Origin of the sequence: Mycolicibacterium bacteremicum (assembly GCF_002086115.1) — a bacterium.
GTDB lineage: Bacteria > Actinomycetota > Actinomycetes > Mycobacteriales > Mycobacteriaceae > Mycobacterium > Mycobacterium bacteremicum.
The window spans coordinates 111,248-168,918 of the sequence record NZ_MVHJ01000002.1 but is presented as its reverse complement, the minus strand read 5'-3'; the positions used below and the strand labels follow the sequence as shown (position 1 = coordinate 168,918).

Sequence of the window (57,671 nt, the reverse complement as noted above, 5' to 3'; positions counted from 1 at the left end):
CCGGATTCCCGGGTGGTGGTCGAACAGCGCGCCGCCATACCTGAGTCACCGGTGGCGCCTCAGCCTGCACGCAACCTCGCCATCGGCCTGGGGTTGGGTCTTTTACTGGGCATCGGCGTCGCCATGCTTCGCGACATGCTGGACAACACCGTGAAAGACCGTGAGATCCTCGAAGAGATCACCGGAACGGGAACTGTGGGGACGATCCCGCTCGACAAGGACCGCCGCCAGCACCCGTCGATCGCCTTCGACAGTGACAACTCGGCTATCGCCGAGGCTTTCCGCAAGCTCCGCACCAACCTGCAGTTCCTTACCGTCGACAACCCGCCGCGCATGATCGTGGTCACCAGTTCGATTCCCAGCGAGGGCAAGTCCACCACCGCGATCAACACGGCGCTGGCGTTGGCCGAGGCCGGAAATCGCGTGGTGATCGTCGACGGTGACCTGCGGCGCCCGGCGCTGCACAAGTACCTGGACCTGGTCGGGACAGTCGGTTTCAGCACCGTGCTCAGCGGCGCGGTTCAGCTTGATGAAGCGCTGCAGGTCAGCCGATTTCCCGGGCTGTCCGTCCTCACCGCCGGAACCATTCCGCCCAATCCGAGTGAACTGCTCGGATCGCAGTCGACAAAGAAGCTGCTGGCGGAGCTTCGCGCCGAGTTCGATTACGTGATCGTCGATTCGACGCCTCTGCTTGCCGTCACCGATGCTGCCATCCTGGCCACGTCCGCCGATGGCGCACTGATGATCACGCGTTACGGGTCCACCAAACGCGACCAACTGGCATATGCGGTGAGCAGCCTGCAAGGCGTGGGCGCACCTCTGCTGGGCACTGTCCTGACCATGACCCCGGCTCGCGGAAGTGCCTCGTACAGCTACAGCTACTACGGCGAGGCAGGCAACCAGCGGACCGTGAAGCCCACCCGTGTCAAGCGAAACCGACCCAAGGATGCCCACGCCGCCGTCCCGTCGGAAATTCCTGGTGTACCAGCTGACACGTCCCAGAAGTCGTGATTTCGCCCGATGTGATGCTCGCCGATTCGATGCCGGCACTCACATGCGCCTGAGCACATTGGAGGAACAGTGCCGTCAGTCGCGGTGATCGGAACGCGCGGCTACCCGAGTTACTACTCGGGTTTCGAGACCGCCGTCCGCAAGCTCGTGCCATTCCTCGCCGACGCCGGCTGGGACGTCACGGTCTACGGTCGCCCCGGCTCGACACGGCCGGACGATCCCACACGCGATCCGCGGATCGTCTCGCGACTGACCCGCGGCCTGGAAACCAAGAGCGCCAGCACACTTTCCTACGGTTTCACCGCGACAGTGGACTCCGCCAGGCGGCGTCCAGACGTGGCGTTGGTCATGAATGTGGCCAACGGCTACTACCTACCACTGCTCAAGGCGCGGGGCATACCGACGTTGGTCAATGTCGATGGCTTGGAGTGGGAACGCGCCAAGTGGGGCAGCCTCGCCAAGCGGGTCTTTCGCACCGGCGCTTCCTGCACGGCGAAGTGGGCGGACAACCTGATCTTCGACGCGCGGGCGATAGAGGACTACTGGAGGCGCACATTCGGCGTCAACGGGGTGTTCATTCCCTACGGCGGCGATCCATTGCCGACGCTTCCGGTACCAGAGGGCTATGCCCACCGGGGGTACGTGCTCATGGTGGCCCGGTTCGTACCCGAGAACAGTCTGGCCGAGTTCTTCGAGGCCGTACCCACGATCGCCGCCAAACATCCGGTCGTGATCGTCGGCAGCTCGGGTTACGGAGGTGAATGGGACGAGGCGGCACAACGTCTCGCAGACACCCACGATTCTGTCTCCTGGCTCGGCCACCTCAGTGATGACGCACTCCTTCACTCGCTGTGGCAGCACGCCGGGGTCTACTTCCACGGTCACAGTGTGGGAGGCACCAACCCGTCGCTGGTTCAAGCCATGGCAGCCGGCGCCCCGATCCTGGCCAGGGACACCGTCTATACCCGCGAAGTGTTGGGCTCCGGCGGGAAATTCGTCGCCCCCGACGGCCCCGCGATCGCGGCGGCGGCGCTGACGATGATGTCGGATCCTGCCGGCCTGGACGACGTCGCACGGGTCAACGTGATCCGTGCAGAACAACACTATTCGTGGAAACAGGTGTGCGGGGATTACGAGGCGGCCCTGCGCTCCCTGCTGCGGTCGTGATGGCGGCCGGGCCACAGTGCGCACGCACACATCGCAGCCACCTCCTGGCACTAACCGGCACATGTTTGCTGAGATTGCATCTCACCGCCCTATTTACCAGAACCGTCAATTTTAGCCAGTGAACCGCCGTTGCCATGATTACCGCAGTTAAATAATGCTAATACGACCCGCACCCTGCGTTTTCGTGATCGCTCAGCCGCAGCACGCGCAGCTTCGGAACAGCTGCGATTCGGTTCTCGCCTCTTCGCTGGTTTGGTTGCCGGTGACTACCGTCAGTGATACCGTCAGGCCACGTGATCCGCATCGCCGCGGGGCTCGAAAGCTCACCGACGACAGCGTTTTGGCCCCCGGTTCATGTCGCGGTCCGGCACGGAACATGAATTGATTTCAGCTGAATTTAGGAGAGAGCATGCGGCAACGGGCGGTGCTCACGGGCGGTGCAGGATTCGTCGGCTCACATCTTGCCGAGCAATTGTTGGCTCGCGGTATCGACGTGATCTGCCTGGACAATTTCATCACCGGCTCACCCGAGAACGTCGCACACCTTCAGGACCACGACGGCTTCCGCCTCATGAAAGTCGATGTCAGCGATTACATCTCGGTGCCCGGTCCGGTCGACTACGTGTTGCACTTCGCATCGCCGGCCTCGCCCACGGACTATGCGGAACTTCCGATCCAGACCCTCAAGGCGGGCTCGCTCGGCACCCTGCACGCCCTCGGCCTGGCCAAGGAGAAGGGCGCACGCTTCCTGCTGGCGTCGACCTCCGAGTCCTATGGTGATCCGCTGGTTCACCCCCAACCCGAAACATACTGGGGCAATGTCAATCCGGTTGGTCCACGCGCCTGCTACGACGAGGCCAAGCGTTTCGCTGAGGCACTGACCGTCTCCTATCGCACGAAGCACGGCGTCGACACCGCGATCATGCGGATCTTCAACACCTATGGTCCGCGGATGCGTCCCAATGACGGCCGCGCGATCCCGAACTTCATCAGCCAGGCGCTGACCGGCGCGCCGATCACCGTCCACGGCGACGGAAGCCAGACCCGTTCGGTGTGCCACGTCGACGATCTGGTCGACGGCGCATTGAAGCTGCTGTTCTCCGATCTGCCAGGTCCGGTCAACATCGGTAACCCGCATGAGATGACAATCCTGGAACTGGCCGAACTGGTCATCGAACTCACCGGGTCGGAGTCAACCATCGAGTTCACCGATCGGCCGAAAGACGACCCGTCCCTGCGTCGCCCGGATATCACGCTGGCCCGCACGCAGCTGGGTTGGGAGCCCACGGTCGACGTACGAGCAGGACTGGCCGAGACCGTTCGATGGTTCCAGGGTGTGGCGCCGGAGGAGCTCGTCCGAGCCCACCGCCGAACCGAACCCCAGCAGGCGACCTCTCCCTATAAGGTGGCGGTCATCGGGACTGGTTATGTCGGCGCCGTGACGTCCACCTGTATGGCGTTCCTGGGACATTCCGTCTGTGGACTCGACAGCGACCCGGTGCGCGCCGGCCAACTCGACCACGGCCAGGTTCCTTTCTTCGAGCCCGGCCTGCAGGAGATGCTGCAGAGCACACTGTCATCGGGCCGGTTGCGGTTCACCGACCAGCCCGCCGACGCGCTGTCCGATGCCGATTTCGTATTCCTCTGTGTGGGAACACCGCCCGGTCCCGACGGGGCGCCTGACCTGGCTCAGCTGGAGAGCGCCATCCAGTCGCTCGCGCCTCACCTGCAGCCCGGCGCGGTGATCGTGAACAAGTCCACCGTCCCGGTCGGATCGGGCAACTGGACGCGGACCATCCTCGAAGATGCCTTGGAGGCCGACAAGCAGGTCAGCTTCCACGTTGTCTCCAACCCGGAATTCCTCCGGGAAGGTTGCGCACTCGACGATTTCCTCTATCCGGATCGGATTGTTCTCGGCGGCTCTGTCGAGGACGTCAGCCATGTGGCCGAGCTCTATCAGCCGGTGCTCGACCAGTCCTTCGACGGAGGCCGGCGCGGCGTTCGTCCCACGCTGATCACCACCGAACTGGCATCCGCGGAGATGATCAAGTACGCGGCCAACGCTTTCCTCGCCACCAAGATCAGCTTCGCCAATGAGATGGCGCAACTGTGCGAGGTGCTCGGAGCTGACGTACGCGAGGTCCTGCCCGCAATCGGCGCCGACCACCGTGTGGGCAGCGCGTTCCTCAATCCCGGTGTTGGATGGGGTGGTTCCTGTTTCGGCAAGGACGTCGCAGCGTTGATCTCCTCTGGTCAGGAGTACGGGTACACACCGTCGATGCTGCAGGCGACCGTCGCGATCAACAAGACGCAGCGCGACACCGTCGTACGCAAGCTGCAGCGCGAACTGCACGTCCTCAAGGGCCGGCGGATCGCACTGCTGGGCCTGACCTTCAAGCCCGAGACCGACGATCTGCGCGATGCACCCGCCCTCGACATCGCGCGCCGGCTGATCGCAGCCGGCGCAAAGGTCACCGCCTACGACCCGGTCGTCAAGGAATTGCCCGACGAGCTCGGCGCCGTCCGGCTGAAGGCTGATGCATACGAGGCAGCCAGCAGAGCAGATGCCGTCGTGGTGGCAACGGACTGGGCCGAATTCAACGATCTCGACGCACCAGACCTGCGCCGCGTCATGCGCGGTGACCTGATCGTCGACGGCCGGAATTGCCTATCCGAGAGCACCTTCACCGAAGCGGGCCTGCGACTGGTCGGATTCGGCTGGTGACAACGCACCCGGTTGCACGCGGAGTCGACGTGACCATCGAGCAATCGGCATCGGCGCCGAGCCTCCGGCGGGCCCGAACCATCCGTAATCCAGCCGACGTTGCGGCCATCCTGACCGGTCCCGAGGCGCCGCCGGCCAAGGCCCCCGGCCTTCAGCACCGCTATGTGCTGCAGATTGCCGATGTTGTGACATTGGCGGCATCTGCGGCACTCGGTGCGGTCGTGCTCAGCTTGGTGAGTCCGATCCGCGCCGGCAACCTCGGTGTCTTCGATGTGATTCTGGCGGCGATCGCCATGGCCGCGGCACTGCACCTACACGGGTTGTATCGCAGGCCCGCCGAGCGGCTGCGTCCCAGCGAATGGTGGTCGCCGAAGGTGGTGGCGCGGTGCCTGCCGACCGCCACGCTGTTCGCCCTGGCGGCGGATGCATTCCTGTTCGATCAGAGCCGCGGTCTCACCCTCACCGCCGCCGTCGCCATGACGCTTCCCGCCATCGTCCTCGTTCCGTTCGGACGCCGGCTCGTGGTGCGACTGTTCGAACCGACCGTGAGCAGGATCGTGGTCATCGGGACCGGACCGATCTCGGATCGGCTCACATCGCGTCTGGCCCGCTGCCCTGACACCTTTGTGGTCGGGCATGTCGATGAGAATCCCCGCGCGGGTGCACAAGTCATGGGCGCCCTGGCAGACCTGCCGGCGATCTGCGCTGAGCACCAGGTCGACCGTGTCATCGTCGCCTTCCCGAACGCGAGCGACGCCATGGTGCTGGAGGCACTGCGACAGTTGCAGGGCCAGGTGCCGGTCTCCGAGATTCCCCGGTACTTCGAATTGCACAACTGGCGCAGCAATGCCGAGGAACTGCGTGGCATTACCCTCATGCATCTCCCGACCGCGTCACTGGGCACCAGCGCACGCGTGATGAAGCGGGCAATGGATCTGACGCTTGCCACATGCGCGCTGCTGGTCGCCTCCCCCGTTCTGCTGGCCATCGCGATAGCCATCAAATTCGACAGCCCGGGTCCGGTCTTTTTCCGCCAAGAGCGCACCGGGCGGTCCGGAATGCCCTTCCGCATCTTCCAAGTTCCGTTCGATGACGGCAGATGCCTGGCAGCAGCGCGGTTCGGTCTCGGCGCAGAACGAGGTGGACGGGCCGTTGTTCAAGATGGCGCACGATCCCCGCGTGACCCGGGTCGGGGCGTTCATCCGGAAGACGAGTCTCGACGAACTTCCCCAGTTCATCAACGTCGTTTCGGGGCGAGATGTCTCTGGTGGGGCCCCGCCCGCTCCCGACCGAGGAGTCCGACCGTCTCGACGGTGCGGCCCTGGCGCGGCTGGATGTGAAGCCCGGCATCACCGGACTCTGGCAGGTTTGCGGCCGAAGCGATTTGACCTACGCCGATCTGCAGCATCTGGACTCGGTGTACGTGCGGTCCTGGTCGCTGATGTGGGATGTGCGCATCATGGCGCAGACCCCGAAGGTGGTGTTCGGGGGCAGTGGTGCGTACTGACCTCCTCGCGGCGGAAGCCGGCGAACAATCGCATGCCCTTAAGGCAGTGGTCGCAGCGCTCGTCGGAAACAACGAGTCGATAGGTTCGGCTTTCCGCACACTCGACGCTGCCGGATTTCGAGTCACGATCTGCGGGAATCGCATCTCCGTAAATGATGCGTTGTACGTCCAGTACACCGGGCGCTCTACCGGCGACGACGGCTCCGGCGCGGGCTCTTGGCTTTTCTACGGTTCAGACGACTCAACCGCGCGGACAACACCAACGGGAGATCTCATGACGACACGTAGCAACATCGAGTCAACGGTCATGGAGCAAGTCCGCGTCGGCAATGCTCTCAGAAAATTCAGCATTGCCGTGGTGGGAATGGGATATGTCGGCGTGCCAACAGCGCTCTCTTTCACCGACCAGGGCGCCCATGTCGTAGGCTATGACGTCAGCGAGAGCCGCCTGACCGCCATTAAAGACACGCGGATTGATCTGCTACCACGAGATCGTCCGCGGCTGGTTCGAGCCGTCGAAGACGAGCTTCTGCGGCTGACGACGGAGCCGTCGGCGATCGCCGATACTGACTTGGTCGTGGTGTGTGTCCCGACTCCGATCGATCACCATCTGACTCCGGACCTGAGTGCCCTCGCACGCGCGTGCGACACCGTGGTCAAGTACGCCCGGCGAGGCCAAGTCATCGTTCTCACATCCACGACTTACGCCGGATGCACGGCCGATCTACTGGTGCAGCCGTTGCAGCGGCGAGGATTCGAGGTCGGCACGGACATCTACGTTGCCTTCAGCCCAGAGCGTATAGACCCGGGCGTGGTAGACCACGCACCGGAGAAGACACCGCGTGTCATAGGCGGGCACACCCGAACCTGCAGTGAACGAGCCGCCGCGTTCCTTACCCATACGGCTGGAGCACTGCACACCGTGTCTTCGCCGAAAGCGGCAGAGATGACCAAGTTGATCGAGAACACATTCCGTGCGGTCAATATCGCACTCGCAAATGAGTTCGCGGACGCGGCCAGCGATCTTGAAGTCGACATCATGGAAGTCATTAGCGCCGCATCGACCAAGCCGTACGGGTACATGCCATTCTTCCCAGGGCCGGGTGTGGGTGGGCACTGCATTCCGTGTGATCCCCACTATCTACTGTGGCAACTGAAAGCAAAGCGAACCACGTCTCCGGTCGTCGATGCCGCGATGAACGCTATATCGGCCAGGCCCAGGGATGTCGTGGCAAAGGCTCAACGCGTTCTCGGCGAAAATGGAAAGCCATGCCGTGGAGCACGCATTCTCGTTGTGGGCGTCAGCTACAAGCCTGGTTTGGGTGATGTTCGCGAGTCTCCTGCTATGGCCATAATCGACCTGTTGGCTGAGGCCGGCGCCGAACTTTTCTACTGCGACCCGTACGTCGAAGCGGTGCACACTTCAGCAGGCGAGACGCTGTTCCACTACGCCGAACCGGAGCGGCAACAGTGGGATCTTGTTGTCGTACACACCGTTCACCCCGATACAGACAATTCGTGGCTGGCGGATCAGCCTACGGTCCTAGATGCCACATATCGGTTGCGGTTCCCCGGGATGCACACCCTTTGACGGTGCGTGATGTACCCGTTGGAAATGACGTGACCACCCTTGCGCTGGCGTACCCCATGCACGGGCAGCACAAACTGTCTAACGAGGGATATCGCACAAGAGACGGTCATATCATCGAGTGGCTAGGACGCTCTGCTGCACAAAGCCACCGACAAGTTGCGGTCGTCTCGCGGCCGGAGCCTGTCGTGCTGGCGTCAAGACGACGAATCCGCGGGCGCATCGCTGAAGGGTCTCACCCCATCCAAACATTCACTTGGAGGGTTCCCAGCTTGGATGCCAAGCATTGGTGGGTGCGGTCCGCCGGGGCCTACCCGAAGGTCGCTCTGGGTCAGCGCACTCCCGCGGTGATCTGGAATCCACTAGCAGCATCCGCACCGGTAGAACGGAACCCGTTCAAGACAGACCGTCCGGTAGTCCTCGACTTGCTTGATGACTGGACCATCCACCACGGCTTTGTGTCGATCAGGTCCGAGATAGAAGCCGCCTATCGACGTGCATTCGAGTCCAGTTCGACCGTATTTGCCAACTCCGAAGGTACGTTGGAACTTGCGCACCGATACGGCAGGACTGACGCAGTATTGATGCCAAACGGAGTAGATCCTGAGCGGTTTCAACAACATTCCACAGCCAGTGGTCCTATTACAGTTGGCTATGTCGGCAAGATCGGAAACCGCCTCGATGCACGGCTCATCGAGAACACATGCACCAGATTGCCGAAGATTCGATTCGTCTTCGCTGGCCAGATCCTCGACGCGAAGGGCCGCTTCCGGCGGCTCTTGACGTCGCTTCCAAACGTCGAGTGGCTAGGCGACGTTCAGTATGAGGACGTGCCAGATCTCATGGCCACGTTTGACGTCGGATGGGTGCCTCATTCGGTTGGTGTCGGCGAAGTTGGAGGCGACGCCATAAAAATCTACGAGTATCGAGCTAGCGGTTTACCCGTGCTTACGACACCGATCATCGGGGCCGGACGCGTGCTCAAGAACGGCGTATTCGTGTTGCGCGCGCAAGACCATCCGTCGTGGATTGCCGACACCGTCGGCACTCTCGAACGCGTTCCCAGGATCGTCGAAACGATCCCGCCGGTTCTCACTTGGCGGGAGAAGGCATCAACAGTGGCGCGGGCATTAGGCGTGGAGTTCACCGTATGAGTGTGGGTGCGGTGCAAAGCAGTACGTGGCGTCTCGGCTCTGCTTCGGTCGTTCTTGCGTTTGCCCTCGATCCGCTAGGCAACATACCCAATGTTGTAGTCCTGGTAGTTATCGCCATCGCGGCCGCCCAGGCGCTGACGATGCGGCGCACCAGTGCCGACCCGACAAACATCGCTCTGCTCGCCCTCAGCGCTTTGGTGGCGGTAATCGGGACCCTGGAGATATTGAATCCCAACGTTCCCTCTTTGACCGTCGGTCTACTCGGATTCCGCAAATCAATCGCCTTCGTTCTAGGCGTCGTGATCGGACTCGGATGGCTCGGATCTCGCATGAAGGGACTGCGTCTGGTCTGGTGGTGCATGTTCGTAAGCGCGTCTATCTCGCTAGCGGTGCACCTCTATTTCCCGATGATTGCCGCAGCCATCCCCAGAAGCGCCGACAAGTACACGTCTCTCATCGGCGGCATTGAGCGCATGCAAGGTCTGTTCGCCGGTCCTTTCCACGTTTCGATGCTCGGCGTGTTCCTCGTGCTTTCCGCAATGGCGCCGGCCACAGTCATCAGGTCCGGTTACCTGCGAGTCGCCGCCGTACTGGTAGGTCTTGGTTGTGTCTATTATTCGCAGGTCCGGACCGGTCTGGTGGCACTTGGCGTCGGCGCCTTGGTTATGGTTCTAGTAACCGGGAGTGTGAAGCAATGGGTTAGTAGACTATTCGCGTTCGTCGGTCTCGCACTTCTGGCCATGCTCTATATCGATCCCATCACCCAGTACCTGCGCCAGTTCACTGCCCTACGACTGCTTCTGGACGGCGGCCTGGACGATTCACGGTTCTCACAGCGGTACAAGTCTTGGTCAGACGGCTGGGAAATGATCGAGCGGTCCCCACTATGGGGCCACGGCTCAGGATCGGCAGGCGACACTCTGGGCCCCTACTTCGCCGGCGGATATCATCTGACGAGTCATAACACGTTCTTGAAGTACGCCGTGGAGGGCGGCGTACTTCAAGGGGTCATCTTCATCGCACTTTGCGTTGGATTAGCCATGGCTGTACGGCCCAGTCGTGATGTCACGCGGTTTGGACTGGCGGCAGGCTTGACCATGTTGGTGTTCGGACTCGTTGGTGCCGCAACAGAGGCTCTCCCAGTTTCGTTCGGTCTTGCAGTCGTCGTGGGACTCTGCGCGATGCGGAAGGCTGTAACTGAATCCACGGCGGGTGCGCAGACAGGCAGGCCACTCGCGCCGGCACCGGCACTCGTTCCACCCAACAAGTCCAAGGGTGGTTGATTGGTGTGAGTCTCCTAGCCACTGCACGGCTGGCGATAGTCTGGACCAGCCTCAGCCGGGTCGGCATCCAAGCATTACAGCTGCTGACTTTCATTGTTGCCGCTCGGTGGCTGACGCCGATCGAGTACGGCACGTTCGCGATCGTGGCATTGGTGACCACGTTCGCGACGCTGCTGAATGATTTTGGTCTGCAAGCAGCACTTATACACGAGGAAGCGCCGTCTCCTTCCCGACTTTCGACGGCGTTCTCAATGAATATTGCAGTCGGCGTACTCTTCTCGACGATCGTAGCGCTGGTCGCATACCCCGCTCAGTCGCTACTCGAATACCCTGATCTAGCAATAGCTCTCATAGTGTGCGGATCGGCGTTCGCCTTGTCCGTGACAGTTGTGCCGTCTGCCATCCTGCAGCGAGCCCTTCAGTTGGGCCGTCTGGCGGCGGTCGAGTTCGGATGCAGCCTATTTGGTTGCCTGGTATCTGTAATCCTGGCGGCAAATGGATTTGGCGTCGTCAGCCTGTCGGTCGGTCCGGTGGCTTCAGCACTGACGATGACGGTTGCCCTGACTGTCATGACGCGCTATGTGCCGACCGCCAAGCCTACTGTTGCCGACGCTCGATCACTATGGGGATTTAGCGGTTACCTGCTCGGGGTTAATTCCACATACTACATATTCAGAAACGTCGACACGATTGCGCTCACAGCGCTTGCGGGCCCGGCACAGGTGGGTTTGTACTCACGTGCTTATGCAATTGTGTCAGCGCCCGTTACGCAGGCCGGGGCTGTGATCAGTCGCGTGCTGTTCCCGATACTCGCTCGTACACAGGATGACCCGGATTCATTTCGTGAACGATGGCTGCGCACATCATACGCCAGTTTCGGCCTGTGCCTACCCGTCGCCATTACGGTCGGTGTCACATCGCCCTATATCGTGCGCATGCTGTTCCAGCCAGAATGGTGGCCGATGGCGGCAATCATGACGGCTTTATCTGTGGCCGTGCCCATGCGATTACTGTGCAACACCATCGGACCTGTGTTCCAAGCAACAGGTCATACGGGAGCTCTCTTCCACGTAACGATCGGACAAGGCGCAGCCACTGTCGCCGGCGTTTTGATCGGCACGTTCTGGGGTCCAATCGGTGTGGCGTGGGGCGTTGCGATAGCAAGTACTATCGGATCATATCTGCCACTCTCTGTCGGCCTCCGGTTCATGAACATGTCAATCATCAATATGCTTGGTGAGTTCAAGTGGATTCTTCTTGCTGGCGCAGCACAACTCCTCGCAATGTCATCGGTCCGGATGTGGGACGGGTTCGGTTCCGAAGGCGTATCTCTCGCTGCCTGCCTCACCCTGGGAACCGCGACATACGCCGCAGCGAGCTTCTCTTTGGATCGGCGTTTTCTGCGGCGCATCACCGGACGGACCTAGGAGGACAGGGCGCTTTCCTAGGCCGGGAGAGTTTCGGTGAGCCTCAGCGTTTCGTGACACCCGCGCGGATCCCAGGACTCCATGACTGCCATACGTCCGACCATCCGGATATCGGCATGGTTCCGAAGAATCTCGTAGTGGGGTCGTCCCAGAAAATCATCAACAATCACTGTGGCCGCGGGGTAGCGACTCATGGCCTTGAGAGCACATGCCACCCTGAAGCGGCCGTCGATGAGCACAAGATCTGGAACGCAGTCGAATCCGGTTGGAGCGTCGGAATATCGGCGAAACTGTTGCATACGTTCGGAGTCGACTCGCCCCAGCGGTCGGCCCCAGCGACCAGTCGGCCCGATGTCGGCGTGGTGGAATATCTGACTCGGACGAAGAAGGTCGTGACCCTCGATCTGCGCTCTTACCGCATCGAGAAACTTCCTGTCCGATTCGACGGTAGCGAACCGAACTCCCAGCTGCGCAGCGAGATAGGTAGACCCGCCCGAGCCGAACTCCAAGTAGCAGTCGGCTCCTTTGAGCCTGTCGGTAAACCATGCCGTTGTCTCGTCGCTGTCGAAATGCGGAGTCATCGGCGCGTTGATGCCACGAAATAGTCTCTCAGTGAGAAACTTGATGCGCCGCAGTGCATCTCCCGCCACAGTTACACCACTAGGACCATGGTCAGTTACGGACATTCCGAACCCCTCTCCGCCCAATCTGGATAATAACCGTTCGATAACAGCACTAGGCGGAAACAGAGTCCTGATAGCTTTTAATCAAGCCTCGACTGGCCGCGCCGGTGTGAAGGCCAACGCAATGCCGCGCGTTCGCGGGCCAAGACGCCTTGAGGCCGGAGTTCGCCCGTCAGATCATTTCGATACCCGCGGCAATTGAAAACAAAGGAGCGATGCCAGTAATGGATGTTGGTCGCCGAGCACTGATCGGAAAGGCGCTGGCGGCCGGGGCATTGGCACCCGCATCGCTCATGCTGGCGGGCTGCTCATCAGGCAACGCCGAGGAAACGATCCAATGCGCGACCGACGGCAAATCAATGGCCAGAACCAAAAACCCGCTGGAATTCGGTGCGCTCGGTGACGGTGTGAACGACGACACCGCCGCGATTCAGGCCACGTACACATCCCTGTTGTCTGAGGGCGGTGGCGCCATAGTGCTCCCTCCTGGGCGCTATCACATTCCGGGACATGTCGCTTTCGACCAACCGGGCGTGAGTATCATAAGCATCGGTGGTGCAGTGCTGGGTGGCGGCGAGTTGCGGGTCGGTCCTGCGGAGTATGCAAACGGCATGGGGGGCCTGGACTACTCCGGAGACGCAATCACGGGGCTTGTGTTTGACCAGGATGATAAGTATGGAAGCAAACGTTCCCTCGTCCTACGCAATGTCCGGGGCTTGGAAATCTCTCGAAATGTCTTCAGATCGGCCGGAAAAGGCATTGCCGCCGAAGAAGCAGACGGTAACTCGAAGTTCCACACCACGGCCATGATCCAAATTCGCGACAACCAGTTCTCTGGCGTCATGTTCGGCATCTATGGCGATACTTCGGCCTGGGACATCCTGTCGGACTGGCATATCACTGACAACTACTTCAACTACTGCCTGGATACCTCAGTTTGGCTGGCGTGCACGGACGGTAAGAATCCAGGCGGCATCGACGGCCTGAGCCTGTCTGGCAATACGATCTTCTCGATGAGTCACACCGCACGGACTGATCCGGGCTTTGTCACGAAGCGTTACAACATTCGTCTAGGTGAGACCAATTGGCTGCGAATAGTCAACAACAACTTCTTTGAGCCAGGTTTGTCCGCGGTGTATCTCGACAATCCGCGAAACTTCACCTTCGTCGGCAACCACATCGCCTGGCCGGGGCAACGCAAGCTAGGTGATGCCTTGGAGATCCGCAACGGCAGCCCGGTCGGCGTCATCGAAGGCAACACGTTCTCCATGTGGACACGGGCCGCCATCGGCCTCTACGACCTGAAGGATTTCAGCCGTCTCGAAATCGGCCAGAACGGCTGGCAGTGGAGCGAGTCGCCGACATCCTGGACAGGGGACGAACCACTTCCCGGGTACCGCGTCTTTGCCTCGGGTGACGGGATCGGGTATCCGATCGTGCGTGACTTCCAGGACACCGGTGCCTACGACAGTCTCAAAGGCGAACGTAGGCAGCTGTGTCGGGACATCAAGACACCCGGTGGCGGCATTACCGGGTGCTATCGGCGTGACATCCAAATCGGCGATGGGACAACTATATTCAACGTTTCCGACATCGCCGGCCGGTCGTCTTTCGGTGGTCTCATCTCAGTGACGGCGATGAGCACGTCGGACCAGGCGCTGGTGGCCAGCTATCTGCTGTTCGTGTCATCGCAGGGTTCGGTCTGCACCGTTGTCGAATCCGGCGGGCTCACCGCCGGGGAGGATGCCGAGCATCCCAGCTTCGAGTGGTCACTGGCGGATGGTGCGCTGTTGGCCAGGCCCGTCGGCAATGCCGCGGGCACCTACAACTTCGACGCGGTGGGAATCGGCACGGCGTCGCCGTCGTAGCGTCAGTCCGTGGGCTCCCGCATAGCATCAACGAAGCTTGCCAACCTCGCGTCGCCGGCCGGCGAGAACCCGGTCGATTCGACCTTCACCAAACTTAGCACGCTGTAGCGCGGCCGCGGCGCGACCGGCCCGGCCGCCGAGGCGAAGTACGAGTCCGTGCTGACACCGGTGACACGTCCAGGGTCGTGACCGGACAGCTCGAAAACCTGCCGAGCAATATCCGCCCACGAGGTGACCGGCCCCGATCCGGTGACGTTGTAGATTCCGAACGGTGCATCGGTATCCAGCAGATGCCGGATGGCTCGGGCGATCTCGTCGGCGAAGGTCAGTCGTCCGAACTGGTCATCGACCACGGACGGATCCACACCCCGGTCGGCCAGCGCAAGCATGGTGGTGACGAAGTTCCGCCCCTCACCTATCACCCACGATGTCCGCACGATGTAATGCCTTGGCACAGTGGCGACGATCTGATCGCCGGCCGCCTTGGTCTGGCCGTATACGCCGAGCGGACTGGCGGGGTGGTCCTCCCGATAGGGTGATTCGCTGGCACCGTCGAAGACGTAGTCGCTCGAGATGTGTACCAGGGTGATGCGGTACCGGCAGGCGACGCGCGCCAATTCGGCCACCCCGGCGACATTGGTGTTCCACGCTGCCGTTCGTCCCGCGGCCGTCTCGGCAGCATCCACCGCCGTGTAGGCAACGGCGTTGATGATCGTGGCGTACTGGCCCCACGGACGAGCACCGTCGAGACTTACTCCGCCCAGCTCGATATCGGATCGGTCGACGAACTCGACATGGTCCGCCCCGGCGTACATCTGCCGCAGCGCCCGGCCGACTTGTCCTGCGGCGCCGAGCACCAGGATCTTGCGGGGCGGCATCGGAGCAACCGACGACAACGGTGGGTGACTGCGATCCTTCGCCGACAGCTCGGCATCGGACAATGCGATCGGCCAGTCGATGGCCAGTGCCTCATCCCCCAGATTCACCGCCGTGTAATCGGCATCCGGACTCCAGTGGTCATTGACCAGATAGATGTACCCGGTCTCGTCCTCCAAGGCTTGGAACGCATTTCCGACGCCGCGCGGTACGAAAACCGCCCGGCCGGCGTCTATCTCCGCCGTGTGGACGTTGCCGAAAGTCGATCCAGCACGCAGGTCGACCCACGCACCGAAGATCCGTCCGGACACCACCGAGACGAGTTTGTCCCATGGTTCGGCATGGATGCCTCGTGTCGTACCTGCCACGGCGTTGAACGACACGTTGTTTTGTACCGGGCCAAAATCCGGCAGACCGACCGCGGCCATCTTCTCCCGGTGCCAGTTCTCTTTGAACCAGCCGCGGTTGTCCCCGTGCACCGGTATTTCCAGGACCAACAGGCCGGGGATCGCCGTGTTGCTCGTGGACAGTGCTTTTTCGAAGTCGACCACGTGGCGTCACTGACCGATTCGGGCGTAGAAGGCCTCGGTTTCATCTTTGGCCGGCGCCCACCACTGGTCGTTCTCGCGGTACCAGTCGATGGTGGCTGACAGCCCTGCCTCGAAGTCCGAATACCTCGGTCGCCAACCGAGTTCCTGACGTACCTTCGTCGCATCGATCGCGTAACGCAGGTCATGACCGGACCGGTCGGTGACGTGGTCATAGCCGTCTGCCGGCTGCCCCATGAGCCGCAGGATCATCTCGACCACCTGCTTGTTGTTCTTCTCACCGTCGGCACCGATGAGGTAGGTCTCGCCCACTCGCCCTCTCTCCAGGATGGTCAGCACGGCCGACGAGTGGTCGTCGGCGTGGATCCAGTCCCGCACGTTCTCGCCTGCGCCGTACAGCTTCGGTCGGAGGCCGCGAAGCACGTTGGTGATCTGGCGCGGAATAAATTTCTCCACGTGCTGGTAGGGGCCGTAATTGTTGGAACAGTTCGAGATGGTGGCCGCGACACCGAATGACCGGACCCACGCCCGCACCAGAAGATCGCTTCCCGCTTTGGTCGACGAGTACGGCGAAGACGGGTTGTAGGGCGTGGACTCGTCGAACCTCATGGGGTCGTCCAGAGGAAGGTCGCCATACACCTCATCGGTCGAAATATGGTGCAGCCGAGTTCCGTGCGTACGGACTGCTTCCAGCACTGTGAACGTACCGACGATATTGGTCTGCACAAAGGGTGCCGGATCATGCAGCGAGTTGTCGTTGTGGGATTCGGCGGCAAAGTGCACCACCGCATCGGCGTCCGCCACCAGCGCGTGCACCACTTCACGGTCGGCAACATCGCCTTGCACCAATCGAAGACGCCGTTCGGGCAGACCCACGAGGGAGGCACGATTGCCCGCGTAGGTGAGCTTGTCGAGCACCGTCACGTCATGATCGGTGTTGTCGATGACGTGGTGCACGAAGTTCGACCCGATGAACCCAGCTCCACCGGTGACCAGCAGCCGGGCCATCAGCGCCTCTTGTCCAGCAGGCCCAGCAGATACGTGCCGTATCCGGACTTCACGAGTTTCTCTGCACACGAACGCAATTCGTCATCACTGATGTAACCCTGTCGCCAGGCCACTTCTTCGGGAGCCCCGATCTTCAACCCGGTGCGCCGCTCAACGGTCCGCACATAATCGGCAGCCTCGCTCATCGCGTCAAAGGTGCCGGTATCCAGCCACGCCGTCCCGCGCGGTAAGACTTCGGCATGCAGACGGCCGGCCCGCAGATACGCGAGGTTGACGTCGGTGATCTCATACTCACCGCGACTACTCGGCTTCAGGTCGCGGGCGATCGACACAACGTCGTTGTCGTAGAAGTACAGGCCCGTGACGGCATAGTTACTCTTCGGCTCGCGCGGCTTTTCCTCAAGCGAGACAGCAGAATTGTTGCTGTCGAACTCGATCACCCCGTACGCGGAGGGTTCAGCTACCCAGTAGGCGAAAATTGCACCACCATCGATATCGGCGAAGCGTTTGAGCTGCGTTCCCAGGCCGGGTCCGTAGAGCAGATTGTCCCCGAGCACCAGCGCAACCTTCTCTGCGCCAATGAAGTCGGCACCGATCGTGAAGGCCTGAGCAAGCCCATCCGGGGCTGGCTGTTTGGCATAACTGATCGAGATACCGAACTGCGAACCATCCCCCAGCAGCCGTACGAAATGGTCGGCATCATGCGGGGTGGTGATCACCAGGATGTCACGAATTCCGGCCAGCATCAGAGTGCTCAGCGGGTAGTAGACCATCGGCTTGTCGTAAATGGGAACCAACTGCTTGGACATACCCATGGTGATCGGGTGCAGGCGTGTGCCCGATCCACCCGCCAATATGATTCCCTTCACCGCCACATCGTGGCACAGACACACCTGACCGGCCCACGTACTTGACGAGCCCACTGCTGCCACAACGAGGGCGCCGCCGGTGGCGAACTTTGCCCGTCAACGCGGATACTGAACGCAATACACAGATCCGAAGCAAGGAGAGTCACCCTGCACGTCTTATTCGTGTGCACCGGCAACATCTGTCGGTCCCCCACCGCAGAGCGACTCGCCGCGGCGAATTCGTCCACAGTTGACGCAGCCATCACCGCTTCCAGCGCCGGAACCCATGCCGTGATCGGCCATCCCGTCCATCCTCATGCTGACAAGGTGCTGCGTGACCTCGGCGGCGATCCGGACGGTTTTGTGGCTCGTCAACTCACCGGGAAGATCGCGGCCGGGGCTGATCTTGTCCTCACGATGAGCAGGGCACATCGTGACGCGGTACTCGAACTCGCCCCACAGCGGCTCAACCGCACTTTCACCTTGGCAGAGGCGTCGCGGTTGGTGACCGAGATGGACGCGCAGTCGGTCCGGGATCTCGCGTTGCTGCGCCCGCACCTCAGCGCCGACGAGACGCTCGACATCCCCGATCCCATCGGCCAGAGTCCCGACGTCTTCGCCTCCGTCGGCCGCCAGATCGCTGAGCTTCTGCCACCCATACTCGAACTCTGCCGCCCTCGATGAGTGCGCGGGTCCGCGATCGTCGCCGACGATCCGGTGCACGTCTGCGGGTGACGGCCCCCGTGGCCGTCGGGCTGGCTGCGCTCATCTACGTGGCGGTCGCCATGGCGGCCAGGACGTTGCCGTTGTCGAATCTCGTGGCGCTGGTCCTTGCCGCGTCCTCGCCCTACCTACCGCTGATCGCGCTGCTGGCCGTCGTTCTTTTGGTGTTCTCGCGCCGCACGCTGCTGTCCCTGCTGGCGGTGGCGGCGATGGTCGGCACGCTGGCGGTTCAACTGCCCTGGTACTACGGCGGTCGGCCCGCCGACGTCGGCGCCCACGCGCAGATCCGGGTGCTGTCCTCAAACCTGCTGCACGGCCATGCCGATGCCGACTTCTTCCTCGACCTCGCTGATAGCGCCGATGTCATCACCGTCTCGGAGCTGACCCCCGAGGCTGCCACCCGGCTCGACGACGCCGGTATCGATGCGGCCTTCCCGTACTCGGCCCTGGTACCTCGACCGGAGTCCGAGGGAATGGGCCTGTGGAGCCGTTTCCCGCTGACCCGGCTGCCGCCGTCGAAGTATGAGAACAACTTCGTCGCGGTGCGAATCCAGGTTCCCGGTGTTCGCAACGATCCACTGGTTTCAAGTGTGCATCTGATGTCACCGGTCGCCGGTGGCGCCAACACCTTCGAGCACTGGCGCCACAACATCGAACACACCAGATCCGAGCTCATCGACTACGCCCGGACCGCTGGTGACGCCGCCGTCATCATCGCCGGCGACTTCAACAGCACCGTCGACTTCCGTCAGTTCCGCGATCTGCTGGACACCGGATATCAGGACGGCGTCCGGCAGACCGGAGCCGGCTTCTCACCGACCTTCTCCCCCAACCACCTGATACCGCCGGTCATCACCATCGACCATGTGCTGACCCGCAACTCGGCGGTCACGTCGATCCACACCGTCGCGATCCCCGAGACCGATCACCGGGCATTGCTGGCCACCATCGCCGTCCCGTTCGATCCCTGGAAACGCCGAAACCCCGCCACCAGGGCGGGGTTTCGGGACTAACTGGGGTTCAGGCTCAGGCCTGGACGTCCTCGGTGAAGTTGCGGGTGACCGCCGGATCGACCGGGATGCCGGGGCCGGTGGTGGTCGAGACGGTGACCTTCTTCAGGTAACGACCCTTCGACGACGACGGCTTGGCACGCAGCACCTCGTCGAGGGCGGCTCCGTAGTTCTCGGCCAACTTCTCGGCGTCGAACGACGCCTTGCCGATCACGAAGTGCAGGTTGGCCTGCTTGTCGACGCGGAAGTTGATCTTGCCGCCCTTGATGTCGGTGACGGCCTTGGCCACATCGGCGGTCACGGTGCCCGTCTTCGGGTTCGGCATCAGGCCACGCGGGCCCAGCACACGGGCGATACGACCGACCTTGGCCATCTGATCGGGCGTCGCGATGGCGGCGTCGAAGTCCAGGAAACCGCCCTGGATCTTCTCGATCAGGTCGTCGCTGCCGACGATATCGGCGCCGGCAGCGGTAGCCTGCTCGGCCTTCTCACCCACGGCGAACACCGCGACGCGCGCGGTCTTGCCGGTGCCGTGCGGCAGGTTGACGGTGCCACGCACCATCTGGTCTGCCTTGCGCGGATCGACGCCGAGGCGGATGGCGACCTCGACGGTCGCATCCTGCTTCTTCGACGACGTGTCCTTGGCCAGGCGGGCCGCCTGCAACGGGGTGTAGAGATTGTCGCGGTCCACCTTCTCGGCGGCCTCGCGATAGGCCTTGCTGCTCTTGCTCATTGATGTCTCCAGTTCAGAGGGTGTGGTTGCCGGGCCGAAGCGGGCCCTCCCACGGATTGCTTGGTACCAGTTACTCGACGGTGATGCCCATGGAGCGGGCGGTGCCGGCGATGATCTTCGCCGCGGCGTCGATGTCGTTGGCGTTGAGGTCTTCCTTCTTGGTCTCGGCGATCTCGCGCACCTGGTCCCAGGTCACCTTGGCAACCTTGGTGGTGTGCGGGGTGCCGGAGCCCTTCTGCACACCGGCTGCCTTGAGCAGCAGCTTGGCGGCGGGCGGGGTCTTCAGCGCGAACGTGAAGCTGCGGTCCTCGTAGACACTGATCTCCACGGGGATGACGTTTCCGCGCTGCGACTCGGTCGCGGCGTTGTACGCCTTGCAGAATTCCATGATGTTGACGCCGTGCTGGCCGAGCGCCGGACCCACGGGCGGAGCAGGGTTGGCCTGCCCGGCCTGGATCTGGAGCTTGATCAACCCGACGACCTTCTTCTTCGGGGCCATGCTCTGGTTTTTCCTTCTCTCTTGGGCCCAGCCGATATCCGGGCCCGAAAACTAAATCTTGGCGACCTGGGTGAACGTCAGCTCGACCGGCGTCTCGCGGCCGAAGATCGACACCAGCACCTTGAGCTTCTGCTGCTCGGCGTTGACCTCGCTGATCGAGGCCGGCAGCGTCGCGAACGGGCCGTCCATCACGGTGACGGACTCGCCGACCTCGAAGTCGACCAGGATCTCCGGACGCTCCAGCGTCGCCTCGCTCGACGCGGCGGCGGCAGCCTTCGCGGCGGCGGGCTTCTTGGCTGCCGCCGGCGGCAGCAGGAACTTCACCACGTCGTCCAACGTCAGCGGGGACGGCTTGGACGTCGCACCCACGAAACCGGTGACGCCCGGGGTGTTGCGCACGGCGCTCCACGACTCGTCGGTCAGATCCATCCGGACCAGGATGTAGCCGGGCAGCACCTTGCGGTTGACCTGCTTGCGCTGGCCGTTCTTGATCTCGGTGACCTCTTCGGTGGGCACCTCGACCTGGAAGATGTAGTCGCCGACGTCGAGGTTCTGCACACGGGTCTCGAGGTTGGCCTTCACCTTGTTCTCGTAACCGGCGTACGAGTGGATGACGTACCAGTTGCCCGGGCGGGTGCGCAGGTCCTTCTTCAGCGCGGTCGCCGGATCGACTTCCTCTTCCTCGGCGGCCGCGTCCTCGTCAGCCTCGGCCGCGGGAGCCTCAGCCGCCGGAGCCTCGTCGGCTTCCGCAGTCACGGCGGTCTCGTCGATCACGTCGACGACGGCTTCACCCTCAGGCGTGTCGGCGTCGAAGTTTTCGTCGCCGTCGAAGCTAGTCACGGTTGCAGTCCTCTCTCATACTTCCGGGTCAGCCGAAAATGATTCCCACGAGCTTCACGAGCCCGAGATCGGCCAATCCGATCAGCGTCACCATGAACGCCAGGAACACCAGGACCACAGTCGTATAGGTGACCATCTGCTTACGGTTCGGCCAGATGACCTTGCGCAGTTCGGTGACGACCTGCTTCAGGTAGTTCCAGACGAAGGCGAACGGGTTGACCCGCGAGCCCTCTTTCTTGGCCGGCTTGGCGGCCTTGGTGCGCTTGGCTGCCTTCTCACCGGAGTCGGCGTCGGCATCACCGGACTCGACGGTCTCCGACGTCTCCGTCTCGTCATCGATGACGCCGACGGCCGCGCGTCGCGTCCGCTTTCCGGTGGGACGCAGCGGGCGGGCGGCTGCCGCGGTCGGGCCGGCCGTCTCGCCGCCCTCGGGCGCCTCGTCCGCCGAAGGCCCCAGTGCCGGCTTGTCGTCGCTCACCGCATGCCTTTCGTCTGGTTACGTGTGGTCACCTTCCAGTGTCCACACTTGTCGAGTATTCAGTTGAGCAGGGGCGACAGGACTTGAACCTGCAACCTGCGGTTTTGGAGACCGCTGCTCTGCCAATTGAGCTACGCCCCTTCGTTCAGGGCCTCACACAGTTGCGCGCTCTCCGATCGGTCGATTTCCGAACCGACGGACAGCGCGCTGTAGTGGGAAAACCCCGAGGACCGAGTGTACATCGGTCCAAGTACTACTTACTAATCCCCCGCATCTGCGGTGCGCAGCACCTGTCCGGACTCCCGGTCGTAGCGCACCGAGACGGAGTTGTCGCCCTCGTGGCCCATCAGCGTGGTGTACGCCTCCATGACCACCTCGTCGTTCTCGTCCCGCAGGATGTTGCGGGTGACGACGATGTCGGCGTTGAACCGATTGTCGACCGACATGATCTCCAGCTCCGCGTGCAGATGATCGCCCACCTTGATCGGGCGGGTGTACACGAAGCGCTGATCGACCTGGATGATCTGCATGGTCTCCATGCCGACGTCGACATTGCGGAAGAAGTCCTGCTGGACCAGGTTGGCCAGGATCGACACGAATGTCGGTCCGGCGACCAACGTGTCGTGGCCCAGTTCGGCGGCGGCCTCTTCGTTCATCGAGGCCGGGTGCTCGGACTTGACCGACCTGGCGAACAGCTTGACCTGCTCACGACCGACGGTGAACACCTCGGGGTACTTGTAGACCATGCCGAGCAGGTCGGGACGCAGCGCCATGAATCAGGCCAGCTTCGCGACCGCGATGGCACGGCCGAAGATCTTCTTGCCACCGGTGGTCGCAGACAGCGCGATGGTGACCGACTTCGACTCGGCGTCAACAGACTTCACTCGCCCGCTGAACACGATCTCGGCGCCGACGCCGTCGTTGGGCACGGGCACCACGGCGGTGAACCGCACGTTGTACTCGGTGACCGCGGCGGGGTCGCCGACCCAGTTGGTGACAAAGCCGCCACCCAGACCCATGGTCAGCATGCCGTGCGCGATCGCGGTGTCCAGACCGACCTGCTTGGCGATCTCGTCATCCCAGTGGATCGGGTTCAAATCGCCGGAGACGCCGGCGTAGTTGACCAGGTCCTGACGGGTCAGTTGGATTGTCTGCTCGGGGAGGGTGTCCCCGACGCTGACCGAACTGAACTCACGCAGTGCCATCTGAAAAGCCCTCTTCTCCGTCGCCCGAACGCCCCGCCAGGGTCGTGTAGGCCTCCTGCACAACCTCACCGTGTTCATTGGTGATGATGTTCTTCGTGACGATGATGTCGGTGCCGTGCGCCTGTCGCACCGAGTCCACATAGACGTCGCAATACAACCGATCGCCCGCCCGGATCGGCTTGGCGAACTTGAGAGCCTGATCCACCTGGACGATCTGTGCGTCCTGGATCGCGATGTTCGCGTCGTTGAAGAAAGCCAACTGCGCCGCGTAGCCGAAGATGCAGATGAACGTCAGCGGCGCCGGCAGGCTCTGGTGGCCCAGTTCGGCGGCGACAGCCTCATCGAAATAGAAAGCATCGTCGTTCTTGACGGCTACGGCGTGCTCGCGAATCTTCTCGCGGCCGACTTCGTAGGCGTCGGGGTAGCGGAAATGCCTCCCGACGAGTTTCTCCGACAGCGCCACGACCAGGGGCTAACGCGACTCTTTGTGGGGCTGGTGGTGACCGCAGTTCGGGCAGAACTTCTTGATCTCCAGCCGGTCAGGGTCGTTCCGCCGGTTCTTCTTCGTGATGTAGTTACGGTGCTTGCACACCTCGCAGGCCAAAGTGATCTTCGGCCGTACGTCGGTACTCGACGCCACGTCTCTTGCCTCTCGTTGTTCTGCCTGTAGCGGTGGGGAGGCTCGATCTCCCGACCTCACGATTATGAGTCGTGCGCTCTAACCAGCTGAGCTACACCGCCCCGATCGACGCGGGCGGAGCTCCGCCGGGCGCGTCCACCGAGCCCCCTAACGGAATCGAACCGTTGACCTTTTCCTTACCATGGAAACGCTCTGCCGACTGAGCTAAGGGGGCCTTGCACTACCTTCGGCCGTAGGGCCTTAAAGAGGGTACATTCTCGCTGTTCCTGCTGCCAAAACGGCTGGTCTGAGGGCGGTTTTCCGGGTCTCCGCGGGGTTCGCTCCGCCGAGATTCACATCAGGGACGCTTTCCGGCACGGGGACGTCCCTGACGTGAATCTCAAGCAGCGCTTCTTCGTCTGGCCTCCAGCGTCCTCGCCACTCGGGCAAGAGTGTCGCCCAGACGGTCCTCGGCGATCACCCTGACCATCGCCCACTTCTGCTGCTCCAGCGCACGGTTCACCTTCAGATCCTGGATGTATCGCTGCCGGTCGGTCTGATGTTGGCGGCCGTCGTACTGAACGCCCACCTTGAGGTCCTCCCAGCCCATGTCGACCTTCGCCACGATCCGGCCCTTCTCGTCGAAGACCGGGATCTGCGTCCGGGTCGGTCGCATTCCCGCATCGGTCAAGGCCAGCCGCAACCACGTCTCGCGGGGCGATTCCGCTCCGTCATCGGACAGCTCGAGCGCGGTTTTGAGTCTGCGGATGTTGCGGGCGCTCGGATACCGGTCGATCAGAGGTAGCACCTCGTCCACCGCCACCTGCCAACACCAGAGCAAGGCGTCCATCCGCATAACCGCCTCATCTCGTGGCAGATGCCTGCCCAGATCGAAAAGAGTTCGAGCGGCAGTCGTCACCGGAATCCCGTGAATCGTCATCACCTCGTCCGGCGCATAAACCTCATTGCGGACGATCACGCCTGCGGCCGGCCGGGTACTCCGCCCGAGCATCTCGATCGGAACATCGTCGGCGACCCACCTGGCGTGATGCAAGGCAGATGCCGCCACCCCTGCAATCACTCCCCGACGGTTCGACCACAGCCACGCCGCCTCCGCCCGTTCACGCAGCGTCGGGTTCGGCGGGCCGTAGACATTCGGACAGATTCGCTTATAGCGCCGACGGAGTTCATTCCGAGTGACCTTGCCCGCCGCCAAGGCCTCGCTGCCGATAAAGACGCCCATGGTCAGATGCCGGCAGCGGCCCCCGACAACCTGGCCGAGGTTCACACCAGGGACGCATCCGATCGGTCACACGTCCCTAATGTGAATCTCACGGCCGAAACCCTAGGACAACAGCCAGTCGTTCGGGCTGAACAGCTCGCTGTGCACCCGGGTCACCCCGCGGGCCAGCAGCTGATCGCGCACCGCGCGGACGAATCCGTCGTTGCCGCAGAGGTAGACCTCGGCGTCCTCGGGCAGCTCGACGCCGTCCAGCGACATCAGGTCCTCGTACCAGACTTGCAAGGACGCACCGGGCAGCCCGTCGACAAGCTCGCGCTGCCGCTCCCGCAGCGGATGGGTCTGCGCGCTGCGGTCGGCGTGCAGCACCTGCACCCGGGCATCCACGGGCAAGGTTTCCAGGATGCCGATCATCGGGGTGATGCCGATGCCCGCCGAGATGAGCACCAGCGGGACCCCGGGTGCCGGCACCGGCAGATCCCCGAACGGGACGGTGACATCGACCAGATCCCCGACGCGAAGGTTGTCCCGGATCCACTCCGACACCTCGCCGGCCGGCTTGACCGCGAAGGTCAGCCGACCGTCACCCGGCTTGTTCACCAGGCTGTACTGGCGCAGCTGGCGGGCGCCGTCGGGCAACGTCACCCCCACTGAAACATATTGTCCAGGTTCGAAGTTCGCCTCGCATGCGACGGTCACCAGCACGGCCCCGGAGGGATCGTCGACCCGGTTCAGTACCCGGGCGCGCCGGTAGACGTCACCCGCGGACACGCCGGCCTGCTCGTAGAGGCCACGCTCCATGTCGATCAGCGTGTCGGCCATGATCCAGAAGACACGGTCCCACGCCTCGACCACCTCGGCGGTCACGGTCTCGGCGCCCAGCACCTCGACGATCGCGGCGAACAGATGCTCGTGCACGATCGGGTACTGGTCGGCGGTGACGCCCAGGGACGCATGCTTGTGCCCGATCCGGGAGAGCAGTTCGGCCGGGTGCGGTAGGTCGGGGTCGATCAGGTGGGTCGCGAAGGTGGCGATCGACGCGGCCAACGCCCGCTGCTGGGCACCGTGGGCCTGGTTGCCGCGGTTGAACAGGTTGCGCAACAGGGCCGGATGGGCGTCGAAGAGCCGCGAATAGAAGGTGCGGGTGATCGCGTCGATGTTGGCTCCGACCAACGGCAGGGTGGCCTTGATCATCTCGGCGTGGGCGGGCTGCAGTTCCTCGTGCGCAGCGACGACGGTCATCGGGTGGTCCTTTCCAGCGGGAGGGTCACGACCGGCAGCAAGCCGCTGCCGGTGAGGTCTTGGAGGGTGTGGTTGTCGAGCTCGCGGTAGAAGGCCTCCTTGGCCTCGGCCAGCACGCGACGCAGTCGACACCCGGCGATCAGTGGGCAAGGCCGGCCGCCGTCGCAATCGATCACCTCGGTATCGCCTTCGAGCCTTCGCACCAGCCAGCCGAGCGACACCGTGCGCCCCGCCTCGGTGAGCGAAAGCCCGCCGACACGACCGCGTTTGGCGTTGACCATGCCGAGGTCGACCAACCGCGCGACCGCCTTGGCGACGTGGTGCTCGGAGGCGTCGGCGCCGGTGGCGATCGTCCGGGTGGTGATGCGGCGATCGGCGGCGTCCCCCGCGGCCAGCAGCATCATCGTGCGCAGACCCAGGTCGGTGAACCGGGTGAGTTGCATGGCCCTGACGCTAGTAATCCTGCATCTGGAATACCAGATATCGCGCCAGTGGCCTTAAATACACGTTGACGTGCGGTTTTTGGACCTGCGGTTATGGGCGGTACGACGCTTACCCATAAGGTGTTGCGCATGGCTTCCGATACCGATCGCCTGTACTTCCGCCAATTGCTGTCGGGCCGCGACTTCGCAGCGGCCGATCCGATCGCTCAGCAGATGCGCAACTTCGCCTATCTGATCGGCGACCGCGAGACCGGCGAGGCTGTGCTGGTGGATCCGGCCTACTCGGCCGGTGAGCTCGTCGACGCCCTGGAGGCCGACGGCATGCGCTTGTCCGGGGTGCTGGTCAGCCACCACCACCCCGACCACGTCGGCGGGACCATGATGGGTTTCACGCTGGCCGGTGTGGCCGAACTACTGGACCGCGTCAGCGTGCCGGTGCACGTCAACGCCCTTGAGGCCGAATGGGTTTCGAACGTCACGGGCATCGCGATGAGCGAGCTCACCAGCCACCGGCATGGCGACAAGGTCAGCGTCGGCGGAATCGACATCGAATTGCTGCACACCCCCGGACACACCCCGGGCAGCCAGTGCTTCCTGCTCGACGGTCGCCTGGTCGCCGGGGACACCTTGTTCCTCGAGGGCTGCGGCCGCACCGATTTCCCCGGCGGCAACGTCGACGACATGTTCCGCAGCCTGCAATCGCTGTCGACGTTGCCGGGTGATCCGACGGTGTTCCCGGGCCACTGGTACTCGACCGAACCGAGCGCTGCGCTCTCGGAGGTGAAGCGCTCCAACTACGTCTATCGCGCCAGCAATCTCGACCAATGGCGCATGTTGATGGGCGGCTGACGGAGTCGCCCGGCCGGCGATAATCTCGCGACGTTTTGCTGGCTGGACTATTGTGCGAGGTCACAGCGCCCCGGTGGCGCGCGTTAGGGAGGAAGCCCTGCATGACGACACCGCCGACCACGGCCGGCTGGTATCCGGATCCCGACGGGTCCGGAGGTCAACGCTACTGGGATGGCGCGGCCTGGACGGCTCAACGCCCTGACGCCCCCGAGTCCACCGAGGAGACGTCGGCCTGGCCCGCGGAGTTGCCGCCGTGGCCTGAGGACGACATGGCGATGCCGTCATGGGAGGACGCCGGCAAGAACGAGCCGCCGGTGAGCGAGCCCGAGACGTCGGCCGAGCCGGAGGTGTCCGCCGAGCCGGAGACCCCTGCCGTGGTGCCGACCGACACCTCCGACGAACCCGAGCCTGCCCACGATCCGGTATCCGATCAGACCACCACCGTCGTACAGCAGACCGAGCAGCCGACCGCCGTCGTGCCGTTGCCGCGCGACGTTGAGGCGCCGTCGGCACCTGGGTGGCCCGAACCCGAGCAGCCGACCGCCGTCGTCTCCACGTCGACCCCGCCGCCCGTCGAGCCCGTATCGTTCGCCGCAGGCCCGGAACCGGCGCCCGCGGGCAGCCCGCTCAAGAAGTATCTGATCGGCGTCGGCGCGTTGGCGGCGGTGTTGGTCGGAGTGCTCGTGTGGGCATTCGCCTTCGCCGATCCCGGTACGGACGCGGCCGAGGCGACCGGTACGGACGTGACCACCGAGACCGGTGTGGCCAGTGAGTCCGCCGACCCCACAACGGATTCCGCCGCGCCCGCGCCCGGCGACACCCCGGCCGCCGGGTCGGCGGTCGACGGTGACGTCACGATCACCCAGAACGGCGTCGAGATCGTCCCGACGGTGTCGGCGATCGACAACGAATTCCTGACCAAGACGGCGGCCGGGCAGTTCGTCATCGTCAAGCTCAATCTGGTGAACAACGGCCAATCCCCCGCCACATTCCTGTCCGACCAGCAGGTACTGACCGTCGGCGGGCAGCCCTACAGCCCCGACACCGAAGCGACGTTCTACCTCAACGGCATCTCCGCCGTGCTGTATCCGGGCCAGCCGGTCGACGTGACGATCGCCTTCGATGTTCCCTCGGGAAGTACTCCGGAGTCGATTCGGGTTCTCGGCGATCTCGGTAGCCCTGGGGCACTGATTCCGCTCAGCTGAGCTGAAGTTGCCTGCTCCGCGCGAATGTGTACGCCATGCGGCGGACAGACAACTGATTCAGTCGCGCGGTAGCCTTCGGACGCTGGATTTAGTCGAACATGCAGCCGTTTACGCGAGATTCCGCCTTGGTCGCACCAAGTGAGATTGGCAGAATTATTCGCTAGGTTTCGATTCAGTTGCACCGCCGGGGGGTTGCCGTGACGAATATCGTGCTGTGCTTCGACCACTCGGGGGAGAGCAATGCGACGGCGCTGTTCCGCCGGATAGACCCGGTCGGCCAGGTCGGTTGGCATCATCACACGAGCCGCCGGACCGGCGACGTGCGCGCCGCTGTCGCGTCGGCCTACGGATTCCTGATCGAGCACTGGCATCCCGGCGACGACGTCTACGTATTCGGCACTGGCGGCGGCGCAGCCTCCGCGCAGGCGCTGACGCGACTGCTCAACACCATCGGCGTGCTCGATGGCGAGCTGCGCGACTACATGCTGGCGACGTATGCGTTGCCGCGCACCGAGCGCTCGACCCAGGATTGGCGCCAGGTCACCGCGGTGGCCGCCGGACTGGCCGATCACGAGGACATCGCGGTGCCGGTGCGATTCCTCGGGCTGTGGGATTGTGCGCGCGTCCGCGGGGCTGCGGCGCCGGTCGGCGTCGTGCACGGTCGCCATGCCATGGCGATCGACGGTGGACGGTCGTTGCAGCGCGTGGAGGGCCTCGAGGAGGTCTGGTTCCGCGGCACGCACCGCGACGTCGTCACCGGCGCGCTGACGCTGGACTGGATGCTCGACGGTGCCGGTGGCGCGGGACTGCGACTGGACATGTCGCCGTCCACGCAGATCGAGCGGGAGAGTTCGGCGCTGACGATCGGCATGCGTCGGCTGCCGCCGGACGCCGCCGTCCACGCCAGCGTGCAATTGCACCTGCGAAATCACCCGCGGTACTGGCGCCGGCTGCCGGCGCGCGTCGAGTGGGCCGACGTCGACTGGTTGGACCGCGGGGAGAAGCTGCTGAGCGCCGAGCACACCGTGCCGGCGCTGCCGCGGGTGCTGGCCGCCGCGTCCTAGCAACGCCGCAGCCGCGGCGTTGTGCGATCATCAGCGAAGTACTTTTGCTCGTTCTGATGACATGAGGTCGCGGTGGATTGGTTGAGGGATCGGTGGGCCGACCTGGCCGGCCTGGGGTCGGCGGGGTGGTTGGCGATCGCGGCGTGGGCCGGGCTTGCGCTCGGGTTGGCGGCGCTGGTGTTCACCGCCCGGGCGCTGAAGCGGAATCGCCAGCTCAAGAGTGATGAGCTGCGGCCCCACGTGGCGGTCTTCATCGAGCCGCATCCGGCGGATTGGCACGTGATCGAACTGGTCGTGCGCAACTTCGGGCGGTCCGCCGCCCACGATGTCGCACTGGAGTTCACGACACCGCTGACGGTCGGGCGGTATGAGGACCGCTACCCCGACGGCCTGCCGGAGATTGCCGAGCTGCCGCTGCCCAGCGAACTGACACAACTCGCGCCGGGGCAGGAATGGCGAACGGTGTGGGACTCGGCGATCAGCCGGGAGGAGTTCGGCGATCAGATTGGTTCCCGCTTCGTCGGGACGGTGCGGTACCGGGGCGGCAAGCAACAGTTCGAGTCGCCGGTGGTGCTCGACTGGGCGACGCTGCAGCCCGTGCAGCGGCTGGAGCTGATGACGACGCATGACCTGGCCAAGCGGGAGAAACAGAAGCTGGAGTTGCTGCGCAGCGTGCTCACCTACTTCCACTACGCGTCCAAGGAAACCCGGCCCGAGGTGTTCCGCGCCGAGATCGACCGGATGAACCAGGCGGTCCGTGAGACCCAGGACCGCTGGCGCACGCGGCAGACCGACGAGACGACCCAACTCGACTTCCCGTGGTTGGGACGCGAGCAGGCCGCCGAGCCGGCCCCGACCGGGCGGCACCACTCCAGCCCCGCCATCGGAATTCGGCAACCCGCTCCGTAACATCCCGGCCTATGACCGCCACCTATGCCGTCCACGAAGCCGTCGCGACCGTCACGCTCGACGACGGCAAGGTCAACGCACTGTCCCCGGCAATGCAGTCGGCCATCGGTGCCGCATTGGATCAGGCCGAGACCGATATCGCCGCGGGCACCGTGAAGGCAGTGGTGCTGGCCGGCAACGAGCGGGTGCTCAGTGGCGGATTCGATCTCAGCGTGTTCGCGTCCGGAGACGAAGAGGCCGGCCACGGCATGCTCAGTGGCGGATTCGAGCTCGCCATCCGGCTGCTGCGCTTCCCCGCGCCGGTGGTGATCGCGGCGACGGGGCCGGCCATCGCGATGGGATCGTTCCTGTTGTTGAGCGGCGACCATCGAGTGGGCTCGGCGAAGAGCCGCTGCCAGGCCAACGAGGTGGCGATCGGGATGACGCTGCCGGTGGCCGCGCTGGAGATCATGCGGATGCGTCTGACGCCGCCGGCCTTCTCGCGGGCGGTGTCGGTGGCGGCGGTGTTCGCCGGTGACGCGGCGATCGATGCGGGTTGGCTGGACGAGATCGTCGAGCGCGAAGCCGTGCTGACACGTGCGCAGGAGGTGGCCGCGGAGTACGCCGCGACGCTGCACCTGAAGGCGCATGTGGCGAGCAAAGCGAAGGCGCGCGGGGCAGCCATTGCCGCGATCCAGGCAGGGATCGACGGGCTGGCCGCCGAGTTCAAGATGTCCCTGGGCTGAGCCGCCTCGCGGCCCGAAAAGGCCGAACGGCCTAGCAGTCGCCGCGCTTGTTCACCGCGATGGCGGTCCAGGTCTTGGCCTCCAGCGCTTTACCCGCGGCGGGCTGCTGCTTGCAGACGTCGTACATCTTGGGCGCCCGGATGGTCCAGCCCTCGACGTACCCGTTGATGACCTCCAACCACGGCCCGCCGGTGTCCTTGATGGTCGAGTCGTACAGCGCCTGCGCCTCGGCCAGGCTCATGCCCGTCAGATCCGGCATCGTCCAGGCCGGCTCCGCGGCCGCGGTCGGGGCCCCCGCCACCGACAGTGCGAACACCGCGGCACCGCTCACGGCAAGTGTCCTGATCAAGGCGAACCCCCTCTGTCATCGTGCCGAGGCACGCACTGTTCTCATCCCGCAGCGTAGACCGCCGCGGCCAGCCGAAAGCCGACCCTCATTTTGTCATGTCGTCGTGTCTGCCCCGCCCGTTACGCTGATCGCGATGGCTTTGCACCTGCACCGCGCGGAGCGCACCGACGTGCTCGCCGACGGCCTGGCAGCACTGCTGGCCCAACCGCTCCCCGACCCGTTCGCCACCGAGCTGGTGCTGGTGCCCGCCAAGGGCATCGAACGCTGGCTGAGCCAGCGCCTGGCCAACCGGCTCGGCGTCTGCGCCGGCGTCGAGTTCCGCAACCCGCGCTCGCTGATCGCCGAACTCACCGGCACCGACACCGACAACCCCTGGGCCGCCGACGCCATGGTCTGGCCACTACTGGCCGTCATCGACGAGAGCCTCGACGAGCCCTGGTGCGCGACGTTGGCCAACCATCTGGGCCACTTCGCCATCGGCGAGGAACGCGAACTCCGCCAGGGCCGCCGCTACGCCGTCACCCGCCGGCTCGCCGGCCTGTTCGCCTCGTACGCACGCCAGCGCCCACAGCTGCTCACCGATTGGGACGGCCTCCCCGATGACCTGGCCTGGCAGCGCCCGCTCTGGGAGAAGCTCACCCAACAAATCGCCGCCGAGCCACCGCATATCCGGCATGCCAAAGCACTTGCACAACTACGTGATTCGCCGAGTGACCTGCCGCCGCGGCTCTCGCTGTTCGGCCACACCCGCATCCCGGCCACCGAGATCGAGTTGCTGCAGGCCGTCGCCGGCCATCACGACCTCCATCTGTGGTTGCCCCACCCCAGCGATCCGCTATGGCAGAAACTGCAGCAGCACCGGGGCGTCCTGCCGCGCCGCGACGACACCACCCATCGCGACGTCGGCCACCCGCTGCTGGCCACCCTCGGCCGCGACCTGCGCGAACTGCAACGCTCACTGCCCGCCGCCGATACCGATGAATACCTCTGCGCCGCAGAATATCCCGACACGATGCTCGGCTGGCTGCAATCCGACATCGCCGCCGACACACTGCGCCCCGCCGGCCGTCGTCAGCTACCCACCGACCGGTCCGTCCAGGTGCACGCCTGCCACGGCCCGGCCCGCCAGATCGACGTGCTGCGCGAGATCCTGCTCGGCCTGCTCGCCGACGACCGGACCCTCGAGCCGCGCGACATCCTGGTCATGTGCCCCGACATCGAGACCTACGCCCCGCTGATCACCGCAGGCTTCGGGCTCGGCGACGTCGTGCACAACGCCCACCCGGCCCATCGCCTGCGCGTCCGCCTGGCCGATCGCGCACTCGTCCAGACCAACCCGCTGCTCGCGGTGGCCGGACAACTGCTCACCCTGGCCGGCGGACGCGCCGGCGCCAGCGAGGTGCTCAACCTGGCCGGCGCCGCCCCGGTACGGGCCAGGTTCTCCTTCACCGACGACGACCTGGACGCCATCACCGCCTGGGTACGGGAAGCCAACATCCGCTGGGGTTTCGACCAGGACCACCGCGCCCCCTACGGACTCGGATTCCTGCACAACACCTGGCGGTTCGGCATGGACCGCATCCTGGCCGGGGTGGCGATGTCCGACGATTCGCACGCCTGGCTCGGCACCACGCTCCCCCTCGACGATGTCAGCAGCAATCGCGTCGAACTCGCGGGCCGGTTCGCCGAGTTCGTCGACCGACTCGCCGACGCGGTACGCGCCATGAGCGGCACCCGACCGCTGGCCGACTGGCTGGCCGGCCTCACCGACGCCATCGACGCGCTGGCCTTCGACGAACAGGACTGGCCGGCCGCCCAGGTACGCCGCGAATTCGCCGACATCCTCGCCGACACCGGCGGTGAAACATCACTGCGGCTCAGCGATATCCGAGCCCTGTTGGAGCGCCACCTCGCCGGCCGGCCCACCCGCGCCAACTTCCGCACGGGCACCCTCACGGTATGCACCATGGTGCCGATGCGGTCGGTACCGCACCGGGTGGTCTGCCTGGTAGGCCTGGACGACGGGGTCTTCCCGCGGCAGGGCGTCGTCGACGGTGACGACATCCTGGCCCGCGACCCGCACACCGGGGAGCGCGACATCCGTTCCGAGGACCGCCAGTTGCTGCTCGACGCGATCGGCGCCGCCACCGAGACGCTGGTCATCACCTACACCGGCGCCAACGAGTACACCGGCCAGGCCCGCCCGCCGGCCGTGCCCATCGCCGAACTGCTGGACACGTTGCGCGCCACCGCCGCCGAACTGGCCGGCGACCTGGTGACCCGTCATCCGTTGCAGCCCTTCGACATCCAGAACGTCGAGCCGGGACGGCTCATCCCGGCCCAGCCGTTCACCTTCGACCGCACCGTGCTCGACACCGCCAAGGCGATGGCGGGCAGGCGCGCCGCGCAACCGGACTTCGTCACCGGCCCGCTGCCAGACCCACCACCGGCGGACGTCTCACTGGCCGACCTGATCGCCTTCTTCAAGAACCCGGTGAAGGGCTTCTTCCGCGCCCTGGACTTCACCCTGCCCTGGGACGTCGACGGCGTCTCGGACGTGATGCCCGTCGAGATCGACGCCCTCCAGGAGTGGACCGTCGGCGACCGGATGCTCGCCGACATCCTGCGGGGTATATCCCCACAGGACGCCCAGCAGGCCGAATGGCGCCGCGGCACACTGCCGCCGGGCAAACTGGGCTGGCGGCGGGCTGTCGACCTACGCGATCAGGCGGCACTCCTGGCCGCCGCGGCCCTGCGCTACCGCGGCGTCGACGGCCGGGCGTTCGACGTGGATATCGACCTGGGCGCCGGGCGTCGCCTCACCGGCACGGTGTCCTCGGTGTTCGGCGACCGTCTGGTGGCCGTCACCTATTCCAAGCTCGGCGGTCAACACCTGCTGGCCTCGTGGGTTCCGTTGCTGGCCTTGACCGCAGCCCACGGTTCACACTGGTCGGCGGTGTGCATCGGTCGTCCGCCGCGCGGCACAGACCCCCGTGTCCTGGGTCTGGGCGGCCCGCCCGACGCGCCCGCCCTGCTGCGAGATCTGGTGGCGATGTACGACGAGGGGCGGCGCCGCCCGCTGCCGTTGCCCATCAAGACCTCCTACGCGTGGGCGGCCGCCCGCCAGGCCGGCGAGGACCCCCGGCAACCGGCGTCGTACCGGTGGCGCAACGAATCCGACGATCCGGCCATCGAGCGGGTCTGGGGTCGCGACGCGTCCCTGGACGACCTGGCGGGCCTCGATGGGTACGCCCAGCGCCTGTGGCTGCCGCTGTTGGAAGCCGAGGAGTCCGCGTCGTGAGAACCTTCGATCTGACCGGCCCGCTCCCGGCGCCGGGCAGCACCACGGTGCTGGAGGCCAGCGCGGGGACCGGAAAGACATTCGCCCTGGCCGGTCTGGTCACCAGGATGGTGGCCGAGGACCGCGAGGGCCTGGACCAGATGCTGCTGATCACCTTCGGCCGGGCCGCCAGCCAGGAACTGCGCGAGCGGGTGCGTGGGCAGATCGTCGAGGCCCTCGCGGCCTTCGACGACCCGGCCCGCGCGACCACCGACCTGCTGCGCCACCTGATCGCCGATGATCAGCGGGCCCGCCAGCTCCGGCTGCGCGATGCGTTGGCAGGCTTCGACGCCGCCACCATCGCGACCACTCATCAGTTCTGCAGCATCGTGTTGAAATCGCTCGGTGTCGCCGGTGACAGCGACAGCGGCCTGACCCTGGTGGAGAACCTCGACGACCTGGTCTCCGAGATCGTCGACGATCAGTATCTGGCCCGGTTCGGCCACGACGGCGACAACCCGGCGCTGAGCTACCGGCAGGCCCAGCAGCTGGCCAAGCAGGTGGTGCGCAATCCCGCCGCCGAGCTGCGCCCCATCGACCCCGAACCCGACTCCGATACCGCCGTCGCCTTGTCCTTCGCGCGGGATGTGTTGGCGGAACTGGAGATCCGTAAGCGACGCAACGGCATTCTCGGCTACGACGATCTGCTGACCCGGCTGGCCGCGGCCCTCGATGATCCCGATTCGGCGGCACGGGTGCGCATGCCGCAACGCTGGCCGGTGGTGATGGTCGACGAGTTCCAGGACACCGACCCGGTGCAGTGGCAGGTGCTGGAGCGGGCCTTCGCGGGGCAGTCGACACTCATCCTGATCGGGGACCCCAAGCAGGCCATCTACGGTTTCCGCGGCGGCGATATCGACACCTACCTGCGGGCCGCGCAGACCGCCGGGGACAAGCAGACCCTGGGCACCAACTGGCGCAGCGACGCCGACCTGGTGGACCGGTTGCACGTGGTACTCGGTGGCGCCCAACTCGGCGGACCCGACATCGTCGTCCACGACATCGAGGCCCACCATCGGGGGTCCCGGCTGGCCGGCGCACCGCGCAACGACCCGTTCCGGCTGCGGGTGGTGTCGCGCAGCGGCTCGGGTACCCGCACCATCTCGATGGACAAGCTGCGCACCCACATCGGCGACGACCTGGCCGCCGACATCGGCGCGCTGCTGGCCAGTGGCGCCACCTTCGACGGTCGACGGTTGGAGGCCCGCGACATCGCCGTGATCGTCGAAACCCACCGCGACGCCCGGGCCTGTGACGCGGCGCTGGCCAGGGCCGGTATCCCCGCGGTGTACACCGGAGACTCGAATGTCTTCGCCTCGCGCGCCGCGCACGACTGGCTGTGCCTGCTGGAGGCATTCGACCAACCGCATCGCTCCGGTCTTGTGCGGGCCGCCGCGGCGACGCTGTTCTTCCGCGAGACCGCCGAAACCCTCGCCGCCGGTGGGGACGCGTTGACCGACCGGATCGCCGAGGAATTGCGCACCTGGGCCGCGCACGCCCGGGAACGCGGGGTGGCCGCGGTGTTCGAGGCCGCGCAGCTGGCCGGGATGGGCAGGCAGGTGCTGTCCTGGCAGGGCGGTGAGCGGCTGATGACGGATCTGGCGCACGTGACGCAACTGCTGCAGGACACCGCGCACCGCGAAGGCTACGGCCTGCCCGCGCTGCGGGACTGGCTGCGTACCCAGACCGGTGAGGACGGCGGTTCCGCCGAACGCAACCGTCGCCTCGACAGCGACGCCGCCGCCGTCCAGATCATGACGGTATGGGTGTCCAAGGGCCTGCAGTACCCCGTCGTCTATCTCCCCTTTGCCTTCAATCGCTATGCACCCGAACCGAACCCGGTGCTCTACCACGATGGCGACACCCGCTGCCTGCACGTCGGCGCCGCCGGGCCGGCCGTGCTGCGCGCCGGCAAGGAGGAGGCCGCCGCCAACGACAGCCGGTTGACCTACGTGGCGATGACCCGTGCCTGCGCGCAGGTGGTGGCCTGGTGGGCGCCGTCCTGGGACGAGCGAAACGGCGGATTGTCCCGGCTGATGCGGGGCCGTCGCCCCGGCGAGGCCGAGGTGCCGGCCGTCTGCTCCCCGGACCGGCTCTCCGATGCCGACGCCCGCGCGCGGTTGCAGGAGTGGGCCGACGCGGGCGGCCCGGTACTCGAAGACTCGGTCATCGAGTCCGTCCCCGCGACCGCAATCGAGCCGATGCCGGGCGATCTCGCGGTGCGTCGCTTCCATCGCTCCATCGACCTGTCCTGGCGACGCACGTCCTATTCGGGGCTGCTGCGGGCGGCCGAGGAGGCGCCGGTGTCCAGCGAGCCCGAGATCGTCGAACTCGACGACGAGGTGGCCGATATCCCGCTGGTGGCGCCGGCGTCCGGCGCCGACGTGCCCTCGCCGATGGCCGATCTGCCCACCGGCGCAGCGTTCGGCTCGCTGGTGCACGCCGTGCTGGAGACCGCTGATCCGTTGGCGACCGATCTGGCGGCCGAACTCGCCGTGCACATCGAACGCCATGCCGCGCAGTGGCCGGTGACAGTGGCCACCGATGAGTTGGCCGCGGCGCTGGTCCCGATGCACGACACCGACCTCGGTCCCCTGACCCCCGGCGTGACGCTGCGTCGGGTCGGTTTGCCGGACCGGCTGCGCGAGCTCGACTTCGAGATCCCGCTGGCCGGCGGTGACGGCACGGTCGGCGGATTCGCCCGGTTGACCGACCTGGCCGCACTCCTGGCCGAGCACCTGCCGGCCGCCGACCCGATGCGCCGCTACATCGATCGACTGGCGTCCGGGGCGCTGGGCAGCCAGCCGCTGCACGGGTACCTGTCGGGGTCCATCGACGCGGTGCTGCGCATCGACGGTCGCTATCTGGTGGTGGATTACAAGACGAACTGGCTGGGTGTCGGCGATGGAGGCCTGACGGCGGCCGACTACGGCCCCGAACGGCTGGCCGAGGCGATGCTGCACTCGGACTATCCATTGCAGGCGCTGCTCTACAGCGTGGTGCTGCACCGCTATCTGTCGTGGCGGCTACCGGGCTACGAGCCCGAGGCGCACCTGGGCGGCGTGCAATACCTGTTCGTTCGTGGCATGTGTGGGCCGGATACGCCGGTGACCGACGGGAACCCCGCCGGCGTGTTCAGTTGGCAGCCACCACCGGCGCTCGTCGTCGCGCTCGCCGACCGGTTGGGAGGTGTATGAACGTCGACTCCGACTTCGAGCCGGCCGATATCCATGTGGCACAACGGTTGACCGCACTGGCCGAGGAGACCTCGCCCGAAGTGACACTCGCGGTGCGGCTGGCGGTGCGGGCGTTGCGCGGCGGATCGGTGTGCGTGGACTTGCGCGCTGCGGCAGCTGATTTCGGCCTGACGGCCGATGACTGGCTGACCGCCGTTGCCGCGAGTCCGCTGGCGGGCACCCCGCCGGTGCTGCGCCTGCTGGGCGATCTGCTGTATCTGGACCGGTACTGGCTGGAAGAAGAACAGGTCTGCGCCGATGTGCTGGCCCTGGTGGACGCGCAGCCCGCCGGTGAGCTTCCCGATGTGGTGCGGCTGTTCCCCGATGAATGGGCCGAGCAGCGCGCGGCCGCCCAGATGGCACTGACCCAGGGCCTGACGGTGCTGACCGGTGGTCCGGGCACCGGCAAGACGACGACGGTGGCGAGGCTGCTGGCCCTACTGGCCGAACAGGCCGCACTGGCGGGCCGGCCGACACCGCGGATCGCGTTGGCCGCGCCGACGGGCAAGGCGGCGGCCAGGTTGCAGGAGGCGGTGCAGGAGCAGGTCGACCGACTCGGCCCGACCGATCGCGGGCGGTTGACGGGGCTGCAGGCGACGACCCTGCACCGGCTGCTCGGATCCCGGCCGGATACCTCGTCGCGGTTCCGCCACCACCGCGGTAATCGGTTGCCGCACGACGTCATCGTCGTCGACGAGACCTCGATGGTGTCACTGACCATGATGGCCCGGCTGTTGGAGGCGGTTCGACCGGACACCCGGCTGCTGCTGGTCGGCGATCCCGATCAGCTGGCATCGGTGGAAGCCGGTGCGGTGCTGGCCGATCTGGTCGACGGGCTGGGCGCTGACCGGGTGGCCGCGCTGACCACATCGCACCGGTTCGGTGCGGCGATCGGCACGCTGGCCGCCGCGGTGCGGTCCGGTGACGCCGACGCGGCACTGCAGGTCCTGGCCGCCGGCGGCGCACACATCGAATGGCTTCCGTCGGCCGCCGGGTTGCGCGACGTGCTGCTCCCGCAGGCGCTGCGGCTGCGCGAAGCATGCGTGCTCGGCGCCACCGCGGAAGCCCTGTCCACCCTCGACGAGCACCGGTTGCTGTGCGCGCACCGGCACGGGCCGTACGGGGTGACGCACTGGAACCGGCAGGTTCAGCGCTGGCTGACCGAGGCGACCGGGGACCCGCTGTGGGCGACCTGGTATGCCGGACGGCCAATTCTGGTGACCGCCAACGACTATGGCCTCAAGCTCTACAACGGGGACACCGGGGTCGCCGTCGCTTCACCGGACGGGTTGCGAGTGGCGGTCGGCGCGCAGATGTTCGCGCCGGGCCGGCTGGCCGAAGTGGAGACGATGCACGCGATGACGATCCACAAATCGCAGGGCAGCCAGGCCGATGAAGTGACCGTGCTGCTACCCACCGAGGATTCGCGCCTGCTGACCCGGGAGTTGTTCTACACCGCGGTGACCCGGGCGCAGACCAGGGTGCGGGTGGTGGGCTCGGAAGCCGAGGTACGCGCAGCGATTTCCCGCCAGGCCATCCGAGCGACCGGCCTGGGACGACGGCTGCGTAGTTAGACGGTCTTGGCCGCGAAGGCCGCGCTGGAGACGATGCCGATGGAGAGCGCCAACGTGCCGTAGCCGAGGATGGCGGCGGCAACGACGGCACCGACGGCGCCGGCACCGAGCAGAACCATGATTACGCCGATCAGAACACCGCTCATGTCCACCTCTTTCGTATGACTGCGATCACAATGTAGCGCAGCCAGTGCGCTGAATCACACTCAATCGGGTGTCGATTTGGCAGCATTCGCTTACGCGCGTTTGCCCTGCACGCGGCGATAGCCAGACCTACACGGAGCGGAAGTTTTGTTAGCCCGGCGTAGCACCGGCCTTCATCTGCTGAAGTACGGTCTGATCACGGTGCGGGACCGATCAAAAGGTGTTGTCCGACCCGACTCACGCGCCGATCCGATCGTTCGAATTCATTCGATCGGCGGACAGCTCGCGATCCCCTCTTCATTCCAGCAGAGCTGCGAGCAACCGTGGTACCGATACGGAGGCGAAGCCGATCGCGGCGTCTCCGATGCCGTACGGCAACACCAGCGTGTTCGCATGCACCAGGGCTCCGCACGAGTACACGACGTTGGGCACATACCCGTCCTGCTCGGTGATCCCCGGGCTCAACAACGGTGTGCGCAACCTGCCGATCATCTGCGTGGGATCATCGATATCGAGCAGGATGGCCCCGATCCGGTAGGTGCGCATGGGTCCGACGCCGTGCGTGAGCACCAGCCATCCCTCGTCGGTCTCGATCGGAGCCCCGCAGTTCCCCAATTGCAGGAGCTCCCAGGAATCCACCGGTTGCTGCAGTGGCCTCGCCGCCGTCCATACCGAGAGGTCGTCGCTGAAGGCAACGGAGTTCGATTCCCGGTCCGACCTCGACAACGCAGCGTATCGACCCGCGATCCGGCGCGGGAACAGTGCCAAGCCCTTGTTGGCCGCCGCATCGCCGGCCATCGGTACCGAGGTGAACGCCCGGAAATCCGACGTGGTCAACAGTTGCTGACTGATCCGCGCACCGTTGTAGGCGGTGTACGTGGCATGGTAGGTCACCGATCCGTCATCCTCGACGAGGCGGACGAATCGCGCGTCCTCCATGCCGAACGACTCGGCGTCGGTGGCCGGCCACAACACCCGCTCGGAGAGCTCCGTGGCAGAGGCGAATTCGACTGCGTACGCGCGGTCGGCGATCGAACGCATCTGCGCGATCGTCTCTCGGGTGTGCGTCCGGGTGGCCCGGTGCCGATGCAGTCGTTCCAGCCGCTCATCGAGCGCATGCCGGCTGAATCGCTCGCCGAGACCCCCCAGCACGTAGTCGGTGGCCTCGTCGGCGTGCCTGTGGAGGGCCTCGCCGCGAAACATGGCGGCGCCGAGCATGGTCGGGACGACCGTGCCGGAGGTGGCGAGGGGCGCGGGCTCATCGACGGTCACCTCGCCCCCCGCGTCGACGACGCCGGTGCGGAAACCGATCGAAGAGCGGTGCCCCTCGCCGATTCCGCGCACGCTCATCACGAAACGCAGGTCACCCTCGGCAACACCTGACTGGTCAGGATGCGCGACCATGCTCGGATTGCACAATGCAGCACCCTCGACGCTCACCTCGTTGGTGAAAGTGGCGCCCAGCAACAACATTCGATCCTCTGTGAGTTCGATACCCGGATCCAGCCGGTCGGCAAGTTCGTGCGCATGCCTGCCGAAGGTGACGATGAGATCGCGATGACGTCCGGCGAATCGGACCAGCACATCGTCAAGTGCCACGCGGACGTCCGCCTCGTCCAGTGCCAAGATTCGGCGAAGCACCGCCCCGGCGCGTGAGTCACGGGCCTCGAAACCCTCCTGACCCGGCACGAACAGTCTGGCGATGACGCGCGACGGATCGGCCGTCAGCCGCTGTGCGCCTCTGGTGGCCAGAGTGCCGTGGATCATCGGGAGACACCGGCGAAACGTTGCGCCTGTTGGAACGTCGACAGCACTGCCAGCGTCGACTCCGCCCCGCGGTTGATGTTCACCCGGTCGGGGTGCAGGCCGTCGAATCCGGCCCCTGTCTCGGGATGCCACATGACCAGGCCCGCGTCGTTGTCACCCTGGAACCAGGCCGAAGCCGCGCGCACGGTATCCGGCCAGATTGCGCCGGCATCCACCCCAGCGGCACGCGCGCAGGCATCGGCAAGCGTGGACACCTCGATCGGTTGTTGATCGAATCCGGGTCGTGGTTCACCGCGGGACCAACCGTGGGCGGGAGTGGGTGAGAGATGCCCCCCTGTCGTCTCCTTCTCGATCAGCCAGCCGAGTAGGTCCAGGCCCCGCCGGCATAACGCCTCGTTCTCGAGCACATCACCGGCGGCGATCATGGCCTCCGCCAGTACCGCATTGGCGTAGGTCAGCCGCGGCTCGGGCCATGGCCAGGAGGGGTCAGCCGTCGGTGCGGCCAGACCAGCGACGTAATCCTCTATCAAGCGGCGCGCCGCGGCATTCGCCGGCTCGACACCAAGCAGTTCAGCGGCTCCGACCGCAGCAAAAGCCATCGCCCGCGGCCAAACCGAACGCCCGTGGGAGGCGCGTTCGAACTGCACTGTCGACTGCGTCCGGATCGTGTCGTCCGCGCTGTGCGCGGCTGCGGCGCCCAGACCCCACAGGCAGCGACCCCAGCAGTCCTGCAGCATGAAAGTGTCGGTCCAGCGGCCGGTGTGGTCCATACGATTACGACAGCCGCCCGTGATGGCCTGTGCGTCATCGAGGAACCGTAACGCCAACCCGGCCAGTCCACGGACGGCGTCGCCGACCTCTGGGTCGCGCGTGGTCACCACCAGCACCCTGGCCATGTCGTCGGTGCAGTACCCGTGTTCGCGCCGCGGCATCGGCCCGCAGCAGTGTTCAAAAGTTCCGTGGTGGTCCGAGATATTCAGCAGGTGGTCGAACCGCGGGGTCACATCCATGTGCGGTCGATCTTCGCGGCCAGGATTCCCTGTGCCACAGCCTGATAGGACCTGGCGACCACTGACCACGACATGCTGGGCGCCAGTCGCCGCGCCTCGGCGGCCATCGCCCCGGCCAACCGTGGATCACACAGCACAGATCGCAGCGCTGAGGTCATGGCATCAGGATCGTCGTGATCGACCACGATGCCCGCACCGCCGCGGAGCAGTTCGACCGCGTGCGGGAATGCCGTCGCCACGACCGGGCGGCCGCTGGCGATGGCATCGACCAGCACCCCGGAGGTGACCTGTTCGGTGGAATCGTAGGGCAATACCACCACCGACGCTGCCTGTGCCAGCGCCGACAGTGACGCGATATCGCGGTAGCCGGCGTCGAAGAACACCGAGCGTGAGGCTCCGACCCGGTCGGCTTGCACAGCACGCGCCTCGCGGTACGCCTCACCTTCTGCGGCGAGCACCTTCGGATGTGTCCGCCCCGCGATCAGATAGCGGGGGTTACCTCGGAGCTCCTGCAGTGCTGCCATCGAATCGATGACGCGCTCGATGCCCTTGCCGGGCCCGAGCAGGCCCCAGGTCAACAACGTCGGCCGCCCGGACCGTTTGGTGTGGACCATCGGCTGCATCGTCACCCCGTGCGGGATCGTGGCGATCTTGCGGCGGTCCACACCGAATCCGGTCTGCAACCGCGACGCTGCGGCATCCGACATGACGATCACCCGGTCGGCGAGCGCCGCCACCGATTTGAGCACCGCCCGCTGGTTACGGGTCGGAGTGGCGGGCACCGTGTGCGCGACCACGATGGCCGGAACGGTCAGCGCGCCGAGAATGTCGAGCACCTCGTCGCCGTCTGGGCCGCCGAAAAGGCCGTATTCGTGCTGGATGAGCGCGATGTCGCTGCCACTGAGCAGGTCCGCACACGCCGCGACGGAAGCGGCCGATCCGTTGGTCAACTCACCGACCACCCGGCCGGCGCCGTGCGGCGATCCGTCCGCGATCGCGACGACATTGACATCGGCGCCGGTGGCTGACAGTCCGTCGGCCAGGGCGGCACTGAAGGTGGCCAGGCCGCACGGTGTGGGTGGATAGGTACTGAGAATGCCGAAGCTCGGCGTGCCTGCGCAAACCCGCTCCAGCACAGGAGCATTCGACAATCGGTGTAGGGGAGAAGAATTCAAGGGAATCCAGACAGTGGGATATGACCGAGGGTGTCCGGCGTGAGGCGCTTGCTCGTGGAGTCAACGGCGGACGGTTGACTCATTCCGGACTGGCTGGGTTCCCAACCATTCCCACGCTACACCCCGCACCGTGTCCGACGGCTACCGCCGGGTGCGGGCACGGCGCACCGCGTCCTCGACGATCCGTTCCGCGACGTCGGAGAGTTTGCGGTGTTCTGCCTGGCTCAGGCCCCGAAGTTGGTCGAAGGCCTCCCCCGAATCGCGACCGGTGCGCGACCGGATGATGCCGATCGCCTGGTCGATCACCGGTCTGGTCGACAATGCTGCGCGCAGCTGACCGGCCAGCGCGACTGCGTCAGCGAGAATGCGAGCGTTGCGGACCGCCACCGCAGCCGGTGCGCTGAACAACTCTGCGACCCCGGCTGCCGATTCATCGAAGGCATCTTTTTTCCGGGCGTATACGCAGAGCGCACCGACCGCTCGGTCGGCCACCGTGAGCGGCAGCGCCAGCACGCTGTGCACGCCCGAGCGACCTGCCCGCGGCCCGAATCGCGGCCAAGCCTGCTCCCCACCCAGCGATCCTGACCAGACCGCGCATCCCCGCTCGACTGCGGTGATTCCCGGCCCCTCACCGAGGATCTCGTACTGAAGGGCTTCGAGTTCGGCGACGAAGTGCGCACTGGACGCCGACGCGGAGACCGTCGCGTCCGCGGTATCGAGCATGGCCAGGCCCGCCCCGTCGGCACCCGGTATCGCCCCCACCGCCGCGGCAGACACCTCTGAGAGCACCTGTTGCAGGCTGAGCGTGTCCGCCACCAGGCCTGCCAGCCGGGCCAACCCGGCATGCAGGTCGGCTTCCGTGGAGCTGTCCTTCCACGCGGGATATTCCGCCATCGCCTACACCCATCTCACCGGCACTGCAGACCGTGCCGGATTGACTTCGATGCTAGTCGACCCGCCTGCACCGGGAGGCGGGTAGCATCGAGGGCACTGGGCGCACGTGCCGCTGACCGCGAAAGCCGTTGCAAGAAGGCATTTCTTGCCCTAGACGAGGGTGCGGCCAAGTTCAAGAAGTAGCCGCACGATCTCTTCGGAGTGCGGTGCGATCCAGCAACGGTCGATTGCGGTGATCACCGCAGCACTGAACGCCACCCGGTGTCCGGGAGCGCGAGCCGGAACGTGGTGCGCACCGTCTGCAGGTACTGCAGCGGCAGCGACCCGGTGATGTAATCGAGATCGTACTTCTCGCACAAGGCGCGCACCCGCAGGCTGATCTGCGCGTAGCGGTTGCTCGGCAGATCCGGGAAGAGGTGGTGCTCGATCTGGTAGCACAGATTGCCGCTGGAGAATGCCAGGAGTCGGCCCGCCTTGAAATTGGCGGCACCGAGCATCTGACGCAGGTACCACTGCGCTCTGGACTCGTGTGCCAGCGACTCCTGGGTGAACAGTTGCACGCCGTCGGGAAAATGCCCGCAGAAGATCACGACGTACGCCCACAGATTGCGGAGCAGGTTCGCGGTGACATTGGCGGCAAGGGTCCTGCGCCATCGGCGCAAGCTCAACGCGGGCAGTAAGACGTAATCCTTGGCGACCTGCTGCCCGACCTTGGTCAGCATCGTCCGTGTAACCGACCGCCTCTCAGCCTCGGACACCGCACGGTCCCGTTCGGCATGGAGGCCGTGCCGAGCGATACCCCATTCGAAGACGATCGCCAGCAAGAGGTTTCGCAACGGCTGGAACAGGTGTTCACGCTTCCAGGGCTGGTCCCGGGTCACCCGGAGCACCCCGAATCCAAGATCGTCGTCCATGCCCAGCACGTTGCTGAACACGTGATGACGGTAGTTGTGCGAGTACCGCCACTGCCGGGACGAACCGGCCATGTCCCACTCCCACGTGGTCGAATGGACCTCCGGATCATTCATCCAGTCCCACTGCCCGTGCCCGACGTTGTGCCCGATCTCCATGTTTTCAATGGATTTCGCGTACGCCAACGAAACGGTACCCACCAGCCAACCAGCTCTGGATCGACTTCCCGCGATGAGCAGGCGCGCCCCTAGATCGAGAGCGCGTTGGAATCTGATCACCCGATAGATGTATTCGGCGTCGTGCGCACCCAGAGATTCCTCGATGTCGCTGCGAATCAGGTCCAGTTCGGCCCCGATGGCGTCGATGTCTTCTCGGGTGAGGTTCGTGTATGCGGCGATGTCACAAATGGCCATGTTCGTCCCGGTCCGTTCTTGGTACGGCGGCAAAGTCCGGGCCACCTCGTGAAGGTCACTTCAGCCTATGCCCACCGGCAGTTCTGCGCCACGTCGGGGCGCGGATGAGCGAGACTGGAACAATGACAGAAACCGCTGCCACTCGTGTCGCGGTCTACCTCGACTTCGACAACATCGTGATCTCGAGATACGACCAGGTTAATGGCCGAAATTCGTTTCAGCGGGACAAGGCCAAAGGTTTGCCGGACGATGCGCTACTGAATTCGACGGTCGATGTCGGCGCCATTCTGGACTTCGCGTCTTCCTTCGGCACGCTGGTTCTCACCCGCGCGTATGCAGACTGGTCTGCAGACGTCAACGCCGGATATCGCCAGCAACTGGTGGGCCGCGCAGTGGATCTCGTGCAGCTGTTCCCGGCAGCCGCATACGGCAAGAACGGCGCCGACATCCGGCTTGCTGTCGACGCCGTCGAGGACATGTTCCGGTTGCCCGACCTGACCCATGTGGTCATCGTGGCCGGTGACTCCGACTACATCGCACTTGCCCAGCGTTGTAAACGTTTGGGCCGGTATGTCGTCGGTATCGGGGTCGCCGGGTCGTCGAGCAAGGCGCTGGCATCGGCATGTGATGAGTTCGTGGTGTATGACGCGTTGCCCGGGGTACCGGTCTTCGAGCCGACCGACCAACCCAAGAGAGCCAGCCGGCGCACCAAGAAGTCCGATGAGCCTGATCCGCAGACGGTGGCCACAGCGCTGCTGGCACGCGCCCTGCACATCGGCACGGAGAAGGATGACGTCGATTGGTTGCACAACTCGGCGGTGAAAGCGCAGATGAAGCGGATGGACCCGTCTTTCAATGAGAAATCGTTGGGCTTCAAGTCGTTCAGCGATTTCCTGCGGTCACGAACCGATGTCGTGGAGCTCGACGAGAGTTCGACGACGAGGTTGGTGCGACTGCGCCCAGCCGACTGACGGTCAGGGCGCCGGGTGGCCGCCCTCGGAGTCCCATCTCGATTCAGCCGCCGCCGAGTCATTGTGGGAACAACCGGCACCGACGGTGACGGTGGGTGCCTGCGTGGGGCCGTGCGCAGACGATGGACCCATGTCATGGTGATTGCCGATGACCCGCGGGGCGGTGTTGTGTGTCATGTCTACTTCCCTGCGGCCGACGCGAAATTCGCGGAAGCGCAGGAAAATTCACTCGGCCGCATCCCTAGTCAACGCCGATGCCACGTGCCTGTCAACGTGTATGGTCGAAGGACCGGGACCATCCAGGCCCTATCATCAGTAAGGGGCCATCATGGCCGACAAGTCACCGCGTCAGAGCATGACCAAGAAATCCGGCAAGTCGCTCAAGGAGAAACGCGCGGCCAAACGTGCCGGCTCCGCATCGCATGCGACCGAGGATGTGCTGCAGCCCAAAAAGCGCTGACCCACCGCTCACCGCGGCTCCGGCACTACCGCGCGGCTCCGTTGATCACCGGCTCGGTGATCATGCCGCGTTCCACTCCCCACATCGTGGCGATGGTCCGGTACTCACCGGTGGAGATCAGGTGCTTGAGCGCCTGCAGCATCGGCTCGGCCAACTTGGACCCCTTGGCAACCGGCCAGCCGTACGGGGCCGAGTCGAAGACCTCTCCGGCAGGCACCAGCGCACCGCCGCTGAGCTTGATGGCAAATCCCGTTACCGGTGAATCCGCCGTCATCGCATCGATATCGCCGGCGATCAACGCCGCCGTCACATCGTCCTGCCGGGTGTAGACCACCTTCTCGATGGGCGCCAATCCGGCGGCCACACACTCGTCGCTCTTGGCGGGGATCTCCACCGTCTCCTGAATCACGCTGTAGGCCACCCCGACCCGCAGTCCGCATGCCGCGGCGGGGTCGACGGCCGACCCGGCGCGCTGCGCCCACAGTGTGCCGGCCTCGAAGTAGGTCACGAAGTCGACGAGCTTCTGCCGGTCCAGGGTGTCGGTGAAGGATGACATCCCGACGTTCACATCCCCGGACTGCACCGCCGGGATGATGTCGTCGAACTCGCTCTCGCGGTATTCGGCGGACAACCCCAGCGTGCGGGCGATCGCGTCCATGAGATCCACGTCGAATCCGACGATCTCACCGTCGGAGTTGGTGAATTCGTTCGGCGCGTAGGGCACGTTGACCCCGACCACGAGCTTGCCGGCCTCTCGCACGTCGAGGGGCACCGCGGCGGCGATGGCGGGCACCGCCCCGTCGGGCCAATCCACCGCGTCGCGGGAATCCCACCACTTCCACGCCCCGACCGCACCCGCCCCGACAAGCACCAGCACCCCGGCGATGACCAACGCCCGCTGCGGCAGCCGTCGCGAACCAGACGGCGTCCGGCGGGTGGTGTGGCGCCCGGATCCGGTGATACGCACCGGTGCCCGCAACGCGCGTGCTGCCGCGGCAGCCAACTCCGCACCGGACTGGTAGCGCTTCTCCGGCTTCTTGGCCATGCCCTTGGCGATGACCTCGTCGAACGGGGCGAGCCGCGGATTGGACTCCGAGGGCTTGGGCGCCGGGGACACCATGTGCCCGGCGATCTGCTGCTCCAGACTGTCGGCCGGGTACGGTCGTGCGCCGGTTAGGCATTCGTAGAGGACGCACGTCAACGCGTAGGTATCGGCGCGGGCGTCGGCGAAGCCGCCGTCGAATCGCTCCGGCGCCATATAGGCCAGCGTCCCCAGTGTGCTGCCGGCAGTCGTCATGCCGGACTCGCCCGCGGTACGGGCCAACCCGAAGTCGATCAGATACGCGAAATTCGCCCTGGTCAGCAGGATGTTCGACGGTTTGATGTCGCGGTGGATCAGGCCCTGCTGATGGGCGGCGTCCAACGCCGAGGCGATCTGCTCGACGACCTGTACCGCGAATGTCGGGTCCAGCGGCTTGCCGGTATCGGACAGCAACGCGCCCAGCGTGCGCCCCTCGATGAGCCGCATGTCCAGGTAGAGCCGGCCGTCGATCTCCCCGAATCCGTGGATTGGCACCACATGCGGATCGTTGACGCCGGCCGCCGCCTGCGATTCCCGACGGAACCGTTGCTGGAAGACACTGTCCTGGGCCAGTTGCGGGGGTAGCACCTTCACCGCGACCACCCGGTCGGTCCTGGTGTCGTAGGCCCGGTAAACCTCACCCATGCCGCCCCGGCCGATCAGCTCCTGCAGCTGATAATGGCCGAAAGGTGTCGAGTCCACCTGTTTTCCTCTCGGCGTTGGCCCCCGGGCCCCGATATGTCGATCGAAGTTACATCACAGGTGGCAAAAATGTCATGACGGGACATTTATGCGGGCGGCAGCCGACGCGGCCCATCGTCCCCGGTCAGCTCGCGGTAACCGCCGGAATCGTCGAGCACGTCGGTGCGCCGCGACTCGATACGCGGTCCGCCGACGTCGACCCAACCGCGTTCCGTCGTGATCTGCCGGGGTTGTTCGCCACCCTCGGATTCCACCGTCACCCGGTGTGTGCGCCGCAGGGTGAAGTGGAACTCCTCGGTCTCGGTGAACACCTGGCGCAGCGGCCTGGTCACGGTCCGCGCGACGTTGTCGACCGCACCCGCCACGATCGGCGGGACGAAGGGCTTGATGATCCGTGCGGCCGCCCTGGTGACATCCGGTAGCACCGGCACACCGCGTGGGGGCGCGAGATCCCCGGCCGGCTCGAGCTCCCCGCTCGGCGGCGCCGCGAGCATCGCGGTCTGTTCGACCCGTTCGGCCACCACCACCTCGGGCTCGGCCTCGAGCGCCTCGGCCACCCGGCGGCGCTGGCGCTCGGCATCGATCTCGTTCTGGGCCGCGACCGCCATCCGGGCGCTGTGCAACTCCTGTTCGGCCCACAACTGGTCGACCTGGGCGCGCACCTCGGCCCGTTTCACCGCAATCGCGGTGTCCGCGGCCGTTTCCGCTTCCTCGGTGGTGGCTCCGCGCCACCGTTTCATCGCCGGCGGCAGCAGCGTGAGCAATACGACGAAGCCCACCACCAGCACCCGCAGGATCAGCGAGCCCGGATGGTCGAGGGTGTAGGAGTTCATCGCCTGCCAGCGCGCGCCGAGCCCGCCGGTCAGGGCGTCCTGCCGGGCCTGGGCCAACGCCTGTTCGCGGGCGGCCACCTCGGCGTCCGCTCCGGCGGCGCGGCCGTTGCGCTCGGCGACCGCGGTATCGAGGCGGCGCTGCGCGTCGTCGAGGAATTCGTTGGCCGTGCGTGCTTCCGGACCGGTCCCCGGCACCCCGGTGATCCGGATCCGCGGGCAGTCCGGCGATGGGTTGAATTCGCACCGGGCCACCACCAACGCCTCATCGCGATGCCGGTTGGCCTGCGTGACGGCCTCGTCCAGACCGGCCCGTGCGGCCCGCGCCTGGTCCAGCGCAGCCGCCGCCGTCGCGGTGGCCGGTGACGCCTGCGCGGCGAGTTCGTCGTCGATCTGCCCGCCGAAGACCGCGACCGCGGCGAGCTCCCCGAGCAGCAATCCGGCCGCGACACCGACGGCGAGCCGGCCGGCGGGTGCCGTCGTGCCGCCCTGTGCCGTCGTGCCGCCCTGTGCGATGCCCCACACGATCGCCCAGAACACCAGGCCGACGGCCAGTGCCGCGACGATCACCGCCGCCGGCGGCCAGTCCGTCGACCCGGCGAAGGCCAGCCCCGAGATCACGGCAGCAACCCCGCCGATCAGCGGTTCGCCGATTCGTTCACCACGCATAGAGGCCCCCACAGTCTCTTCCTCGGTGTTGTGCGCCAGGCGGAATCACGCACGCCGGCCGCTGATGACTCGGATTCTCGCACAGCGCCGTGCGTCCCGCTTCGCGCACCGATCCGCTCCGCCCGGTTACGTTTGTCCCCGTGCGAGTCGACGGTCGGGACATCAGCGTCACCGGCAGCCTGCTGCAACCGCTCACCCGGCGCACCAACGAGATCCTCCGGGTGGTGCTCTCGGCGGTCTTCCTGGCCGTCGTCATCACCAGCTCACTGATCACCCGCAACGACTGGGTGGCCCTGGAGCGGTCCATCTCCGAGATCATCGGGGTGCTCACCCCGACCCAGTCCAACCTGGTCTACCTGGCCTACGGCGTCGCGATCCTGGCGCTGCCGTTCGTCATCCTGGTCCAGCTGGTCCTCGGCAGGCACTGGATGCTGCTCGCGGCGTACGGCGCCGCCGGGCTGATCGCGGTGCTCTCCCTGTCCATCTCCGGACGCGGAATCGCGGCGCCGCAATGGCATTTCGACCTGCGCGACCGGTTGGACACCCAGCTCTCGCAATTCCTCGACGATCCCCGGTGGATCGCGTTGCTGGCCGCGGTGCTCACCGTGTCCGGACCATGGCTGTCACGCCGGCTGCGCCGCTACTGGTGGGCGCTGCTGCTGGCGTTCGTGCCCATCCACCTCGCGGTCAGCGCCGTGGTGCCGGCCCGCTCACTGCTCGGGCTGGCCGTCGGCTGGTTCGTCGGCGCCCTCGTCGTGTGGGTCGTCGGCACACCGGCCCTGGAGGTGCCCCTGGACGGGGCGGTGCGCGCGCTGACCAAGCACGGGTTCGTCGTCTCGGCGCTGGCCGTCATCCGGCCGCCCGGCGAGGGGCCGCTGGTGCTGGCCGCCACCGGCCCGGACACCACCGCCGTCGTGGAGTTGTACGGACCCAACCAGCGCAGCGGCGGCGCGCTGAGCCAGCTCTGGCGCAAGTTCCGGCTGCGCACCGACGAGACCGCTCCCCTGCACGCCTCGATGCGGCGGACCATCGAGCACCGCGCGCTGATGGCCATTGCCATCGACACCCTGGGGCTGTCCAACATCTCCTCGGTGTCGGTCAGCGCGCTGGACCGCGGGTGGACGCTGTATGCCCGCAAGCCCGCCCGCGGCGTGCCGCTGAGCGCCGAGGCCGCACCGGTGAACGCCGTCTGGGCAGCGCTCAAGACCCTGCAGGACAACCAGATCTCGCACGGCGATCTGTGCTGCGACGAGATCACCGTGCACGACGGACGGGTGCAGTTCGGCGGATTCGTCAACGCCGAGTACGGCGCCACCGACGCGCAGCTGCAATCCGATATCGCGCAGCTGCTGGTGACCACCTCCGCCATGTACGACCCGCAGTCCGCGGTCGCCGCCGCGATCGACACGCTGGGCCGCGACACCGTGCTGACCGCCTCGCGCCGGCTCACCAAGACCGCGGTACCGGCCCGCATCCGCGACGCCGTCGACGACCCGAAGGCCGTCATCGAGGCGGCCCGCGAACAGGTGCTGCACCAGACCGGCGCGGACAACATCCGCTCCGAGACGATCACCCGGTTCACCCGGGTGCAGCTCATCCAGCTGGTGCTGCTGGTCGCGCTGGTCTACGTCGCCTATCCGTTCATCAGCACGGTGCCGACCTTCTTCGACGAGCTCGGCAATGCCAACTGGTGGTGGGCACTGGTCGGCCTGCTGGTCTCCGCACTGCGCTACCTCGGTGCCGCCGGTGCGCTGTGGGCGTGTGCCGACGGACTGGTCGCCTACCGGCATCTGGCGATCATGCAGGTGGCCAACACCTTCGCCGCGACCACCACGCCGGCCGGTGTCGGCGGCCTCGCGCTGAGCACCCGGTTCCTGCAGAAGGGCGGGTTGTCCACCATGCGTGCGACGGCCGCGGTCGCGCTGCAACAGAGCGTGCAGGTGCTGGTGCACGTGTCCCTGCTCATCCTGTTCACCACGATCGCCGGGGCGTCGGCCAACCTGTCGCATTTCGTGCCGAGCGCAACGGTGCTCTACCTCGTCGCGGGCGTGGCGTTGGGCCTGGTCGGGGTGTTCCTCTCGGTGCCCAAGCTGCGCGGCTGGCTGGCCTCGTCGCTGGCGCCGAAGCTGCAGGAGGTCAAGACCGACCTGTGGGAGCTGTCCAAGGAACCCAAGCGGCTCGCCCTGATCGTGCTGGGCGCGGCGGGCACGACGCTCGGTTCGGCGCTGGCGTTGTGGGCCGCCATCGCGGCCTTCGGCGGCGGCACGTCCTTCGTGACGGTGACGGTCGTGACGATGATCGGCGGCACACTGGCCTCGGCGGCGCCGACGCCCGGTGGCGTCGGCGCGGTGGAGGCCGCGCTGATCGGCGGGTTGGCCGCCTTCGGTGTCCCGGCCGCGATCGCGGTGCCCGCGGTGCTGCTCTACCGGGTGCTGACCTGCTGGCTTCCGGTGTTCGTCGGCTGGCCGGTGATGCGGTGGCTGACCCGCAAGGACATGATCTAGCGAGTTTGACGCTTGCGTCACTTGGATACTCGACAGCGACAGCAGTTCCCCTCACGAGCCTGGAGCGTCCCTTGCAGATTCGCACGCTTGCCCCCACCGCACTCGCCGTCGCGGCGACGGCCGTGGTCGGCAGCCTGGCCAGCAAACCCGCCGTCGAATCCCCGTGGTACGCCAAGCTGCGTAAGCCGCCGTACCAGCCGCCGGGCGCCGCCTTCCCGATCGCGTGGACGTCGTTGTACACCGATATCGCGGTGGTCTCCGCGCAGACCCTCGACGACTCCCCGCCCGAGGTGCGCCGCACCTACATCCGGGCGTTGGCGCTGAACCTGATCCTCAACGGCAGCTGGTCCTGGCTGTTCTTCAACCAGCACAAGCTGGGCGCCTCGGCGGTCACCGCCGGCGCCCTGACGCTGAGCAGCGCCGACCTGACCCGTCGCGCCGCCGCCGTCCGTGGCGCCAAGGCCGCGCCGCTGGGGCTCTACCCGCTGTGGTGTGCGTTCGCGACGGTGCTGTCCACCCATATCTGGGTGCTCAACAAACGCTGATTGCCCTACCGTCTCAAGATCGGCCGCCCGGCCGGCGCGCCGCATTACGTTTATCAGTTCCGCCTCTGGTGGGACGACGACGTCGACCATGCCTGGCTGCTGAACTTCCTGCAGACCCGCGGGTTCCTGATGCCGTAGCGGGGCGTGGTTTGCGGCCCGCACCGGCGGCGAAGAGTTCGTCATCGTCGACCTGCCGGCTCCCGACGGGGTCACCGATGCCGGCGACCGGTTGCGATCGGCCCTGGCCGCGGTCGGCCCACCGGAGGTGACCGCGAGCATCGGTGCGACCTGCGGCCGGTCCGCAACATCGAGGACTTCGAACAGCTGCTCGACGCCGCCGATACCGCGATGTACCGAGCCAAGCGCGATGGCGGCGATCGGGTGGCCGTCGCGCCCTGACGCAGTCGATATGCTCGGTGCGCTTTGCAGACGACACAAACCACCTCCACACCCGTGACGCCCGTCGGGCGGCGGGTCCGTCGCGACCTCGATGCGCTGGCCGTCGTCGCGGTCACCCTGGTGGTCATCGGGCATCTGTGGCTGGGCCGGGTGTCCGGCGGAGTCGACGTGCTGCTGGTGCTCGTCGGCTATTTCTTCGGCTCCCGCGTGCTCGGTTGCGACGGAGCGGTGTGGACGCAGGCGTGGCGGTGGACCCGACGGTTGATCCCGGCCCTGGTGCTGATGCTGGCTGCGTCGGCCGCGCTGACGGTGCTGGTGCAGCCGCAGACCCGCTGGGAGTCGTTCGCCGAGCAGACGCTGCCCAGCCTGGGCTTCTATCAGAACTGGATGCTGGCCACCACGGCCGGCGACTACGTACAGGCCGGCGAGACGGTCACCCCGCTGCAGCATCTGTGGGCACTGTCGGTCGCCGGCCAGGTGCTGCTGGGCCTCGTTGTCGTCGCCTGGTTGGTCCGTCGCCGCGGACCGCTGCTCATCATCGTCGTCGCCACCACCATGGCGTCGGCGGCGTGGGCGGTGATCCAGCACTCCGGTGACCAGACCGTCGCCTACTACAGCACGTTCGCCCGGGCCTGGGAGATCCTGGCCGGGGTGCTTGCCGCCGCGATCGCGGGCCGCTGGAACTGGCCCCCCTGGCTGCGGCACACGGCGGTCGTCATCGGCGTCGCCGCGATCGTGGCCTCGGGGTTGCTGGTCGACGGTGTCGTCGACCACCCGGGTCCGTGGGCGCTGGTGCCGGTGTTGGCGACGGTGCTCGTCATCGTCAGCGGCCCGGCCGGCGGGGGCTCGGTCGGAGTGCTCGCGGGTGCCTACGCCATGTACCTGTGGCACTGGCCGCTGCTGATCTTCTGGCTGGCCCACACCAATGACGACACCGTCGGCGTCGGTGAGGCCGCGGTGATCCTGGCGGGCGCCGGTCTGGCGTCCTGGCTGACGTGGTGCTGCGTGCGGCCGAGTTCGGGTTCCTGGCGACCGGTGGCGTCAGCGGCCGTGACCGCTTGCCTGGTCGTGCTGCTGGTGGTGTCGGCGGTGGGGTGGCGCCAGCACGTCGAGCAGGTCCGCGACAGCGGCACCGAGTTGGCGACGCTGCCGCTGGGCGATTATCCGGGGGCACTGGCCCTCGTCGACGGACGCCGGGTGGCCAAACTGCCGATGCGACCGACCGGGCTGGAGGCCCCCGACGATGTGCCGCCCTCCACGGTCGACCGATGCATGGCCGATTTCGGCGGGGAGGACGTGGTCACCTGCACCTATGGCGACCCGACCGCCACCCGCACCATCGCACTGGCCGGCGGCTCGCACTCCGAACACTGGCTGACCGCATTGCACGCGCTGGGCCGTGCCCACGGCTTCAAGGTGACCACCTACATGAAGATGGGCTGCCCGCTGACGACCGCGGAGGTGCCGATCATCGCCGGGCCGTTCACCCCGTACCCGTCCTGCCGGACGTGGTCGGACAACGCGCTCGCCCAGATCATCTCGGACCGGCCCGATTACGTCTTCTTCACCACCACCCGGCCGATCCTCGACGGCGACGGCGACTACGTGCCCGACTACTACCTGGGCATCTGGGATGAACTGTCCGACAATGGGATCGGCATGCTCGGGATCCGGGACACCCCGTGGATGCTGCGTGACGGACGCTTCTTCTCCCCCGTCGACTGCCTGGCCGACGGTAGTGACGCCGACACCTGTGGGGTGCCGCGTACCGAGGCGCTGGCCGACCGCAACCCGACTCTCGACCATGCGCCCGACTATCCGATGCTGGCGCTGCTGGACCTCTCCGATGCGGTGTGCCGGCCGACCATCTGCCGGGCCGCCGAGGGCAATGTGCTGATCTACCACGACGCGCACCACCTGTCGGCGACGTATGTGCGCACCCTGGCCGACGAGTTGGGCCGGCAGGTGAGCGCGGCCACCGGCTGGTGGTGACTGCCCGTCAGTGCCGGCCTCGGATTTGTTCAGAGCAGGGCGGCGTCGACAGAGACCATCGGCTCACCGCGCTCCGTGGCGGCGTGGCACACCATGCACTCGCGCCCCAGGGTGACGGTGCGTATCGCGCTGTCGGGGAACAGCTTTCGATAACAGTTGAAACACACCTTCTTGTTCACAGCGGTCTAACTGCCACGCCGTAGCGCGTCGATGACCGCCAGCCGCTCTCGCAGCAGCGCATCAAGCTCGTCGATGGTGCGTCGCTCGCGCAGCATGTCCCAGGGCGTGCGGACACGTTTGACCTTCTTCGGCTCGGGAACCTCGCCGTCGAGCAGGGCACCCTCCATCCCGTTACGGCAATGCCACAGGTACGGAATGTCGGCGCCCTCGGCGAACGGCACGTCGAATTCCATGCCGTCCGGTGTGCGGTATCGCGCGATCTGGCGGGGGTACGGCCCGCGGTTGCGTTCGGTCTCGTAGCTCACCGCGCCGAGCCGGCTGCCCCTCATGCGTTTGTTCACCACTGCCGTGGATCGCAAACGTGCTGCTGGGAGGGTTCGGAAAGGACGTACACAGGGACTCTTTTCGCCAGGCATGGGTGTTCCGGGATGAACCGCTACGCCCCTATGGCGCAATGTTCGCCTGCATGCCCGCCTCGACGGAGGTCCACCTCGACCCTACACCCGGAGTTCACGACAAAGAGTCGACCGAGTGAAACCGCACATTCCAGGTCGCCCATTCCATCCGATCCGGTGAGATGGATCACTTGACAGCCGTGGAATCCTGCCCGCCGATCCCGGCTTGTAGGGGGTAATTGCCACCACTACTTCGAAGCGATGGCACAGCAGATTCCAAAAAAGGGGACATCTCATGAGCTCATCGCCGCAGACCTGGGCAGCGAAGGCCGCACGCTCGGCCATCTTCGCCGCGCTGGCCGTCTTTGCCGTCGCCGCAGGCCTGTTTGCCGGCCCGGCCGCGACCGCGAAAGCCGCCGCCGACAACTGTGTCGACGTCGCGGTGGTGTTCGCCCGCGGCACCTTCGAAGGCCCGGGCGTCGGCGCCACCGGCCAGGCCTTCGTGGACGCGCTGAACGCCCGCCTGCCGGGTCAGACGGTCAGCGTGTACGGGGTGAACTACCCGGCGTCGCTGGACTTCGGCCGTGCGGTCGACGGGATCGCCGACGCCACCAACCGCATCCAGCAGATCGCCGCCGAGTGCCCCGACAGC

At 65.8% G+C, this 57,671-nt stretch carries 51 protein-coding genes, 3 tRNA genes and 2 pseudogenes (2 of these 56 running past the window's edge); 28 read left to right on the top strand and 28 right to left on the bottom strand.

What is annotated here, in order from left to right:
• The 10 genes and pseudogenes from BST17_RS03140 to BST17_RS03105 all read left to right on the top strand — a co-directional run.
• Window positions 1-1,011, top strand: the 3' portion of a protein-coding gene (locus BST17_RS03140; protein WP_083055477.1) for a tyrosine-protein kinase domain-containing protein. 453 nt of this gene lie to the left of the window's left edge; 1,011 of the gene's 1,464 nt are visible here — the last part of the coding sequence; its start codon lies beyond the left edge, outside the window; it ends in the stop codon at window positions 1,009-1,011.
• A 69-nt stretch (window positions 1,012-1,080) separates the two neighbouring features.
• Entirely contained in the window at window positions 1,081-2,178 is a 1,098-nt protein-coding gene (locus BST17_RS03135; RefSeq protein WP_083055476.1) for a DUF1972 domain-containing protein, read from the top strand.
• Between the two features lie 409 nt (window positions 2,179-2,587).
• Complete coding sequence (locus BST17_RS03130) at window positions 2,588-4,903, top strand: UDP-glucuronate decarboxylase (RefSeq protein WP_083055475.1); 2,316 nt, start codon at window positions 2,588-2,590, stop codon at window positions 4,901-4,903.
• Window positions 4,904-5,196: 293 nt separating this feature from the next.
• Window positions 5,197-5,919, top strand: a pseudogene (locus BST17_RS29915) (nucleoside-diphosphate sugar epimerase/dehydratase); the annotation flags it as partial.
• 73 nt (window positions 5,920-5,992) lie between these two features.
• Window positions 5,993-6,100, top strand: a pseudogene (locus BST17_RS29820) (hypothetical protein); the annotation flags it as partial.
• 61 nt (window positions 6,101-6,161) lie between these two features.
• Window positions 6,162-6,410: a sugar transferase gene (locus BST17_RS29560; RefSeq protein WP_234807525.1), complete on the top strand. Its 249-nt coding sequence runs from the start codon at window positions 6,162-6,164 to the stop codon at window positions 6,408-6,410.
• The gene (locus tag BST17_RS03120) at window positions 6,397-8,001 is read left to right on the top strand and encodes a nucleotide sugar dehydrogenase (protein WP_234807511.1); all 1,605 of its coding nucleotides are present in this window, start codon (window positions 6,397-6,399) and stop codon (window positions 7,999-8,001) included. Before BST17_RS29560 ends, BST17_RS03120 begins: the two co-directional genes overlap by 14 nt.
• A gap of 269 nt (window positions 8,002-8,270) precedes the next feature.
• Window positions 8,271-9,152, top strand: a complete 882-nt coding sequence (locus tag BST17_RS03115) for a glycosyltransferase (protein ID WP_165762202.1) — start codon at window positions 8,271-8,273, stop codon at window positions 9,150-9,152.
• Entirely contained in the window at window positions 9,149-10,435 is a 1,287-nt protein-coding gene (locus BST17_RS03110; RefSeq protein WP_083055473.1) for an O-antigen ligase family protein, read from the top strand. The genes BST17_RS03115 and BST17_RS03110 overlap by 4 nt, the downstream gene beginning before the upstream one ends.
• 5 nt (window positions 10,436-10,440) lie before the next feature.
• Complete coding sequence (locus BST17_RS03105; RefSeq protein ID WP_165762201.1) at window positions 10,441-11,862, top strand: lipopolysaccharide biosynthesis protein; 1,422 nt, start codon at window positions 10,441-10,443, stop codon at window positions 11,860-11,862.
• 17 nt (window positions 11,863-11,879) lie between these two features.
• Here the strand turns inward: BST17_RS03105 and BST17_RS03100 are convergent, their stop codons facing one another.
• Window positions 11,880-12,512 carry a hypothetical protein gene (locus BST17_RS03100; RefSeq protein ID WP_133053501.1) on the bottom strand — a complete coding sequence of 211 codons (633 nt, stop codon included), beginning with the start codon at window positions 12,510-12,512 and terminating at the stop codon, window positions 11,880-11,882.
• Between the two features lie 257 nt (window positions 12,513-12,769).
• Between BST17_RS03100 and BST17_RS03095 the strand changes: the two genes are divergently transcribed.
• Window positions 12,770-14,413, top strand: coding sequence for a glycosyl hydrolase family 28-related protein (locus tag BST17_RS03095; RefSeq protein ID WP_165762200.1), 1,644 nt, complete (start codon window positions 12,770-12,772; stop codon window positions 14,411-14,413).
• A 2-nt stretch (window positions 14,414-14,415) separates the two neighbouring features.
• On the opposite strand, the gene BST17_RS03090 is transcribed toward BST17_RS03095, so the two are convergent.
• From BST17_RS03090 to rfbA, 3 genes are read right to left on the bottom strand one after another with little or no spacing between them, the layout of a single operon-like run.
• Window positions 14,416-15,840, bottom strand: coding sequence for a sugar nucleotide-binding protein (locus BST17_RS03090; protein WP_083055469.1), 1,425 nt, complete (start codon window positions 15,838-15,840; stop codon window positions 14,416-14,418).
• A 6-nt stretch (window positions 15,841-15,846) separates the two neighbouring features.
• Window positions 15,847-16,845 carry a dTDP-glucose 4,6-dehydratase gene (rfbB, locus tag BST17_RS03085; RefSeq protein WP_083055468.1) on the bottom strand — a complete coding sequence of 333 codons (999 nt, stop codon included), beginning with the start codon at window positions 16,843-16,845 and terminating at the stop codon, window positions 15,847-15,849.
• The gene (gene rfbA, locus BST17_RS03080) at window positions 16,845-17,714 is read right to left on the bottom strand and encodes a glucose-1-phosphate thymidylyltransferase RfbA (protein WP_083055659.1); all 870 of its coding nucleotides are present in this window, start codon (window positions 17,712-17,714) and stop codon (window positions 16,845-16,847) included. Before rfbA ends, rfbB begins: the two co-directional genes overlap by 1 nt.
• A gap of 147 nt (window positions 17,715-17,861) precedes the next feature.
• Here rfbA and BST17_RS03075 point away from each other — a divergent pair, with 147 nt between their 5' ends.
• Entirely contained in the window at window positions 17,862-18,377 is a 516-nt protein-coding gene (locus tag BST17_RS03075; protein WP_083055467.1) for an arsenate reductase/protein-tyrosine-phosphatase family protein, read from the top strand.
• A 47-nt stretch (window positions 18,378-18,424) separates the two neighbouring features.
• Window positions 18,425-19,429 carry an endonuclease/exonuclease/phosphatase family protein gene (locus BST17_RS03070; protein ID WP_234807510.1) on the top strand — a complete coding sequence of 335 codons (1,005 nt, stop codon included), beginning with the start codon at window positions 18,425-18,427 and terminating at the stop codon, window positions 19,427-19,429.
• A gap of 13 nt (window positions 19,430-19,442) precedes the next feature.
• Here BST17_RS03070 and rplA read toward each other — a convergent pair whose 3' ends face one another.
• The 14 genes from rplA to BST17_RS03000 all read right to left on the bottom strand — a co-directional run bounded on the left by rplA (window position 19,443) and on the right by BST17_RS03000 (window position 26,725).
• The gene (gene rplA, locus BST17_RS03065) at window positions 19,443-20,159 is read right to left on the bottom strand and encodes a 50S ribosomal protein L1 (RefSeq protein ID WP_083055465.1); all 717 of its coding nucleotides are present in this window, start codon (window positions 20,157-20,159) and stop codon (window positions 19,443-19,445) included.
• A gap of 70 nt (window positions 20,160-20,229) precedes the next feature.
• Window positions 20,230-20,658: a 50S ribosomal protein L11 gene (rplK, locus tag BST17_RS03060; protein ID WP_068000652.1), complete on the bottom strand. Its 429-nt coding sequence runs from the start codon at window positions 20,656-20,658 to the stop codon at window positions 20,230-20,232.
• 51 nt (window positions 20,659-20,709) lie between these two features.
• Window positions 20,710-21,498 (bottom strand): transcription termination/antitermination protein NusG, encoded by a 789-nt coding sequence (nusG, locus tag BST17_RS03055; protein WP_083055464.1) that lies wholly within the window; start codon window positions 21,496-21,498, stop codon window positions 20,710-20,712.
• 28 nt (window positions 21,499-21,526) lie between these two features.
• A complete protein-coding gene (secE, locus tag BST17_RS03050; protein WP_083055463.1) occupies window positions 21,527-21,976 on the bottom strand; it encodes a preprotein translocase subunit SecE in 450 nt (149 codons plus the stop codon).
• Window positions 21,977-22,044: 68 nt separating this feature from the next.
• A tRNA-Trp gene (locus BST17_RS03045) sits at window positions 22,045-22,117 on the bottom strand.
• 119 nt (window positions 22,118-22,236) lie between these two features.
• On the bottom strand, window positions 22,237-22,749 hold the full coding sequence (gene hadC, locus BST17_RS03040) for a (3R)-hydroxyacyl-ACP dehydratase subunit HadC (protein WP_083055462.1): 513 nt from the start codon (window positions 22,747-22,749) through the stop codon (window positions 22,237-22,239).
• Between the two features lie 3 nt (window positions 22,750-22,752).
• The gene (gene hadB / locus BST17_RS03035; RefSeq protein WP_083055461.1) at window positions 22,753-23,181 is read right to left on the bottom strand and encodes a (3R)-hydroxyacyl-ACP dehydratase subunit HadB; all 429 of its coding nucleotides are present in this window, start codon (window positions 23,179-23,181) and stop codon (window positions 22,753-22,755) included.
• Window positions 23,168-23,644, bottom strand: a complete 477-nt coding sequence (gene hadA / locus BST17_RS03030; protein WP_083055460.1) for a (3R)-hydroxyacyl-ACP dehydratase subunit HadA — start codon at window positions 23,642-23,644, stop codon at window positions 23,168-23,170. The genes hadB and hadA overlap by 14 nt, the downstream gene beginning before the upstream one ends.
• A 9-nt stretch (window positions 23,645-23,653) precedes the next feature.
• Window positions 23,654-23,821, bottom strand: a complete 168-nt coding sequence (gene rpmG / locus BST17_RS03025) for a 50S ribosomal protein L33 (RefSeq protein WP_023985310.1) — start codon at window positions 23,819-23,821, stop codon at window positions 23,654-23,656.
• Window positions 23,822-23,848: 27 nt separating this feature from the next.
• Window positions 23,849-23,922, bottom strand: a tRNA-Met gene (locus BST17_RS03020).
• A gap of 40 nt (window positions 23,923-23,962) precedes the next feature.
• Window positions 23,963-24,035, bottom strand: a tRNA-Thr gene (locus BST17_RS03015).
• Window positions 24,036-24,200: 165 nt separating this feature from the next.
• Entirely contained in the window at window positions 24,201-25,043 is an 843-nt protein-coding gene (locus BST17_RS03010; protein ID WP_083055658.1) for a hypothetical protein, read from the bottom strand.
• A 102-nt stretch (window positions 25,044-25,145) separates the two neighbouring features.
• Window positions 25,146-26,282 carry a globin domain-containing protein gene (locus BST17_RS03005; protein WP_083055459.1) on the bottom strand — a complete coding sequence of 379 codons (1,137 nt, stop codon included), beginning with the start codon at window positions 26,280-26,282 and terminating at the stop codon, window positions 25,146-25,148.
• Complete coding sequence (locus tag BST17_RS03000; RefSeq protein ID WP_083055458.1) at window positions 26,279-26,725, bottom strand: RrF2 family transcriptional regulator; 447 nt, start codon at window positions 26,723-26,725, stop codon at window positions 26,279-26,281. Before BST17_RS03000 ends, BST17_RS03005 begins: the two co-directional genes overlap by 4 nt.
• A gap of 129 nt (window positions 26,726-26,854) precedes the next feature.
• Here BST17_RS03000 and BST17_RS02995 point away from each other — a divergent pair, with 129 nt between their 5' ends.
• The 5 genes from BST17_RS02995 (at window position 26,855) to BST17_RS02975 (ending at window position 31,477) form a co-directional block, all read left to right on the top strand.
• Window positions 26,855-27,574: an MBL fold metallo-hydrolase gene (locus BST17_RS02995; protein ID WP_083055457.1), complete on the top strand. Its 720-nt coding sequence runs from the start codon at window positions 26,855-26,857 to the stop codon at window positions 27,572-27,574.
• A gap of 101 nt (window positions 27,575-27,675) precedes the next feature.
• Entirely contained in the window at window positions 27,676-28,779 is a 1,104-nt protein-coding gene (locus BST17_RS29555) for a DUF4352 domain-containing protein (protein ID WP_083055456.1), read from the top strand.
• 197 nt (window positions 28,780-28,976) lie between these two features.
• The gene (locus tag BST17_RS02985; RefSeq protein WP_083055455.1) at window positions 28,977-29,843 is read left to right on the top strand and encodes a phospholipase effector Tle1 domain-containing protein; all 867 of its coding nucleotides are present in this window, start codon (window positions 28,977-28,979) and stop codon (window positions 29,841-29,843) included.
• 72 nt (window positions 29,844-29,915) lie between these two features.
• Window positions 29,916-30,752 carry a DUF8453 domain-containing protein gene (locus tag BST17_RS02980; protein ID WP_083055454.1) on the top strand — a complete coding sequence of 279 codons (837 nt, stop codon included), beginning with the start codon at window positions 29,916-29,918 and terminating at the stop codon, window positions 30,750-30,752.
• 11 nt (window positions 30,753-30,763) lie between these two features.
• A complete protein-coding gene (locus BST17_RS02975; protein WP_083055453.1) occupies window positions 30,764-31,477 on the top strand; it encodes a crotonase/enoyl-CoA hydratase family protein in 714 nt (237 codons plus the stop codon).
• A 31-nt stretch (window positions 31,478-31,508) separates the two neighbouring features.
• Here BST17_RS02975 and BST17_RS02970 read toward each other — a convergent pair whose 3' ends face one another.
• Window positions 31,509-31,808, bottom strand: coding sequence for a PASTA domain-containing protein (locus BST17_RS02970; protein ID WP_109749971.1), 300 nt, complete (start codon window positions 31,806-31,808; stop codon window positions 31,509-31,511).
• Window positions 31,809-31,959: 151 nt separating this feature from the next.
• Between BST17_RS02970 and recC the strand changes: the two genes are divergently transcribed.
• From recC to recD, 3 genes are read left to right on the top strand one after another with little or no spacing between them, the layout of a single operon-like run.
• The gene (recC, locus tag BST17_RS02965) at window positions 31,960-35,127 is read left to right on the top strand and encodes an exodeoxyribonuclease V subunit gamma (RefSeq protein ID WP_083055452.1); all 3,168 of its coding nucleotides are present in this window, start codon (window positions 31,960-31,962) and stop codon (window positions 35,125-35,127) included.
• Window positions 35,124-38,363: a UvrD-helicase domain-containing protein gene (locus tag BST17_RS02960; protein WP_083055451.1), complete on the top strand. Its 3,240-nt coding sequence runs from the start codon at window positions 35,124-35,126 to the stop codon at window positions 38,361-38,363. The genes recC and BST17_RS02960 overlap by 4 nt, the downstream gene beginning before the upstream one ends.
• Window positions 38,360-39,976 (top strand): exodeoxyribonuclease V subunit alpha, encoded by a 1,617-nt coding sequence (gene recD / locus BST17_RS02955; protein WP_083055450.1) that lies wholly within the window; start codon window positions 38,360-38,362, stop codon window positions 39,974-39,976. The genes BST17_RS02960 and recD overlap by 4 nt, the downstream gene beginning before the upstream one ends.
• Here the strand turns inward: recD and BST17_RS29175 are convergent.
• From BST17_RS29175 to BST17_RS02930, 6 genes are all read right to left on the bottom strand, one after another.
• Entirely contained in the window at window positions 39,973-40,122 is a 150-nt protein-coding gene (locus BST17_RS29175; protein WP_165762199.1) for a hypothetical protein, read from the bottom strand. The two genes, recD and BST17_RS29175, sit on opposite strands and share 4 nt — an antisense overlap.
• A 295-nt stretch (window positions 40,123-40,417) precedes the next feature.
• Entirely contained in the window at window positions 40,418-41,887 is a 1,470-nt protein-coding gene (locus BST17_RS02950; protein WP_083055449.1) for a glycoside hydrolase family 130 protein, read from the bottom strand.
• Window positions 41,884-42,897, bottom strand: a complete 1,014-nt coding sequence (locus BST17_RS02945) for a glycosyltransferase (RefSeq protein ID WP_083055448.1) — start codon at window positions 42,895-42,897, stop codon at window positions 41,884-41,886. Before BST17_RS02945 ends, BST17_RS02950 begins: the two co-directional genes overlap by 4 nt.
• Complete coding sequence (locus tag BST17_RS02940; RefSeq protein WP_083055656.1) at window positions 42,888-44,030, bottom strand: glycosyltransferase; 1,143 nt, start codon at window positions 44,028-44,030, stop codon at window positions 42,888-42,890. Before BST17_RS02940 ends, BST17_RS02945 begins: the two co-directional genes overlap by 10 nt.
• 183 nt (window positions 44,031-44,213) lie before the next feature.
• Window positions 44,214-44,966 (bottom strand): GAF and ANTAR domain-containing protein, encoded by a 753-nt coding sequence (locus BST17_RS02935; RefSeq protein WP_083055447.1) that lies wholly within the window; start codon window positions 44,964-44,966, stop codon window positions 44,214-44,216.
• 236 nt (window positions 44,967-45,202) lie between these two features.
• Window positions 45,203-46,291, bottom strand: a complete 1,089-nt coding sequence (locus tag BST17_RS02930) for a fatty acid desaturase family protein (RefSeq protein WP_083055446.1) — start codon at window positions 46,289-46,291, stop codon at window positions 45,203-45,205.
• Window positions 46,292-46,413: 122 nt separating this feature from the next.
• On the opposite strand from BST17_RS02930, the gene BST17_RS02925 reads away from it, so the two are divergent.
• A complete protein-coding gene (locus tag BST17_RS02925; RefSeq protein ID WP_083055445.1) occupies window positions 46,414-47,262 on the top strand; it encodes an NYN domain-containing protein in 849 nt (282 codons plus the stop codon).
• A 328-nt stretch (window positions 47,263-47,590) separates the two neighbouring features.
• The gene (locus BST17_RS29815) at window positions 47,591-47,722 is read left to right on the top strand and encodes a hypothetical protein (protein ID WP_264002017.1); all 132 of its coding nucleotides are present in this window, start codon (window positions 47,591-47,593) and stop codon (window positions 47,720-47,722) included.
• 25 nt (window positions 47,723-47,747) lie between these two features.
• On the opposite strand, the gene stpK7 is transcribed toward BST17_RS29815, so the two are convergent.
• Window positions 47,748-49,505: a serine/threonine protein kinase StpK7 gene (gene stpK7 / locus BST17_RS02920; protein WP_083055444.1), complete on the bottom strand. Its 1,758-nt coding sequence runs from the start codon at window positions 49,503-49,505 to the stop codon at window positions 47,748-47,750.
• An 86-nt stretch (window positions 49,506-49,591) separates the two neighbouring features.
• Window positions 49,592-51,004, bottom strand: coding sequence for a DUF4407 domain-containing protein (locus BST17_RS02915; RefSeq protein ID WP_083055443.1), 1,413 nt, complete (start codon window positions 51,002-51,004; stop codon window positions 49,592-49,594).
• Between the two features lie 140 nt (window positions 51,005-51,144).
• On the opposite strand from BST17_RS02915, the gene BST17_RS02910 reads away from it, so the two are divergent.
• The 4 genes from BST17_RS02910 to BST17_RS02900 all read left to right on the top strand — a co-directional run bounded on the left by BST17_RS02910 (window position 51,145) and on the right by BST17_RS02900 (window position 56,444).
• Window positions 51,145-53,508: a lysylphosphatidylglycerol synthase transmembrane domain-containing protein gene (locus tag BST17_RS02910; protein ID WP_083055442.1), complete on the top strand. Its 2,364-nt coding sequence runs from the start codon at window positions 51,145-51,147 to the stop codon at window positions 53,506-53,508.
• Between the two features lie 71 nt (window positions 53,509-53,579).
• Window positions 53,580-54,053 carry a TspO/MBR family protein gene (locus BST17_RS02905; RefSeq protein WP_083055441.1) on the top strand — a complete coding sequence of 158 codons (474 nt, stop codon included), beginning with the start codon at window positions 53,580-53,582 and terminating at the stop codon, window positions 54,051-54,053.
• The gene (locus tag BST17_RS29170) at window positions 54,054-54,191 is read left to right on the top strand and encodes a hypothetical protein (protein ID WP_165762198.1); all 138 of its coding nucleotides are present in this window, start codon (window positions 54,054-54,056) and stop codon (window positions 54,189-54,191) included.
• A gap of 285 nt (window positions 54,192-54,476) precedes the next feature.
• On the top strand, window positions 54,477-56,444 hold the full coding sequence (locus BST17_RS02900) for an acyltransferase family protein (protein WP_083055440.1): 1,968 nt from the start codon (window positions 54,477-54,479) through the stop codon (window positions 56,442-56,444).
• 185 nt (window positions 56,445-56,629) lie between these two features.
• On the opposite strand, the gene BST17_RS02895 is transcribed toward BST17_RS02900, so the two are convergent.
• Window positions 56,630-56,953 carry an RNA polymerase-binding protein RbpA gene (locus BST17_RS02895; protein ID WP_276071105.1) on the bottom strand — a complete coding sequence of 108 codons (324 nt, stop codon included), beginning with the start codon at window positions 56,951-56,953 and terminating at the stop codon, window positions 56,630-56,632.
• A 361-nt stretch (window positions 56,954-57,314) separates the two neighbouring features.
• Between BST17_RS02895 and BST17_RS02890 the strand changes: the two genes are divergently transcribed.
• Window positions 57,315-57,671, top strand: partial view of a cutinase family protein gene (locus BST17_RS02890; protein WP_083055438.1) — the 5' end (the start) only. 411 nt of this gene lie beyond the right edge of the window; only the first 357 of its 768 coding nucleotides appear in the window; its start codon is at window positions 57,315-57,317; its stop codon lies beyond the right edge, outside the window.

Excerpts from the sequence above, each read along its gene's own strand:
- BST17_RS03130 (WP_083055475.1), top strand. The coding sequence starts at position 2,588 with ATGCGGCAACGGGCGGTGCTCACGGGCGGTGCAGGATTCGTCGGCTCA.
- BST17_RS29560 (WP_234807525.1), top strand. The coding sequence starts at position 6,162 with ATGTCTCTGGTGGGGCCCCGCCCGCTCCCGACCGAGGAGTCCGACCGT.
- BST17_RS03110 (WP_083055473.1), top strand. The coding sequence starts at position 9,149 with ATGAGTGTGGGTGCGGTGCAAAGCAGTACGTGGCGTCTCGGCTCTGCT.
- BST17_RS03095 (WP_165762200.1), top strand. The coding sequence starts at position 12,770 with ATGGATGTTGGTCGCCGAGCACTGATCGGAAAGGCGCTGGCGGCCGGG.
- rfbB (WP_083055468.1), bottom strand. The coding sequence starts at position 16,845 with ATGGCCCGGCTGCTGGTCACCGGTGGAGCTGGGTTCATCGGGTCGAAC.
- rplA (WP_083055465.1), bottom strand. The coding sequence starts at position 20,159 with ATGAGCAAGAGCAGCAAGGCCTATCGCGAGGCCGCCGAGAAGGTGGAC.
- rplK (WP_068000652.1), bottom strand. The coding sequence starts at position 20,658 with ATGGCCCCGAAGAAGAAGGTCGTCGGGTTGATCAAGCTCCAGATCCAG.
- hadC (WP_083055462.1), bottom strand. The coding sequence starts at position 22,749 with ATGGCGCTGCGTCCCGACCTGCTCGGCATGGTCTACAAGTACCCCGAG.
- hadB (WP_083055461.1), bottom strand. The coding sequence starts at position 23,181 with ATGGCACTGCGTGAGTTCAGTTCGGTCAGCGTCGGGGACACCCTCCCC.
- BST17_RS03010 (WP_083055658.1), bottom strand. The coding sequence starts at position 25,043 with ATGGGCGTCTTTATCGGCAGCGAGGCCTTGGCGGCGGGCAAGGTCACT.
- BST17_RS03005 (WP_083055459.1), bottom strand. The coding sequence starts at position 26,282 with ATGACCGTCGTCGCTGCGCACGAGGAACTGCAGCCCGCCCACGCCGAG.
- BST17_RS03000 (WP_083055458.1), bottom strand. The coding sequence starts at position 26,725 with ATGCAACTCACCCGGTTCACCGACCTGGGTCTGCGCACGATGATGCTG.
- BST17_RS02995 (WP_083055457.1), top strand. The coding sequence starts at position 26,855 with ATGGCTTCCGATACCGATCGCCTGTACTTCCGCCAATTGCTGTCGGGC.
- BST17_RS29555 (WP_083055456.1), top strand. The coding sequence starts at position 27,676 with ATGACGACACCGCCGACCACGGCCGGCTGGTATCCGGATCCCGACGGG.
- BST17_RS02975 (WP_083055453.1), top strand. The coding sequence starts at position 30,764 with ATGACCGCCACCTATGCCGTCCACGAAGCCGTCGCGACCGTCACGCTC.
- recC (WP_083055452.1), top strand. The coding sequence starts at position 31,960 with ATGGCTTTGCACCTGCACCGCGCGGAGCGCACCGACGTGCTCGCCGAC.
- recD (WP_083055450.1), top strand. The coding sequence starts at position 38,360 with ATGAACGTCGACTCCGACTTCGAGCCGGCCGATATCCATGTGGCACAA.
- BST17_RS29175 (WP_165762199.1), bottom strand. The coding sequence starts at position 40,122 with ATGAGCGGTGTTCTGATCGGCGTAATCATGGTTCTGCTCGGTGCCGGC.
- BST17_RS02950 (WP_083055449.1), bottom strand. The coding sequence starts at position 41,887 with ATGATCCACGGCACTCTGGCCACCAGAGGCGCACAGCGGCTGACGGCC.
- BST17_RS02945 (WP_083055448.1), bottom strand. The coding sequence starts at position 42,897 with ATGGATGTGACCCCGCGGTTCGACCACCTGCTGAATATCTCGGACCAC.
- BST17_RS02935 (WP_083055447.1), bottom strand. The coding sequence starts at position 44,966 with ATGGCGGAATATCCCGCGTGGAAGGACAGCTCCACGGAAGCCGACCTG.
- BST17_RS02930 (WP_083055446.1), bottom strand. The coding sequence starts at position 46,291 with ATGGCCATTTGTGACATCGCCGCATACACGAACCTCACCCGAGAAGAC.
- BST17_RS02925 (WP_083055445.1), top strand. The coding sequence starts at position 46,414 with ATGACAGAAACCGCTGCCACTCGTGTCGCGGTCTACCTCGACTTCGAC.
- BST17_RS29815 (WP_264002017.1), top strand. The coding sequence starts at position 47,591 with ATGGCCGACAAGTCACCGCGTCAGAGCATGACCAAGAAATCCGGCAAG.
- BST17_RS02915 (WP_083055443.1), bottom strand. The coding sequence starts at position 51,004 with ATGCGTGGTGAACGAATCGGCGAACCGCTGATCGGCGGGGTTGCTGCC.
- BST17_RS02895 (WP_276071105.1), bottom strand. The coding sequence starts at position 56,953 with ATGAGGGGCAGCCGGCTCGGCGCGGTGAGCTACGAGACCGAACGCAAC.